The organism is Chryseobacterium gregarium DSM 19109, assembly GCF_000430845.1.
In the GTDB taxonomy this organism is placed as follows: Bacteria; Bacteroidota; Bacteroidia; order Flavobacteriales; family Weeksellaceae; genus Chryseobacterium; species Chryseobacterium gregarium.
Genome location: NZ_AUMU01000006.1, coordinates 168,124 through 225,794, shown reverse-complemented (window position 1 = coordinate 225,794; position 57,671 = coordinate 168,124). Strand labels below are relative to the sequence as shown.

The 57,671-nt window shown below is 41.8% G+C and carries 47 protein-coding genes; 18 read left to right on the top strand and 29 right to left on the bottom strand.

What is annotated here, in order from left to right; genetic code table 11:
• Positions 1-401: 401 nt before the first annotated feature.
• The 5 genes from H561_RS0107810 to H561_RS0107790 all read left to right on the top strand — a co-directional run bounded on the left by H561_RS0107810 (position 402) and on the right by H561_RS0107790 (position 5,499).
• A complete protein-coding gene (locus tag H561_RS0107810) occupies positions 402-887 on the top strand; it encodes a hypothetical protein (protein ID WP_155845762.1) in 486 nt (161 codons plus the stop codon).
• 527 nt (positions 888-1,414) lie between these two features.
• Positions 1,415-1,960 carry a hypothetical protein gene (locus tag H561_RS0107805; RefSeq protein ID WP_027386487.1) on the top strand — a complete coding sequence of 182 codons (546 nt, stop codon included), beginning with the start codon at positions 1,415-1,417 and terminating at the stop codon, positions 1,958-1,960.
• A 193-nt stretch (positions 1,961-2,153) separates the two neighbouring features.
• A complete protein-coding gene (locus tag H561_RS22245; protein ID WP_034761646.1) occupies positions 2,154-3,209 on the top strand; it encodes a hypothetical protein in 1,056 nt (351 codons plus the stop codon).
• A 1-nt stretch (position 3,210) separates the two neighbouring features.
• Positions 3,211-4,308 (top strand): hypothetical protein, encoded by a 1,098-nt coding sequence (locus H561_RS0107795; RefSeq protein ID WP_027386486.1) that lies wholly within the window; start codon positions 3,211-3,213, stop codon positions 4,306-4,308.
• Between the two features lie 537 nt (positions 4,309-4,845).
• A complete protein-coding gene (locus H561_RS0107790; RefSeq protein ID WP_027386485.1) occupies positions 4,846-5,499 on the top strand; it encodes a DUF4279 domain-containing protein in 654 nt (217 codons plus the stop codon).
• Positions 5,500-5,780: 281 nt separating this feature from the next.
• Here the strand turns inward: H561_RS0107790 and H561_RS0107780 are convergent, their stop codons facing one another.
• The 3 genes from H561_RS0107780 to H561_RS0107760 all read right to left on the bottom strand — a co-directional run bounded on the left by H561_RS0107780 (position 5,781) and on the right by H561_RS0107760 (position 8,452).
• Positions 5,781-6,308 carry a hypothetical protein gene (locus tag H561_RS0107780; RefSeq protein WP_027386483.1) on the bottom strand — a complete coding sequence of 176 codons (528 nt, stop codon included), beginning with the start codon at positions 6,306-6,308 and terminating at the stop codon, positions 5,781-5,783.
• 29 nt (positions 6,309-6,337) lie between these two features.
• Positions 6,338-7,438, bottom strand: a complete 1,101-nt coding sequence (locus H561_RS0107775) for a zinc-dependent alcohol dehydrogenase (RefSeq protein WP_228372239.1) — start codon at positions 7,436-7,438, stop codon at positions 6,338-6,340.
• A 423-nt stretch (positions 7,439-7,861) separates the two neighbouring features.
• Positions 7,862-8,452, bottom strand: coding sequence for a hypothetical protein (locus H561_RS0107760; protein WP_027386481.1), 591 nt, complete (start codon positions 8,450-8,452; stop codon positions 7,862-7,864).
• Positions 8,453-9,752: 1,300 nt separating this feature from the next.
• On the opposite strand from H561_RS0107760, the gene H561_RS0107745 reads away from it, so the two are divergent.
• Both H561_RS0107745 and H561_RS22240 read left to right on the top strand, forming a co-directional pair.
• Complete coding sequence (locus H561_RS0107745) at positions 9,753-10,238, top strand: hypothetical protein (RefSeq protein ID WP_027386479.1); 486 nt, start codon at positions 9,753-9,755, stop codon at positions 10,236-10,238.
• Positions 10,239-10,487: 249 nt separating this feature from the next.
• Positions 10,488-10,871 (top strand): hypothetical protein, encoded by a 384-nt coding sequence (locus H561_RS22240; RefSeq protein ID WP_051349335.1) that lies wholly within the window; start codon positions 10,488-10,490, stop codon positions 10,869-10,871.
• Positions 10,872-11,105: 234 nt separating this feature from the next.
• On the opposite strand, the gene H561_RS0107730 is transcribed toward H561_RS22240, so the two are convergent.
• From H561_RS0107730 to H561_RS0107610, 18 genes are all read right to left on the bottom strand, one after another.
• Positions 11,106-11,483, bottom strand: a complete 378-nt coding sequence (locus H561_RS0107730; protein ID WP_027386478.1) for a hypothetical protein — start codon at positions 11,481-11,483, stop codon at positions 11,106-11,108.
• Between the two features lie 342 nt (positions 11,484-11,825).
• A complete protein-coding gene (locus H561_RS0107725) occupies positions 11,826-12,212 on the bottom strand; it encodes a hypothetical protein (RefSeq protein WP_027386477.1) in 387 nt (128 codons plus the stop codon).
• A 549-nt stretch (positions 12,213-12,761) separates the two neighbouring features.
• Positions 12,762-13,196, bottom strand: coding sequence for a hypothetical protein (locus tag H561_RS0107720; RefSeq protein ID WP_027386476.1), 435 nt, complete (start codon positions 13,194-13,196; stop codon positions 12,762-12,764).
• Positions 13,197-13,199: 3 nt separating this feature from the next.
• The gene (locus H561_RS0107715; RefSeq protein ID WP_027386475.1) at positions 13,200-13,949 is read right to left on the bottom strand and encodes a hypothetical protein; all 750 of its coding nucleotides are present in this window, start codon (positions 13,947-13,949) and stop codon (positions 13,200-13,202) included.
• Between the two features lie 199 nt (positions 13,950-14,148).
• On the bottom strand, positions 14,149-14,442 hold the full coding sequence (locus H561_RS0107710; protein WP_027386474.1) for a hypothetical protein: 294 nt from the start codon (positions 14,440-14,442) through the stop codon (positions 14,149-14,151).
• Between the two features lie 17 nt (positions 14,443-14,459).
• Positions 14,460-18,320, bottom strand: a complete 3,861-nt coding sequence (locus tag H561_RS22235; RefSeq protein WP_051349334.1) for a DUF6443 domain-containing protein — start codon at positions 18,318-18,320, stop codon at positions 14,460-14,462.
• A 23-nt stretch (positions 18,321-18,343) separates the two neighbouring features.
• Entirely contained in the window at positions 18,344-21,214 is a 2,871-nt protein-coding gene (locus H561_RS0107700) for a hypothetical protein (protein WP_027386473.1), read from the bottom strand.
• A 9-nt stretch (positions 21,215-21,223) separates the two neighbouring features.
• Complete coding sequence (locus H561_RS0107695) at positions 21,224-22,846, bottom strand: T9SS type A sorting domain-containing protein (RefSeq protein WP_027386472.1); 1,623 nt, start codon at positions 22,844-22,846, stop codon at positions 21,224-21,226.
• A gap of 536 nt (positions 22,847-23,382) precedes the next feature.
• On the bottom strand, positions 23,383-24,024 hold the full coding sequence (locus tag H561_RS0107685; protein WP_027386471.1) for a DUF6266 family protein: 642 nt from the start codon (positions 24,022-24,024) through the stop codon (positions 23,383-23,385).
• Positions 24,025-25,862: 1,838 nt separating this feature from the next.
• Positions 25,863-26,108: a hypothetical protein gene (locus H561_RS0107675; protein ID WP_027386469.1), complete on the bottom strand. Its 246-nt coding sequence runs from the start codon at positions 26,106-26,108 to the stop codon at positions 25,863-25,865.
• A gap of 347 nt (positions 26,109-26,455) precedes the next feature.
• Positions 26,456-26,812: a response regulator transcription factor gene (locus H561_RS0107665; protein ID WP_027386468.1), complete on the bottom strand. Its 357-nt coding sequence runs from the start codon at positions 26,810-26,812 to the stop codon at positions 26,456-26,458.
• Between the two features lie 230 nt (positions 26,813-27,042).
• On the bottom strand, positions 27,043-29,322 hold the full coding sequence (locus H561_RS0107655; protein ID WP_027386467.1) for a PAS domain-containing protein: 2,280 nt from the start codon (positions 29,320-29,322) through the stop codon (positions 27,043-27,045).
• A 279-nt stretch (positions 29,323-29,601) separates the two neighbouring features.
• On the bottom strand, positions 29,602-29,802 hold the full coding sequence (locus H561_RS0107650; RefSeq protein WP_027386466.1) for a hypothetical protein: 201 nt from the start codon (positions 29,800-29,802) through the stop codon (positions 29,602-29,604).
• Between the two features lie 129 nt (positions 29,803-29,931).
• Entirely contained in the window at positions 29,932-30,399 is a 468-nt protein-coding gene (locus H561_RS0107645; protein ID WP_027386465.1) for a hypothetical protein, read from the bottom strand.
• A 64-nt stretch (positions 30,400-30,463) separates the two neighbouring features.
• A complete protein-coding gene (locus H561_RS0107640; RefSeq protein ID WP_027386464.1) occupies positions 30,464-30,982 on the bottom strand; it encodes a CinA family protein in 519 nt (172 codons plus the stop codon).
• Between the two features lie 511 nt (positions 30,983-31,493).
• Positions 31,494-32,513, bottom strand: a complete 1,020-nt coding sequence (locus tag H561_RS0107625; protein WP_027386462.1) for a PDDEXK nuclease domain-containing protein — start codon at positions 32,511-32,513, stop codon at positions 31,494-31,496.
• A gap of 159 nt (positions 32,514-32,672) precedes the next feature.
• On the bottom strand, positions 32,673-32,936 hold the full coding sequence (locus H561_RS22230) for a helix-turn-helix domain-containing protein (protein WP_034761641.1): 264 nt from the start codon (positions 32,934-32,936) through the stop codon (positions 32,673-32,675).
• Between the two features lie 224 nt (positions 32,937-33,160).
• Entirely contained in the window at positions 33,161-33,361 is a 201-nt protein-coding gene (locus tag H561_RS0107610) for a hypothetical protein (RefSeq protein WP_027386461.1), read from the bottom strand.
• Between the two features lie 743 nt (positions 33,362-34,104).
• On the opposite strand from H561_RS0107610, the gene H561_RS0107590 reads away from it, so the two are divergent.
• The 9 genes from H561_RS0107590 (at position 34,105) to H561_RS0107545 (ending at position 46,261) form a co-directional block, all read left to right on the top strand.
• Positions 34,105-35,727, top strand: coding sequence for a T9SS type A sorting domain-containing protein (locus tag H561_RS0107590; RefSeq protein WP_027386460.1), 1,623 nt, complete (start codon positions 34,105-34,107; stop codon positions 35,725-35,727).
• Positions 35,728-35,735: 8 nt separating this feature from the next.
• A complete protein-coding gene (locus H561_RS0107585; protein WP_027386459.1) occupies positions 35,736-38,513 on the top strand; it encodes an RHS repeat domain-containing protein in 2,778 nt (925 codons plus the stop codon).
• 5 nt (positions 38,514-38,518) lie between these two features.
• Positions 38,519-38,905 carry a four helix bundle protein gene (locus tag H561_RS0107580; RefSeq protein WP_034761718.1) on the top strand — a complete coding sequence of 129 codons (387 nt, stop codon included), beginning with the start codon at positions 38,519-38,521 and terminating at the stop codon, positions 38,903-38,905.
• A 5-nt stretch (positions 38,906-38,910) separates the two neighbouring features.
• Positions 38,911-42,591 carry a DUF6443 domain-containing protein gene (locus H561_RS22225; protein ID WP_162143023.1) on the top strand — a complete coding sequence of 1,227 codons (3,681 nt, stop codon included), beginning with the start codon at positions 38,911-38,913 and terminating at the stop codon, positions 42,589-42,591.
• Positions 42,569-43,258 carry a hypothetical protein gene (locus H561_RS0107570; protein ID WP_027386457.1) on the top strand — a complete coding sequence of 230 codons (690 nt, stop codon included), beginning with the start codon at positions 42,569-42,571 and terminating at the stop codon, positions 43,256-43,258. Before H561_RS22225 ends, H561_RS0107570 begins: the two co-directional genes overlap by 23 nt.
• A 209-nt stretch (positions 43,259-43,467) precedes the next feature.
• Positions 43,468-43,977, top strand: coding sequence for a hypothetical protein (locus H561_RS0107560; RefSeq protein WP_027386456.1), 510 nt, complete (start codon positions 43,468-43,470; stop codon positions 43,975-43,977).
• A 29-nt stretch (positions 43,978-44,006) separates the two neighbouring features.
• The gene (locus tag H561_RS0107555; RefSeq protein WP_155845761.1) at positions 44,007-44,690 is read left to right on the top strand and encodes a hypothetical protein; all 684 of its coding nucleotides are present in this window, start codon (positions 44,007-44,009) and stop codon (positions 44,688-44,690) included.
• Positions 44,691-44,881: 191 nt separating this feature from the next.
• Positions 44,882-45,937, top strand: a complete 1,056-nt coding sequence (locus H561_RS0107550; protein ID WP_081411646.1) for an RHS repeat domain-containing protein — start codon at positions 44,882-44,884, stop codon at positions 45,935-45,937.
• Between the two features lie 6 nt (positions 45,938-45,943).
• Entirely contained in the window at positions 45,944-46,261 is a 318-nt protein-coding gene (locus H561_RS0107545; RefSeq protein WP_027386453.1) for a hypothetical protein, read from the top strand.
• 691 nt (positions 46,262-46,952) lie between these two features.
• Here the strand turns inward: H561_RS0107545 and H561_RS22220 are convergent.
• The 7 genes from H561_RS22220 to tssD form a co-directional block, all read right to left on the bottom strand.
• Complete coding sequence (locus H561_RS22220; protein ID WP_155845760.1) at positions 46,953-47,309, bottom strand: hypothetical protein; 357 nt, start codon at positions 47,307-47,309, stop codon at positions 46,953-46,955.
• Positions 47,302-48,675: a glycoside hydrolase family 19 protein gene (locus H561_RS23275; RefSeq protein ID WP_051349331.1), complete on the bottom strand. Its 1,374-nt coding sequence runs from the start codon at positions 48,673-48,675 to the stop codon at positions 47,302-47,304. Before H561_RS23275 ends, H561_RS22220 begins: the two co-directional genes overlap by 8 nt.
• Complete coding sequence (locus tag H561_RS0107530) at positions 48,663-49,367, bottom strand: hypothetical protein (RefSeq protein WP_027386452.1); 705 nt, start codon at positions 49,365-49,367, stop codon at positions 48,663-48,665. Before H561_RS0107530 ends, H561_RS23275 begins: the two co-directional genes overlap by 13 nt.
• Positions 49,368-49,369: 2 nt before the next feature.
• Positions 49,370-51,169, bottom strand: coding sequence for a phospholipase effector Tle1 domain-containing protein (locus H561_RS0107525; protein WP_027386451.1), 1,800 nt, complete (start codon positions 51,167-51,169; stop codon positions 49,370-49,372).
• Between the two features lie 10 nt (positions 51,170-51,179).
• Entirely contained in the window at positions 51,180-52,262 is a 1,083-nt protein-coding gene (locus H561_RS23270) for a DUF2931 family protein (protein ID WP_051349330.1), read from the bottom strand.
• Positions 52,263-52,348: 86 nt separating this feature from the next.
• Complete coding sequence (locus H561_RS22205) at positions 52,349-54,208, bottom strand: type VI secretion system Vgr family protein (protein WP_155845759.1); 1,860 nt, start codon at positions 54,206-54,208, stop codon at positions 52,349-52,351.
• A 253-nt stretch (positions 54,209-54,461) separates the two neighbouring features.
• Complete coding sequence (gene tssD / locus H561_RS0107510; RefSeq protein WP_027386450.1) at positions 54,462-54,869, bottom strand: type VI secretion system tube protein TssD; 408 nt, start codon at positions 54,867-54,869, stop codon at positions 54,462-54,464.
• A 537-nt stretch (positions 54,870-55,406) separates the two neighbouring features.
• On the opposite strand from tssD, the gene H561_RS0107505 reads away from it, so the two are divergent.
• Together H561_RS0107505 and H561_RS0107490 are read left to right on the top strand one after the other, a co-directional pair.
• Positions 55,407-55,946 (top strand): hypothetical protein, encoded by a 540-nt coding sequence (locus H561_RS0107505; protein WP_027386449.1) that lies wholly within the window; start codon positions 55,407-55,409, stop codon positions 55,944-55,946.
• A gap of 495 nt (positions 55,947-56,441) precedes the next feature.
• Positions 56,442-56,633 carry a hypothetical protein gene (locus H561_RS0107490; RefSeq protein ID WP_027386448.1) on the top strand — a complete coding sequence of 64 codons (192 nt, stop codon included), beginning with the start codon at positions 56,442-56,444 and terminating at the stop codon, positions 56,631-56,633.
• Positions 56,634-56,881: 248 nt separating this feature from the next.
• On the opposite strand, the gene H561_RS0107485 is transcribed toward H561_RS0107490, so the two are convergent.
• A complete protein-coding gene (locus tag H561_RS0107485) occupies positions 56,882-57,076 on the bottom strand; it encodes a hypothetical protein (protein WP_027386447.1) in 195 nt (64 codons plus the stop codon).
• Between the last annotated feature and the right edge of the window lie 595 nt (positions 57,077-57,671).

The window sequence follows — 57,671 nt, the reverse complement described above, 5'->3', positions numbered from 1 at the left end:
TACTGTTGCGGATTATTTGCAGGGATATATCGAATATCCCTCTAACTTAAAGACCCAGGTAAATAGTGCCCGTTTTTTGAGACTAATCAGTTTTTTAAAAAGAAAAATTATTGTTGTAGGTAGCCTTTAGACTAAGTACTTAATGATTAACTGTCTCTGGGTCAGCTTGTGCATGTTGTATCCTCAAATAAAAAGACAGCGCAATCAAAGTTATTTGTTCATGTTATTTTAAAATACTATTTAACTTGCTCGATAATTCCTGCAAATCAGCAAAATAATTCTTACAAATTTGGTTTATATTGTACCACAATTGGAGCAGGCCTTAATTGGAGCAAGAAACTGGACCCGATGGAGAGACAACATAAAAAGCAGCTATAATAATCCAACAAAAATATATTTAGATGAACTATTTAACAACCGGCAAGATCAAAAGTATAAAGGCTTTACTGATAAGCCTTCCTTTGTGCACCATTTTATGCAGTTGCCCCGATATGTCTGAAGCGGAAACGCTTGACTACAGTATTGTTAACCAGTCGGGACAAACGGTTGAGCTGAGTGTTTATGTTAATGATCATAGAGATCCTTCATCCAAAGTAATTTTGCTCCCCGGAGAAAAACTTCAGAAAGTGGTGCGGGATGATCCTCCCTACAAAGGATACAGTATGTGGGCCTTATTTGACATCCAAAAAACAGGTGTGAAAACCGATATGGAATTTGTGTATAACAATCATAAAAAGACTGTTTATCATCATTGTCCTGATCTTTTATGTGGAAATGAGCTGAGAAATATTTTTGGCTTCACATACAATAATGAAAACACAGAAGTTTACATTATTACATCCGAAGATTATCTCAATGCCGTCGAATGTGACGGAAACTGTTATTAATCTCAACAATTTTTAAAGTGGCCTCAAAAAGGGCCACTTTTTTTATTTGTAACGTTTCAGCGTGATAAAGATAATGAGTCGTTATTGTTTTCACACATTCCACACAGAGTTTTCATATGCATAATTTTACAAGGAATTTAGAAAATAAGTTTATGCTATGCACAAAACTAAATTTATATATCAAGAAAAAGTTGCTAAAAAGTTAGATATATATTTAGTCTCAAAAAACGATGATAACAAATTTACCAACCTATAAATATTTTTTGTGAAAACCTAAAGAAAAATTATACGCAAACGGTAATTCATATTACGACAGCTTTATAATAAAAATAAACAGCAATTTATATACGCCCTCAACACTTTCTGAGTGTTGAGGGCTTTTCTATTTAATCTGATAAATAATACGTGTAGTTATTTTACTACAGGAACTTCCATTTTCCACTACAGAGAAACTTTTATCGCTGCCGTAGATTTGTATTGTTCAAAAGAAGACAATTAAATAAGAATAAAAATAAAATACTACTGTCATGAGAAATCAAATCGTAATCGCAGCCTTAACTATCGGAGCCATCATATCAGGAACTAACAAAGCTCAGGCTCAGAATACTACCGCAACCACAACCGTAAACATTACCCTGAATGATGTCATCTCTATCGACGCTGGAAGTTCTGCAATTAGTGGGGCCGTTGCCTTTAACTATGCTACTGCAGCCGATTATAATTCGGAAAAAACAGTGGCCCAGGCCAACGCTTTGAAAGTTACTTCTACAAAGAGTTTTAATGTAAAGGTAAAAGCAGGCGGTGCGAGTTTCATGAACGGAACCAACGAAATCCCTGTCAATGTTTTGACCATCAAAACTTCAGCAGCTGCCGGAACCATGGGGGGAACAAAAAGCGCTGTTGTTTTATCGGCAGCGGATCAGACTTTAGTGGCCAATGCTCCGCTTGGAAGTGCCTTGACACTGAATCTGGACTACACCATTCCAGCAGCGAAATCATCATCATCTGATATCTTAGGTAAACCGGCCGGAACGTATACGCAAACAGTAACTTATACGGCGACAGCTTTATAAGATAACGTTGTGGATGGATTGAGTTTACTATTTTTTTAGTAGTTGATTACAATATAATATACCACAAAAGGGTTATTTCACATGACAAATTTTGATTTTAACTTTAACAAAATCTAAAATTAAATAATCAATTATAAAATACCACCTTATAGGTATTTTGTAGTATTAATATTGCTTTTACAAAAAATAAAATATGGAACCAGTTACTGCAATAGCCATAGCCAGTTTTGTCTATAGCCTTTATTCATCTTTTTCAAAAAGAGCTTCAGGAGATCCTATTGATGCTATGGTAGCTATGCTTGTTGAGATGAATAAGAAGCTTTCAATTATAAATGACAAACTTGATATAATTTATGATACTGTGGTCCAACTTCCCGATAAAGTTGAATATACAAGAAGAATAAATGACCTTATCGTTGTTTCCTCGAGAATGCCTGTTTTATACAATAAACTTCAGGCAGACATTGCTACTAATAAATCTGATGTGAAGGGGAAAGCTGAATTTATCAGAAAGAATAGTCAAGACGTCAACTCATATCTCTCAGATATCAGAAAATCAATGCAGGTCTTAAAAAAAGAAACTGACATCCTGACTATCGCAATGCTTTGCAACGCTGCTCAAAATGACTTTGAACTATGTAAGCTCATCAATGTAAGTCCTCAAGACATTAAAATTGAACAAACCGAGTATCTTAAATATTTAAAAAGTGCAATATGGACTGATCCTGCATGTCTTGATATTCAATTAGCTGGATCAACAACTACAATTGAATCAATTAGATCTGATTCCTTTATTGCTGATTGGAGATTTAAAGTCTGCATTCAAGAGGCAGCTCATGAAGACCCTGCACAATATAACAACGAAAGACGACTGAATATGCATAAACCAAAATTTAATCCAATAGTCTTCGATAATGAAAAAAAGACAATTCTAAATAACCTATCCTTGCTGGGATATATTGATACCGAAATATTTTCCCAACTAAGCAGCTACGAACCCAGTACTGTAACCTCAATCCCATCTGGGTATGACAAAAATGTTTTTGTTTTGAAAAAAACAATTAGATTTAAAAATCAGGACAAGCCTAGAATTACAGATATAGAACATATTAATAACGCTGTAATCAATAATTACATAAATGCAAAGGCAAGTCTGTATTCGAGCGAGCAAAATAACTTATTAGCACTGTCCAGTGTTCATAACTTAGCCATTAGTACTATTAAATATATTAATTTTAGGATTTCATAACATGAGTACAAGAAGAGATTTCGTTAAGTCACTAAGCAAAGCAAGCTTAGCCATGATTATCCTCCCAAAGAATATAATCTTATCACAACAAATTTATTCAGATGCCATGGATGATCCAGGCGGCTTCTTAGTTAGGTTAATTCCGAAAGGCCCGGTAGATATACTTAGCTTTACCCCTCAGTCTCGTGAAACCAAACCTGACGGGATTTCAGATGCAATTAGCTTCTTCAACAAGCTTTTATATAATCTACCTGATGATTTGAAAGACTGCAGAAACCACTTCAAAAAAGTATATAGCAGCATTCCAAAAAATGTAAATTATTACTATGTTGTAGAAAAACATTTCGACATTAATGGAAATGCTCATAAACAATACTGTTTCCCTATTGGAGCGGGAGAATCAGTTGTTGATGCATACGCGACTTATCTTCTATCACCGCATGTCGGTCCTGACCTGAAAAACTCATTTTCTGAGCAGGGCCATTTTGTTAAAGCCAGAAACGATGGTGATGATCTACTTTTCGAGCCACTTGCAGATGATTATCATCTTCAGAAAAAAGCTGCTCATATTCTTAGTAGAGAACGATTAAAAAAAATTACTTTGTCTATGCCCCCTGATGATGCCCCCATACCTGAATCGCTTCAATACTCACGCTATTGGTTGTCTGTAACTATAAAGTATGAAAACCAAATAAAAGAAAACCATGCTTATGACAGGATATCGCAATTGAATAAACAATTTACTGAAACCGAAAAACAATTTTATGCTAATGTTAGGCTTTACCGAGAATATAAGGCCAGACAAGCAGAAGCGGCTAGAAGCGCAGGTCTAGTATCCTTGATTTTGCAGGCAGGATCATTGGCAGCTGATGCTTATGCAGTTGAAAATGCAAAAACAATGAAAGATGAGCTGAAAATGTTGGCAGAAAACCAGCAAGCTTTGGCGAAAGAAGTTCAGCTGGCCAACCAAAATGCATTGAATAATATCGAGCAGGCTCAGCAAATAAAAACAGAGACATTAAACGAACTCAGAAGAATTAACGTCCCTTTTAATGATGATCCTAAAATTGACATTATTTGGAGTAGAGAATTATATTAAAATTAAAATCGTTTAGACATTTTGGGTATCCAAAGCTCTGTAGCCCTTATGTCCTTCAATAAGCTCTGGAAACTTCTTGAGAAGAATATTGAATAAATCAAAATGAGAGAATTAGTTTCTATTGAACACTTCTCAGGTCATATTCTCTAATCAGTCTGGCAATAAAGTTACGTGAAGTTTTATATTAAGCTATTTTAAGAGTTGCTGAATGTTTGGAGTGTTTATTGAGATACAGCAATAAAATCTATTAAAGTATATAAACAAAAAATTGAAGCAAAAATAGAAAGAAGCAGAAGATGAGTATAATTGGAATGCTGAAAATAATTTTACTGAACGAACGGAAACTGTGAAAGAAAATGAAGTAATTAAAAATCTTTTTGACAGTTTACGACCCTAGTAAATTAAAAATAACGAAACACTTCGCATTGGCACAAACTAATCTCAAAAAACGATCGCTATATTTTAGCGCATATCCATGCGAATTTGGGTAGATATGCGCTATTGTATAGCGGTTATAAACATGTTAGCAGTAATAGTATGACCGACCAACAATTAATAGAACTTATAGAAAACGAATTCAAGGAAAAGACTCTTGGAGCAACTGAACAGTATCTTGAAATTCATAGTCCAATCTATATTGACAACAAATTAAAAGTTGACCGTATTGACCGCGACACTGAAGACAGCTATATCATTGCTTATTTGCCAGTAGTTGACGAACGATTTTATTTTACAGTTTATATTAATACTACGAATAAAGAAGTTATAGGTGTTGGAACAGAAGCAAATCATCGAGTATATTTCAGAGCGACATCAGAAAATTTATCTGTTGACGAGTTAAAAGCAATGACGAATTTAAAGCCAACCGAATTTTGGAATAAAGGTGACCTCAGAAAAAATGGAAAATCAAATCACAAGTTTAGCAATTTTAAAATTTTGCCTAATCCGGAGCCAGACGAGTTTGAAGACAAACTAAAAAAACTACTTGACTTCTTAGAGCAAGACAAAGACGGAGTAAAAAGGCTTGTTGACAAAGCAAATGGCTATATTCAAGTTGCAATGGATATTCATAACGTAAACGGAATGATTGGTGGACACAGCATTGATACAGACAACATCAGGAGAATGAACGACTTAAAACTATCAATAAATTTTGACCTTTATGGGGGAGGAAATAGATTTAATGAATAAAACGACTACTGCTAAGGGTTTTGCACTAGAGGGGCGAAACTGCAAAGTTCATCGGTATTTCTTCGATTGAACTTTTGTGCATAATTAAAGATTTGTGCTTCGATTGCCCCATCATCGCAAAGCCCCAGAACGTAATTGCTATTAAAATCTCAAAAAACGATAAGAATATTCTCTGTTTACCATGGAACTTCGGAACCTGGTAACCGCTATTCCTGCTTTTTCGGGAGGAGGAAGTTTTTAAGACATAAACATGGCCGGAATTTCTTCCGGCCATGGGCAGATCAATCGTCGTTTTTCTTTTTTGAAGAGAGTACGCTTATGGCGACAGCGGTCACCGCTACTGCGGCAGCCACTTTCAGCAGGAAATTCTTTCTGTTGTACTTCCATTCGGCTCCCCAGCCGCGCTCGGCAAAGATATTGGGCACATGTCCTTTTTTCAGGTCGTCAATAATCCCTTCCAATGCGCCTACACGGTCTGCCAGCACCAGCGGAAGCCATCTACCGTAGCTGGATTCACTGTAACGGAAGGCCAGTTTTCTGATTTCTCCGTTAATACCTTCCGGCGGCGATGCAGTGCCAAAGGCAGCGGTTAAATTCGGCCGCTCTACGGACTTCAGGATTTCAACGTTTTCAGGTTGCTGTTCCGGTCTTTCCCAGGCATACCCCTCATGTTCTTCGTTGGTGCGTTTTTTCATAGGATAAACGGGATCATTTTCAGGATCGGCATCTATTCCCCAACCTTTTATATGACTGTGATCTGCCGGTTCGCTTTTTTTAAAATCGGAGGGCTTGGTTTCGTCTGTAAGCATGTCGTAATATTTTTTGGGTTAAAAACTTGTTAAGCGGTTGGCGGAATAAGCACTGTCTTTATGCAGCCGTCCAGCTTGCGCGAAAATATATGGTAGGCGTCTGCCACTTCTTCCAGCGGAACGCGGTGGGTGATGAGCTGTTTCGGGTCAAGAATACCGTTTTTTACGTGCTCAATAAGCTTGGGCAGGTGGCGTTTCACAGCGGCCTGGTTGGCCCGGATCGTAATCCCTTTATTCACAACGTTGCCGATCGGCACCAGGGCATCTATAGGGCCGTAGACCCCCACAATAGAAACGATTCCGCCTTTCTTCACCCCGTTAATGGCCCAATGGAGCGCCGTGGTAGAACCACCCTGCAACAGCAGCTTTGTTCCCATCACCGTATTCATCAGGTTTCCTTTCGCCTCGCAGCCTACGGCATCTATGCAGACATCCGCTCCCAGAGAATCGGTTTGGGTTTTGATGAAGACCACCGGGTCGCCGATACTGTTAAAATTATAAGCTTCACATTGTGCATATTTTGCTACGAAATCAAGCCGGTATTCCAGGTGGTCGATCACGATTACCCTTCCTGCGCCGAAAAGCCATGCACATTTGGCTGCCATAATACCGATAGGTCCTGCGCCAAAAACCACTACGGTATCGCCTTTTTGTATGCCCGCCATTTCTGCGGCCTGATAGCCGGTAGGCACAACATCGGTAAGCAGCACGGCATCATCGGGGTCCATCCAGTCGGGAATCACGGTCGGGCCTACATCGGCGTAAGGCACGCGGGCATATTCCGCCTGCCCTCCCTGATAGCCGCCGGCCGTGTGGGAATAACCGAAAATCCCACCTACGGCAGTGGCCATGGGATTGGATTCATGGCAGTTGCCGTAAAGTTCCTGCTTGCAGAAGGCACATTTCCCGCAGGCAATATTAAAAGGCACCATCACCTTGTCGCCCACTTTAAGTTTTTGTACGGAAGAGCCGATTTCAACGACCTCTCCGATGAACTCATGCCCAAACGTAGTACCCACCCGCGTATCGGGAACAAGGCCATGGTAAAGATGCAGATCCGAGCCGCAGATGCAGGATCTTAAAACCCGCACGATGGCGTCTTCCGGATGTTCTATCTGCGGCTCAGGCATATTGCGGTCTGCACGCACGCGAAAAGGTCCGCGGAAATTCATTGCTAACATATGTTTATATTTTTTATTGGTGATGAAGTAGCAAAAGCAAAATAGAGACCGCCATAACGGGCCTGTCCATAATTTATGATTTTTTTATAAGGGAAGCCGGCATCCGGCAATGAAGGTAAAGGCTTTTCTGTTTTCTTTACAACAGCGGTTACCATACAGTATTTGCTTTAATTTAAGATTTCCTTTTTTTACAGTAATGGGTATCATCTTCAGCCCGTTCTTCTGCCGCCTTTCTTACTTCACCCGGGCCTGCAAATAAACAGGCATCCGAAACCCTTCCCTGAATCACCTGTTAAACCTTTGATTCAAAGGGTTCTGCACAGGCTTTCCCGGCCGGATGCAGCAGACTTAATATCAGTTAAACATTCTTTTTCAGTGGATTGCTGAAACAGCCTCTTCACCGTCCGGTGGCCGGGCTTGCCGGGGCTTCATTTTTTTCATGGCCTCCCTGTCCAGAATTAACTGTGCCGCATCCAGCATTTTGTTCAGGTGGATGAACGGCGTGATGATATTGCCTTCCGGGACATGGCTGAAAGTGCCGAGGGAGAAATACACGAGGTCTGCCAGGAACCCGTCAAAATCCCTGACGCTGAATTCGCTGAAGGCTTTCCGGAACACCAGGAACGGCTGGCGGTATTCTTCCTCCGAAAGCGGACCCGGCATGAAAGCCGGTGCAGATACCGGTTCTGCCGGAACCCGGAATTCCCGTTTTCCGGCCTTCGCCTGAAGGCAGTACGCAGCGCGGACAAACGACCGGAGCGAAAGGTAGAAATGAAAGACCACGGACGGGTTGTCTTTCATCAGGACTTCCCGCTTTTGGGTAAAGTCCATCATGTCATACAGCCTGTTTCTGGCGGCGGCCGGATCATGGAATTGGAAAAAGGTTTCCATCAGGCCGGGGGCGGAATGTTTGCCGCGGCCTGCCCAGCATCCGGATTCAAAATCTGTTTTTTTCTTTTTCATGGTATACTCTTTTTGGGTTCAGTGCCTGCCGGTATGCGGTTCCGGCTTAGGCAGGCTGCAAGCGGGCGGCCGTCTTCAGACGGCTGCGCCTGCAGGGTTTTCATGGTTTGATGATTTTACAACATATCCCTCCCCTGCCCTTTCTTCTTCGCGTTGGCTTTAGCAGGAAAAGGTTGTATAAGTGAATGGCTTATAAGCCTGTCTATTTTTGGTAAGTGGGCCTGTCGAAGCCCCGCAATAGGTTGTACACCCTATTGTTCCGTGTCATTCCGAATACAGCGCAGCGAAATACATTACCGCATCTCCGGCAGCATTCCTATGTTAAAAAGCAGGCTTAGATTGTTTTGTAGAAAAAGCGGGCGGCATGAAAATAAAACGGCATGGGACTCTACATTATCCGCCCTTAGGTACTGGTATACCCTGCATACAGATAAGAGAACCCACGCCTAGGTCGTGAGCTTCCTGCTTATCGTCTCGTATGCAAAAATTACCAGTTTTAGGGCGAGATTCTAAGCAATAGCTTCTATTGTTTTTTGAAGTATCGCAAAGTTACATTGCTGTAACTTATATTGCAAATATAGTAAAATTTTTCAATATTCGGATTTCAGTCCGAAATATTTTAAATAACATGTGATTTATTTGTTCTTATGATAGAAGCAAATAAAAAAATTGTTCGATATATACGGGATGAATGGGTTATCCCTTTGAATAATAACAGCAAATTTGCCGTAGATCATAATATAGATGAGAAAACAGTCCGAAGGATAAGAGATGATGAAAATTATCAGATTTCTCTTATTACCATAATGCGTATTTGCCACGGCAAAAATATAACTCTTTCAAATTTTTTTGAAAGAGTGGGAATATAGATCATAAGTAAATTAGAAATAATTATCCTGACGAAAGTTGGGATTTTTTGTTTACGGAAAACCGTAATTATAAAGCCATAACTATTTATATATTTGTTTATTACAAATTCAAGTAAAATTAATATAATTCTAAAATTTATTATTATGGCACTGACCTAAAAGAATAGCGATTTCACTATTGAAACCAGATAAACGTCAACATAACAACAAAGAAACAACTGGAAATACACCATCTTTAAAATCACTAAAAAACAAAATTAAAAATTAAAATTTTGATAGTTTTGATTTTGAAGTTTTAATTTAGAAAAGCGGTTTTAATAATAATAATAATAATAATAATAATAATACTGTTAAATTACCTAATTAAGGCAAAATACTGAATTGTTATCCTTGTTCAAAATTCCTATCTAAACTCTTTAATTATTAAATGTATGATTGAAAACTTACCATTAAAAGAAATATTACTATTGATTCTCGGAACACTTTCGACCTATCTCATATGGCGAGTTCAATTCCAAAAAGATAAAATCAAGAATATTGAAACACAACTTTCTGAAAAAAAATATCAGATTTACTCTGAACTTGTATATATAATTTTTGACCTAATGCATGGTGAAAAAATCGGAAAGAAAGTTACAGATAAAGAATTATTGAAGAGGATTTTAGATATTAAAAAGAATATGTTTCTCTATGCTTCAGATGAAATGTTTGAATCATTTAAAAATTGGACGCTTGAATTACAAGAGCCAGGAAATAATGGGGTCGACCATTTTAAGAAATATTTCGAATTAATGAAACTTGTCCGTAAAGATATGGGACAATCAAATTCAAAAATAAGTCTGGATGATTTTATGATTTATATAATGCAAAATAAAGAAGAATATTTAAAATTTAAGACATTATATAATTGGAAATAAAAATTAAATAACTTACATTTTTAAGATAAAAAACTCCGGAAGCCAATGGCTTCCGGAGTTTTTTTTTGCGTTATCTTAATATTGAAATGCTCCTTTACTTTTTCCAGCCCCTGCTCTTCAGACATCGGCCGGGCCGTGTCCGGGGTAATCTTCAGGTTATTGAACCGGGCGGTGCATCACATGAATCTTTTATGCTACAGCATAACTTCGTATATTTGAATGGTAGTAAATCAACCATAAAAAGATACCGTGGACAAAGAGACTTCCCATTATATCAGAAATTATTTCGGCCATCTGATGACCGACCATGAGAAACTGGCTTTACAATATCATATGTATATGGATAAAACTGAAGATAATGCCCATATGAGGAAAATAATGGTAAACAGAGGTTGGATTACTGAACAACCTGATGTAATAGCGCATCTGAATAACGGATATGAAGAATTTGAATTATCTGTTGCCCGGCGGATAATGAAAGAAGCTCCTGATAAGGTTTTTCTCAACACCTGTCCAAAGTGTAACAGGCTGGCCAGAACACCGTATGCGAGACAATGCAGATTCTGCGGGCATCGTTGGCATGACTTAACGCTTGCACAGTTCAAACTCAACAGCTCGGTTCACCTAGGATAGAAACAATAGAATATGGCCTCAATAGACAGGACGGTAAAGTTGGGGAAGACATCGGGCTCGGCACTAGCGACTTAACGGAAGAAGATAAGGAATATCTCATAGATACCGGATCCTTTATGACACCCTTTGACATCATTAAAGAAAGATGAATGGTGATTAACAAAACAGTATAAAAAACTCCGGAAGCCAATGGCTTCCGGAGTTCTATTTTGCGCTTATCAAAAATTCTGTTATTTAAGCATTGAAATGCTCCTTTACTTTTTCCAGCACCTGCTCTTCAGACATCTGCTGGGCTGTATCCAGGGTAATTTTCAGGTCCTTGAACTGGGCGGTATCGTGAAGGTATTTTTTAAATTCCTCCTGAACCGTTCCGGGGCCGGTAACGTAGACTTCCTGGGAATTCGTCAGAAGATGTTCTATTTCTTTAAAGAATTTTACCCTGTTGGTTCTCTCCGCGTTGTTTCCGGCATTCTCGCTGGAATTCCCGTGCTGGATTTCCGCTTTTACCGGGCTGCATAAGAAAAACATAAAGGCATTCTGGGCATCATGGTTTTTGGCAACGATGGCTTTTTCGGTATCCATCCATAATCCAGCTAATTTTTTGTCCGACATAATTGTTTTTTTAAAGTTGTACCCATATCATCACAAGAATAATGCTAAGCATACGTTAACGGTGTGTTAAATAAATTTATATTTTAAAAAACCTGACGGGCATGGCTGAAAATGGTATTTCATTTCAAATTTAAAAACTATATTTTTAAATGCTACGGTTTTTTGGGGAGCTTACACACTTTATTCTATTCTCCGCAATGATATGTTCTTTTGATATACTATTATTTTCTAACACATATATAAAAAAATACGAAAATAAATAATATGATAAATTGGAATCAACTATTATTTCTGAGTTATTATTTTTTAAAATTATTTCTTTCATTTTGAATGACTTAGAAATTAAGTGATATTACAAAAATAAAAGTCTTGTGCAGAAAAATTATTTATATTTTCCATGTGATCAAAATACTTATCATAAAGTAATTTATCCATAGATAGATATTCATGATAAATTGAATCCACTTTTATATATTGAATATAGCTATACTCAGATAAAAGTGAATTTATTAAAGAATGATGCTCACTTTTTATAAAAAATAATGGATACTTTAAATATAAATAACCAAGCGTGTTATCTTCGTTTTGTATTATTGCAATTTTTTCTTCATTGATCTCATGGTCAACATGATAAGTTTTTGATAAAATATCAATAGCCGCATAAAAATCAAAATGCCTCCAATTAGCATCTACTTTTATTGCTTTTTCTATAGAATCTGTTATAATCATGATAAATTATTCGTTCAATATCGCCTCTCGATAACTATTAAATATTTTTACTTCTTCTCTTTTCTCTTCTAAAAGATTCTCATAAAATTTATCACCTTTTAAAACCCATTCTTTAAAACTAATAGTTTCCCCGTTTTCTATTTTTATATCTTCTAAATTTTTAAATTCATTTAATGAGGTTATCCAATATTTAGAAGATTTATAGTCAATTATTTGAAATAAGTTATTAGGAAAAACTAAAGGATAATCCCCTGATTCATCTCCAAGTATATAATAAAAAATAGTTTCTAAGTATTTTGAAATAGCAAATACAACATAGGTTTTTCCTACAGTTATTTCTAATTCAGAATTATTTGCCTATTCAACTAAAACTTGAGGACTATTTTCAATCGAAATAGAATCACTAATACATTTTATTTTCATTTTATTTAAATTTAAAATCAGTTAACAACCCAGTTTTTGGATCTCGCAAATAATGTACAACAAATATACCTTCTTTTGGAGCAACACATATGATAGACTACCGAAACAAACACATGTGATACATTATTAACTACTAATATTTTTGGCATCTTCATAAGAAATTTCAATATTTTTAGATCGTTGTAATGTAATTCCAAAGCTTTCATCTTCTGCTTCTTCAGCAAGAAAAAATGAGTTATTCCTAATTAAAATCCATTGATAAGGATCATCTCTGTTAGTACTTACAATAATTTCTTCATTTAAATACCTTGATAATTCAATACCAAATAGAAAATTATTGGAAATAACTGTTTTGTTTACAGTATCATTAAGATAAACATTTAGCTCTGTGGAAAATTCAGAGATATCATCCAATAATCTATTTTCAAATCTTATTTCAAAATTTTCAGAATCTAATAAATTTCCTATAAATTCTTTTTTACATTTGAAAATATTACTTAATATTTTAATTAGATGAATATTTTCCTTTTTTCCTTTTAGATAACAAATATAATTGTACATATTTTAATGTTTAATTATAAATTCTCTTGCAAAACTAGCGTCTGCAGACGAAATCCCAGCTCCTTTTAATGCCTGATTTAAGCTACCTCCGGGAACTTTTTTCATTAATTGAATAGCTTTGATTTGCCCTTGTGTTAAATCTATGAATTCTAAAGCTCCTCCACTTCTTGGAAATAATGTAGCTCCTTCGTTTTTAACACCATACATTCTACCATTTATAGAAACGTCGTTCCCTATTTTTGAGAAATTACCGGCATTATATGCAGAAATATCTTCTTGTAATATATTTTGTGGGGCAAATGTTGCGGCACGTGTTTTTCCTGAAGCTATGGAGTTGGAGTTTAGATAATGTCTACTATTTATTTTTGCAATAGTTGTTTCCGCTTCCAAAATTCCTCTTTCTGCAGCTAACATTTTTAATCCTGTAGTGTTCCCACTTCTTGTGATCATTAAAGCGGCTAAAATATAATTTCCTTTTCCACCACTCATGCCTGAAAGAGCCATTCCGCCTACTTCCCAGACTCCAAATGGATCACCTGCACCTCCGACATATTGAATAGGCCCGTCACTTCTCACCCATGACATACGATCAAAAGGCTGGTTAGCCCGGTTCCAGGCAGACTGCATTCCTGCAATACCGTTATAAAGAATACCGTGATTGATGTTGTAGGTGCTTATCGCTCCGCCCCAGTTTTGAGAGCTTCCGTAACCGCTCAACACAAGAGGGGGCAGTGTGTACACGCCGTCACCCATGGTAAACATCCCTCTGTAACTTACGGTAGATCCATATGCCAGACTTCCGCCGCCAAGGCCACCACCTTTAGGACCTGCATAGCTGGTTAAACAAGAATAGGGAATATCTACTCTTATTTTTATTATAGAAATGCAATTTGACCTGAATACAATGAGTTAAGTGTTCAAAATACTCATCAACTTGACACATGACACCATTCTATTTATTTAACTCTCTTTTAATCATTGTTAACCAAATCAATGTTTCTTGCTGATTTTCAAAATACCTATTTGCTTCATCACCAACCTGAAGCCAATAATTATCAATATTATTTATCAAAATGTCTAATTCTTCTTTAGTGTGTTGTAATTCTTTTTTTGAAAATTCTGATCTGTTACAATCATCAATATAGTTTGCAACAACTTCTTCATCTGTTAAATTATTAAAATCAGCATCAGGAAAGTATCCAGCAAAAAAATGAAATAAGTTTGGATAGTCATTTGTAAAAATCATGTTCAATTTTTTTTAATTTATTTTGGAAAGGCTGTTAGAATAAAGTAGCTTCCACTCCTATTTTGTTTAAGAACAATTCTAGCATTGGTTAAATCATTAATAATACCCGTTCTTCTCATAATACCTCTACCTATATTTGTTGAACTTGTAAAATCTAATGGTAAATTACGTGTACTTCCACTATTCATCCAAGATTTAATTGCTCCTCTATTACTTTTTATAGTTGAAGATATGATAGATTCTGCCATAGCTTCACTTGCAAATGAACTTGCACCAGTAATTCTTGTTTCAGTAGCTAAACGGGTAATTAAATCAGCATCTGTCTTACCAACATGTCTTGCTAGTGTATGGCCTAAAGCAGGGCCCTCATGATATGCTAGCCAACCTTCTGCCTTGACAACATTTGGTGACCTTGTTATTAATATAGCAGCCAAGCCCACTGCCATTGCAGCATACTGATTTTCCGGCTTTATATTATTGGCAATCACAATTCCAAGAGCATCCCACATACTATCCATCATTATAACGCCACCTCCTTGTCCGTTTTCGGGACCTCTATATATATAAGGTTCTTGCTTATATCCTAAATAAGTTGCAAGATGTTGTTGAATCCCTATACCTAAAGTTAAACCTGTAAGTGCAGAATTTCCCTGATAGCTTTTTGGTGCAGATAATACAAGAGGCGGCATTGTATAAGTACCGTCACCCATGGTAAACATTCCTCCGTAACTTACGGTAGATCCGTACGCCAGGCTTCCGCCGCCTCCGCCGCCCTTAGGGCCGCCATCATAACTCGTGAACCCTGTCCCGTTATTGTACCAGTAAGAATTCGAACCATCAGGCGTTTCACTTAACATAGAAGCAGTTATAGCAGCCATGGTTACCCTTCCATCCGGATCAAACATACTGATCGGGTTATTCAGTACATACGCATACGGGCTTGCCGAGAGATAATCCTCAGCCAGCTGGTCGATGCCGTTCCATCTTCCTATATCCGGCATGTACTCCCTCCAGCCGTAGCTGTACATCCCGGTCTCCTGAAGCTCCTTGCCGTTGTACTTATAGCTTTTGTAGCTGCCCTGGGCAAAGTAGGCATTCCCGGTTTTCAGGTGGTTCATCCCGAAAGGATAGTAGTCATTGGCATCCGTGATCTCAAGAGCGCCTGCGCTGTTTCTTCCGTAAGAAACCCTTACATTTCCCAGCTGGTCAACATACTGGTAAATATACTGATCTTTCCGGTAATCATAATAGCCTTCCGCCGTTGCAAAGAACTGGAGGCCGGGGGTCTTTATAGGCAGGCTGCCTACCGGTGCGGCAAGCTCCGGTGAGAACGCCTGCGGCTCCATGGCCCTCCGGGATTCTGAAGCAGCCATCAGCATTTCAGGATCGCCACCGCCTGTATTCAGGGTCGGGACCGTCAGGTACTGAAAGCCATCCAGATAATCGGTTGTTTTCTTCGAAACCGTAGATCCCGCAATGCCGACAATCGTGGTGGTACTTTCCTTTCTTAATTTTGTTCCCTCTGCATTGTATAGGTTATTAACCATGACGTTTTCATTGCCATTCCTGTCTACCTCTATGAAGTTCGGAAGATCAAGATAATTATATTCAATTGAGCTGATCCCTTTATCCGGCATACCGGTCATATTGCCGTTTGCGTCATAGCTTATGGCTGCTCCGCCGCCTTCATACCCTGTAGGGTTCTGCGAGGCATCGGCAATGCCGGTCACCTGGTTCCCGGAGTAGGCATACGTAAGCTTATCAATCACCGTTGCGGTATTGTTTCCTGCGTCTATGACGGAAGTCCGGTACAGGCTGCTGATGTTCCCGTTCAGGTCATAGTCCAAAACCTCTGTATTCTCCTTACTGTAAGGATTATTGGGATTCTGGTAATATCCTGCCGAAAGCCTGTTGGTACTGTCATAGGAGTATCCGTACCTCTTAGGCGTGAGGGGTGGGTTTACCCCGATGGTTTCTACGGCTCTCCAGTCTGTTTCCGCAATATTTCCGTCATATCTCGGGGCCACGTTTTTCCCCGGGAACTGGTCCGGGTCCGGATTGTCAACCCCTTCCTTCTCCGTGTATTTGATCCGGTAGGCAAACAGTTTCCCGCCGAGGCTTGCCATGTTCATCTGCCTCCTGTTGACGTGCGTGAGCCAGCCCCTGATGTTGTAGGTATACTCTATGTTCTGAAGATTATTTCCTACTTTTTTATTGATGACCTGGGAGAGGTCATTGTAGGTATTGTCCGTCAGAAGCTCTTCCGGCCGCTCATCTACCTGGTGGTAATGCTGCTTCAGCCTTTTCTGCGCGTCATATACAAAGCGTTCTTTAACGGTTACCCCGGGTTCATCCGCTTTCCGGGCATGGTAGGTAAAGGCTTTGCGGGTGGCGCCCGAAAAATCCAGCTCCGCCTCTGTCCGGGTGTACCCGCCTAAGTGGTTCTTACCATTGGTACCGATCACCCTTCCGAGTGTATCATACCAGATAAAAGCAGACGACCAGCTGTCGTTCTCAATATTTTTGGTATAGCTTGCCGTGGGAAGCGTCTTCGTGCTCCGGACTGAGCTTAACCCGTTGGAAACAACAGCCGCCGGAACCGGTGCCAGCGTTGCCTGGCTTTGTACCTGCGAAGGACGTGACGGTGCGCCTGCAGGGTATTCGTCATAATAATTAACACTCAGGATGGTCACGCCCGCTGCAGGGAAAGCAGCCTTTGTATAATAGACGTCCATGCCGTTCAGGGTAAACGGTGTGGTACTTGGCGCTTCATTGTTATTGGCATTGGCAGCTATAGTGTTCAGTGCCGCCTGCATGGCCGGCCTTTCTGCCGTATCTGCAAAAAACCCGGTATACACGGTCCTTCCGAATTTATCGTATTTATTAAAAAGCCAGCCTCTTTTCGCAAAGGTATTGCCGGCAGCCCTCAGGCTGGCATCCTGAGAAAGCGCCACACGCCCCTGCTGGTCATAGACCAGGTATTCCCAGCCTTTCCCCGGGATTTTTTTTTCCACAACCCTGTTGTATTTGTCATATTTGTACTGGTAGCATAAGCTGTTCAGCACAGTTGGCGTCAGGCCGGAAACAGAGGCTTTGGGCGGGATGACATACGCGATACCGCCGGATTCATTGTACACATAATAGGTGTCCAGGTTTTCTGTTGTCCCGTTTGCTTTTTTATTGATCCTGCGTACCAAAAGAGTCTGTTTTCCGGAATTAATGAAGGTCCGGATCTCATTATCGTTCTCATCCTTAGTCACCATTTTATACAAAGTGTTGGCTTTGTAATACCCGTTCGCCGTATACCCGTCATCCTGTGCGACGGCAACCGCTACATCATTAATCTGCGATGATGCATTCCAGCTTGTTGCTGCTTTATATCTTTTTACTTCCCCTGCATCATTGGAGAGGTATTCGATCTTTTGGGTATGGGTTCCGCCCATCTGCCATTCCGTTCCGGGAGCAGCAGACTGCATGGCTCTTGCCAATGGGGATTTTTCATACGAAACTTCCGAATACGCATTGGCAACCCCGTAATAGGCATTGACCGAACTTTCACCGATCCCTGATATATAGGCGCCGTTCTGGGTATCCACAGGCTGGGGCAGAAAACTTTTCGTCTGCCTTCCTGACCCGTCATACACGGAAGGAACAACGATGTCTTTTCCGTTAGGCGATGCTTTTATGCCAATGCTCTGGGTGGTTCTTCCCAGCCCGTCAAGATACCGGACCGCCTGGATCTGCTCGGCATCCGGCTGCTCAGAAGTTACAGCTTCCAGATACGTCCTGCTGTATATATAATTTTCTGTGTTGGTTAAACTTTGTGCATCAAACAGAGCCACAACAAGAAAACATATGATGGATATGAATTTTTTCATGATTGCTTAATTTTAAAAAACGGTTATTGCTGTGGTTTTGTATTGTATTTGAAATCCTTGATGATGTTCCCGTTGACGTCTGCAACAGAACTCAGCCTTCCGTTCTTGTCATATTTATAGATTTCCCTTAATCCGGTCGGAGGTGTTACCGTGGTGGCCCCCACCAAAGGATCATAGGTATAGGTTGTAATTATGAAATTCTTTAAAGCGGCATTTGTCCTGAAACTGTCCAATGCATTGATCAGTGAGGTTTCTGAAGTACTGTCCACATCTGCATTGGATTTCTGGATTATATCATCTGCCAGGGTTCCGATATCGGATAGCTTTGCCCCTTCGATCTTTGCGATCGGGAACGTCTGGTTATATCCCCAGATGATCACACTTGAAGTCCCGGCCCCCGTTGCAGCATTGTAGTTTGACGTAAACTGCCTCACATTTCCTTTGGAGTCATAATCATCGTAGGCAACGGCAACTTTAGGACTGTTGTCATTAGGGTTGATGTTTACTACCGAAGACGGGTACAGGTTGCCCGGGTTTTCGTATTTTACCAGGGTATTGGCTACCGTTTTTCCGTTATTTTTAATTTCCGTTTTTACAGGAACTCCGTTCATGTAGGCATTTTCAAGATTCTGATAGGCCTGGGACCCTGCAGAATAGGTAATCAGCTTTTCGGAAATATTGCCGTCCGATGAAGTTTCCTTAACTGATGCTGCTTTGAAGTTTACAGGATTAAATTCCGTCTCTACTTTGCTTTCAACAAACCTGTCGGTCCCGGTGTAATCCCTGGTGGTTACTTTTGTGCTTTTAATGTAAGCCTTTTTAGTAACTCCCCCCTCAACAGAAACTTCCGGCATCTGGTTTAAGGTTTCAAACGTGAAATCGTAAGCAACGGCAGAAACCAGCTGGCCCTGCGCATTGAACACTTCTTTTTTATCCATTACCCCGGATTTGGTCAAATTATAATAAGGCCAGAACTTGGTTTCATTTCCATTGTAAGTATAGGGGGTCTTCGGATAATCATTGGGGTTCTTAAAATAATAATTGACATATCCGCTGTCACTATCATTGGTCACTTTTACGTTCTTATAAATAACTACCGGAATATAAGCTGATGATATACTTTCCATTTCAGGATAAAATCCATAACCGCTGGAACTGTTGGGATCACTGAAGACATTGTAATCATAGGCGACTGTTTTTTTAGCTATAAAATCCAAGGCAGAATTATAGTATTTAATATTTTGTATACGGATTCCTGATTTTTTATCATTGCTTACCGCATTCCTATAAGGAGTGGGTATACTTGCTATATGGGAGAATCCTACGGTTCCATGCCCTCCGGTACCATATATTTTTAGTGAATGGGCGCCCGGATTTAAATATAATATTTTAAATGACCATGCATTGCCTTCTAAAGCTTCATCATTGAAAATGTAGCAGGTATTGGTGAGACCGGGATCATTATCTATTACATAATCGACATTGGAATAAGGCTCAGCAAGCCCGTATAGAGGATAGTATTTCGTTGCTTGAAAATCAACATATATGGGCTTAGATTTATTCGGTTCTCCGGGTACCTGGAAGGTATATGTTTTCGTTTGGCCGTTAGGAACGTCAAAATCCACGCCTGCAAAAGACTGGATAAACTGGACTTCAGGATCTGAAAAAGCTCCAGGCGTTACATAATCCGGCGTATTTTTATTGGCGTAATACTGATTTCCTTCAAAATTATACTCTACCATGCCCCCTGTTGGCAGTATAACCCGGTAGAGCGTGGCAACAGGAATATCATTGGGATTTACAGGATTGGCTGAACAGGTTCTGTCACCTCCCAAACCGCTATTAAAATAATAATCTGTATAGAGAAGTTTTGTAGTTTCCAGCGGAGTGCCTGTTGGGTTAGATAAATTGATCTTATTGATTCTGGTTAATGTTCTCTTATTTTCAACCTGAATCGCATATTCAAAGCCATATTGTGAAATGACTCCTGCATTATTATTTTTAAGAGAAACTTTGGTAATGCTGTAAGGATCATTCATAGTCCCTTCCAGAGAAGCATCATAAAGATAATCCATAACAACGGAACCCATACCCGGAGATGAAATCGTTTTCAATTTACACGATTGATAGAGCACCTCGCTGGTCCCGGGTTTGTTTTTGTTATCCTTCTGATAAATAAAACTTAACAGTTCCAGATTATTGGCATTTTTAATCCGGGTTAGATAAAAAGCAGATTTAAATAAGGTCCCGGATAAAAGCGGATGGGTATAATTCCGGGCCTGGCTGTATTCGTTAAAGATATACTGATATCCGCTGTCATCAATTATCGTAAACGAATCCGCAATCAGAGTAGCCGTATTGCTGTTTCGGGTATATTCGATCCTGATATTGTTGGGAGTAAGGTTTACGACCCGGAAAGTATTGGCATCTGTATTCCTTTCAATTTTGAATTTTCCGGAGATGCCGGGTAAATTGTAATAATAGATATCATTAAATTTATTCTTCTTGTAGCCTACAAAGCCTGCATCATCATATCTTTCATCCAGTTCATCTACGACCTCTCTTGATATTATGCCCCCCGCGAACATTGACCAGCCGATCCCGACCTCGCTTCCTGCTTCGGTTGCATCCATGTTTAACGGGTGATATTGTAATGACAGATTGGCCGCAATATTTTTATCCCTGGAAGACAATGCTAACAAAGGGAAATTAATATCGGGAACGCCGGTAGCCAGGGATACCGGCGCATCTGTATAGGTCACCAAGGAGGAAACTGAAGGTACGGGCCTTGGTGCATCTCCGAAGTTGATACCGGATATGGGCTGCTGCTGTGCAGAAATATGTATGGAAATAGCCCATGTTAGTATAATCAATAGTATTTTAAGGTTTCTCATGTCCTGTTATTATTTTTTTATCAGTTTTGCACTCGCCGTTTTATCCGTGTCGGTTTTTATTGAAATCAGGTAAGCTCCCTGAACCAAAGCCTGGGTATTAATCTTGGTAATTTTATTCTTTGTTTTTAGTGTTTGCAGCTGCCTTCCGCCCATATCATACAAGTTAATATCAGCCTCTTTAAACTCGAAGCCTATTTCCACATACGCATAATCACTCACCGGGTTCGGATAGATCTTAATATCCTGCTTTTCGATCAATTGGTCAATCTGCCTGTCCCCAAGCTTCACGATCTTCCAGTTCTCTTTCCCAAGTTCCTCTGCGCTGGTACCGGCTAAAATAATTGAACCATCTCTGTTAAGTTTAATATCAGACAATCTCTCCTCACGCTTACTTGACTCGCCTTTAACGTGTTTTCTCCACTGCTCATTTCCGTTTTCATCTAAATAAAGCATCCAGAATTTCTCATCATCCGTTTCAATCCTTCCCTCAGCCTGAGTATATCCACCTATTAAAATCCCTGTGCTAACATCTTGACTCTTGATTCTTGTATCTTGGTTCTTATCTCTTACCTCTTGATTCTTGTCTCTAGTATCCTGTCTCTTCGCCACCACACTCATCCCCATCAGCACATCCCGGTTCTTAAAGCTGTATGACTTCTGCCAGATCTCGTCGCCTTTTTCATCCAGAGAAACCAGCCACAGGTCGGTTCCTTCTTCGATGCCTACACTTTTATTCCCTGATCTTTCCGAACGGCTTTCCCCGCCGATCAGATAGCCGGTGGAAGTCAAAGCTAAAGTCCTCAAGTGGTCATCACCCTTTCCACCGAAATTCTTTTCCCATTCTACCTTGCCGTCTTTACCGAGCTTAATGATCCAATAGTCTCCCTCACCATAGTTCTCGGTCTTCTTTGATCCGCCGGCACTGCTTCTTGAATAGACGCCCAGTAAAGCCCCGCCGTCTTTCGTCGGGACCATCTTCTCCACTTCATCCAGGCCTTTTCCGCCTAAGATCAGTTGGGATAATTCTTTCCCGTTTTTATCGAGCCTTATGATCAGGACATCTTTGGATCCGTACCCTTTTCCCGTTGCCTGAGCGGAGCCGAAGGCAACATTCCCTGCTACAAAGAATCCTAAATCCGTCGTCTGGATCACCGTCCTGGCTTCTTCATCGGAAGCGCCGCCGATGGTTTTCTGCCACAGCTCATCCCCGAACTCGTTGATCCGGATCAGCCAGATATCCGAGCCGCCCTTGGAATCCTCCTTTTTATCCAGGCTTTTCCCGGAATAGCTCGTACCGGAAATTAAAAAACCTCCCTCCTGGGTAGCAACAGTCGAAGAAAGGAAATCATGGTTCTTCCCGGAGAAGTATTTTTCCCAGACTTCTTCGCCCTGCGGGTTTAATTTTATCAAATGAAAATCGAAACCATTATTCTGCTGTTGGCCGCCGGCTGCCGTTTTTTGGCCTGACTGAATGGAGCTTCCGGTAATTAAATAGTGCTGGTCAATGGTGGTGGTGACCTGGGAGAGGTAGTTTTGTGTCGATGATTTGACGTCCTTCTGCCAGAGGATTTCCTGGGCACAGGTACACATGACAGCACACACGGTAAGTGCGCTTATATAGAGTTTTTTCATGCTTAGTATATTTTCAATGGGTTATCAATTTTTAAATCGCTGCAAAAGTATCCTTTTTGTTCAACGCCTGAAAGATATATGACAGAGATTTAATGTGAATCATATCATCTTTCGGTATATCCTGTTTCTTTTTTATTTCCTGAACCAAAGATAATGCTGCACAGCGACAGAATGTGTCGTGTTTTATTTTTAATCATAAAACGGCACCCGCTTTTTGAAAAATATAATAAGCAGATCCTTTTACCCATTATATTCTACCAATGAGTCAAGGATAAATGCATCACCGGCTTACTGTATATGAACAAGAAAGAGCAAATTTATCATTATTTATTAATTAAACAATAATAAATTGTAATAAAATCAATCAATGATTGTTTATTCTACTTAATAAAAAAGTGTACTCTAAACAATGCGCCCTTACTTATCTATAACTTCAAATGGGCTTCGGCTCTGTTCATCCACCGGACCATTGAACCCGGAAGCACAAAAAAATCCCCACCCGTTAAGGTGGAGATCAAATTCAATCAGCAGGCCTGTTAAATCAGGGTCACGGCTCCGAGGTATGAACTGTTGGATGCCGAGGTCTCTTCGGTGTTGGTGAAATACACCCAAAGCTGGACCTCCTGCCCGTCATACCCGTCCGGCAGCGTGATATCCGCCGTTAAGCCTGTCCTCTCCGCCACCGATTCAAAGATTTCAAACGTGCCCGAGGCTTCGCTGTAGCAGACGGCATTCGCCTTGTCTGTGGCTGAAGCATTGCCCTGCACGGAATTGTCCTGCCATGCCAGCCTGATGACATTGCCGGTCTGCGGGGTCGCCGTGATGTTCTGGAAGCCCGACAGGTCGCCTCTGGTGATCAGCACCTTGCTGTATACCAGTTCCGGGACTTCGCCCGTTACCTGCACCGCCTCGCTGATCGTGTACGAGACCGCCAGGTTTACCCTGGATTTCGAACCGCTCGCCGAACCGAAATACTTCGTCTGGATCGTTTTCAGCGGCTGGAGAAATCCGGTTACCAGCCTGAACTTCACCTGCTGGAGCAGCTGCTTCCCGGTGGCCTTGCGGCCGCTGCGTTTGGGCGTGCTCCGGATGATGTCCTGTCCGCGCCAGTTGGCGCCCACTACCGTTCCTACTTTTCCTGAGAACCCTCCCAGGATCCCTTTTGTGATTCTTGCCATGGTGTTGGTTTTTTGGGGTTAACGGAACGAAGGTATCACGGGTTTTTCAATTTTCAATGGCCCCGGAAAGTTTTGGCAGCTTGTGTCCGGTTTTGGCAGGTTTTGGCAGCCAATGACCGGTATCATCCGGCATTTCTTCGGGTCCGCTTCGGGTCTTCTTCGGGTCGGCTTCGGAAAACAGGGGGTTTTTCCGAAGAACTCCCGAAGAACAGTCGAAGAAGGGTCGAAGAATATCTGGTTTTATGGGCCTTTCCGGCGGTATATTTATAATTTATTAATTTTTTATGCTTTTATTTGAATATTTCGCAATGGGTAGTATCCTGTTTTTTGGATAAAATCGAAAGGGATTTTTACTGCATGAATGTTGGGGTTTATACCGTTTGAAATTGTGGGTCGCTGGTGGTGAGATGTCTATAAAAACCGGCATCATTTGCCTCATCTGCGGAAAATTATAAACTGGTGTTTGCTTACTGTTGTTCAATTTTGCTTTTATTTTTTTATTTGTTCTTTTGCCTTGATGCAAAAGAACCAAAAGATCAAGACCCCAAAACTTTTACGCTACCCATTGAGCCGGCGCTGAAAAGTTTAAACTTGCGCGGATTCACTGTAATTCTGTTGATCACTATTACCGCCGCGCTTCGGACATAAAACTTTTTTCTGTGGCCCTTGCTTTTCAATGGGCTTAACGCTAAAAGTTTAATGGTCATATAGGTCCAACCAGCTAATTTTGCCGGTCGATGAATTGCTGACGTCCGTTCGAGTGAAATTCTGAAAGAATTTTGTATCGAGAACCGTTGAACTCCCAACCGCAGGCAGGTATTAATAAAAAGCTTCTCGATACACTCCGCTTCGCTACGTTACTCGAAGTGACGGCTTGCCAGTTCAAATGTTTTTTACGAAAATGGTATCGGTAAGTTGGTATTTTTTAATAGTTGCGGTATTTTATATTGAGCTTATTTTTATTTGTTCTTTTACCTTGATGCAAAAGAACCAAAAGATCAAGACTTAAAACTTTTACGCTACAAATTGAGCCGGCGCTGAAAAGTTTAAAACTTGCGTGAATACGATATTTCTGCTTCGATTCAACATTTGTCTCACGCTTCGAACAGAAAACTTTTCTTGGTGGCCCTTGCTTTTCAATTTGCTTAACGCTAAAAGTTTAAGGTCATCGGGTATTTTAGTAACTCAAGTCGTTTATTCAAACACAGGATTCTTTCATTTCTTTGTATGAATTTTTTATCAAACTTTTTTAAACCATGTTTCTTCCAATGGTCGCCGAACTTTTAGACAGGCTTTTTATTTTTATTTGTTATTTTACCTTGATGTAAAAGAACCAAAAGATCAGGACCCAAAACTTTGCCTCAGTATTTTATATTTTATTTCTGAATCGGCGAATCTCTTCGAGATTTCTTAACGCTGCCCATTGAGCCCGCGCTGAAAAGTTTAAACTTGCGCGGATGGTGTGTTTGTTTTCATTTTAATTATGTAGCCGCGCTTCGGACATAAAACTTTTTTTGGTGGCCCTTGCTTTTCAATGGGCTTGACGCTAAAAGTTTAATGGTCAGTTGGGGACAAATAGCTAATTTTGCCGGCCGATGAATTGCTGACGTCCGTTCGAGTGAAATTCTGAAAGAATTTTGTATCGAGAACCGGTGAACTCCCAACCGCAGGCAGGTATTAATAAAAAGCTTCTCGATACACTCCGCTTCGCTGCGCTACTCGAAGTGACGTTCCATCAATCCAAGGTTTTGAATGCCGGGATCCCGAAGGAAGTAAGGTAAGGCCAAAATAAAAACAACCCCTTACCGGGGCTGTTGTAATCTTGTGCAGTCCTGAAATCACATGGACTGCTGGATCAGGCCTGAGCCCTCTTTCTGCGGCTCGAAGGTGATCACGCTCTGCCGCAGCAGTTCTGCGGGGAAGAGCTGCAGGCTGCCGTCCCGCGAGGTATGCCTGAAGGGTTTGTCTTTCCTGCCTTTTACAATGCCGGTGACCTTCCGGCACACCTTGTCAAATTTTTTGGCCCTGACCTCCAGGGTGTGTACGCCTGAGGCATGCCTGATGCTGATCTTTCTGAAATTCATATGCTGCTGTTTCTGTTTCTTGACGGATATACTTAAGGTATACTATTTTAGTGCCAGAGGACGGCACCGGCGAAGTTTATGACAGGGCTGATGATGCCAGTAAGGGAATGCGGTGAACCATTCCGGGCAAAACTGCCGTCGGAAGGTGTACGGAAATGATGGATATGATGAAAGAATGAAAGGAAAACAGGGATAATTTTACCCGGAATCCCGTGTACGGGCAGCGGAAAGAATAAGCCGGCGGGCTGCAGGCGGGGACTTCTGCCGGGAGTTAAAGAAGGATGGGGAAAAAGGACTGAAGATTAAAAACAGGAAATAATATCTTCTGCCGGTCGCATTGGCAGCGCTCAATTAAGAAGAATCCGGATCCTTGTCAATACATTATCGATATCGAACGGCTTGGAAATAAAGTCATCCGGCTCGCACAGGTGTTCCAGATGGACCAGGCCGGCATGCGCACTCATGATAATGACGGGAATATTCCCGTTCTGCTTGTCCTCTTTGATCTGCTGGCACAGATCGATCCCGGATCCGTCGGGAAGCATGACGTCGAACAGGTAGAGATCAGGGGTCTCACGGACATCCCGTCCTGCAAATGCCCCTGCGGTGGCAAAAGACTTTACCTCGTAATTTTCAGAGGTCAGAAATATTTCCAGAATTTCTCTGATCGCTTCATTGTCTTCCACTAAAAAAATCTTTCTCATGCTTTGGTCCATCAATAATTGCACCAGACCGCCTCCGGTCCCGAAGATGGGTTAAATGATCCTGAATGCATCTCTATTGAATTCTTCCTCCATGGTTCCCATTGTAAATCAGCCAGTTTCCGCAGAGGGCAATGACCATGCAGATTTCCGGGGTCTTTCAGCAGGCTGAGCCTGAAAGGCCAATACAGTAAAAAGTTTCAAAAAATTTCAAGGCTGATATGTAACCGCGCTTAACGGCTTGCGGTGTTTACGGCAGGCAGCGTGAACCAGAACTCGCTCCCTTTGCCGGTATTGCTTTCCACCCCGATTTTCCCGCCGTGGTTTTTGATGATTTCTGCACTGATATACAGCCCCAGCCCCAGCCCGGCGAACTTCCGGCCCTGGTGGTCGGTCCTGTAATACCGCTTGAAGAGGTGCTTGATCTGATCGGCCGCGATCCCCGGGCCATGGTCAATAACGCTTATTTTTATTTCGTCATCATTGGGCCTGCCCACATTCACTGTAATCGGCTCAGGGCCCGGCGCATATTTCACCGCGTTGTTGATAAAATTCACCATCACCTGCCCGATCTGCCGGCTGTCCGCTTCTATAATCTGTGACGCGTCCCCGGTAAAAATGATTTCCCGGCCGGTCTGATCCATGAGATCCGCGCAGCAATCCTTAAACAGCCCGGAGAGCACCACTGTTTCCTTTTCAATTTTCAGCTGCCCCTGCTCAATCCGCCCCGTATCCAGGAGGTCCATGATCAGGCCTGAAAGCTTGTCCAGGCTTTTCACGGACCGGTCCAGAAGCCTGGTGCGGGATTCGGCCGGCAGCTGGTCATTTGACCTTTGCAAAAGCTGCAGTGAAGCCTTCAGGGCGGTCACTGGGGTCTTAAGTTCATGGCTGGCAATGCTGATAAAATCATCTTTGCCCTGCATGACCATCCTTCTCGACGTTACGTCCATAAACGTCCCGATCCCGCCGGTCAGCCGGCCTTCAGGGTCCAGGATGGGCGCTGCGTTGATGGAAATGTAAAAACGGTCCCCGTCAGGAGGCTGAACCGCGATCTCACAATCATATACCGGCTTGCCTGTCCGCATCATGATGGACATCGGATGTTCTTCCGACGGAAGAGGCGTCCCGTCCAGCCTCAGGTTCTGCCATTGGGGATCGTCATACGTCCTTTCCCTGATCCTGCTTTCACTCAGCCCCAGAATCTGCTGGGCCATCGGGTTGGCATAGATCATCCGCCCGTTTTCATCGGTAACGCCTACCCCTTCAGCCATGGTCTCAAGGATGCCGTGAAGCCGCTGCTCACTGTTCCTTAAGGTTTCCTCGAGCTTGGTTTTTTCAATAATCGTCCGGTCCCGGTCCTGGATAGCGAGGACCTGCGGGGTCACTTCCACGGCCATATCGATTACCCCGGTAACCCGGCCGTTTTCGAGGTAAGGGGTATAGGAGAAATTGAAAAAGCCTTCTTCCAGGCTCCCGTTCCGGTTCAGCATGACCGGTTTTGAATAGTCGGATACGGATTCCCCCTCCCTGAAGGTACGGATCAGCACCTCGGCTGCCTTCTGCCCTTTCAGTTCAGGGAGCTCTTCAAATAACGGTTTCCCGATAATGTCCGCCTCCTTCCCGATCAGTTCCAGCATCTTCCTGTTGATCATCGTCACAATGAAATCTTCTCCTTTCACCAGCATCATGGCCACCGGGGCCTGGGCAATGAGGTTGGTGAAACCGGCCTGGCTTTCGGAAAGTTTCCCGTTAAGCTCTATGATGGTATCATTGAGCGCCCTGAGTTCCTTATTCCTGTCTTCCAGTATTTTATTGGACCCGTCCAGCCGGGCAAGGCTGTCCTGAAAACCTTTGCCGTCTGATACCAGGCCGTGGTTTTCTTCCTTCAGCCGGGCATTGAGAAGCGAGATCTTCCGGTTGGCCTCCTCAAGCTCTTCATTGATCGTGCTGTATTCTTCATTGAGGGTCCCGAGCTCTTCGTTGGTGGTCTGCAGTTTCTCGTTCAGCACCGTAAGCTCTTCATTGGATTCCTGAAGGAGCAGCTCGCTGTTTTCCAGCAGCTTCCCGGCCTCATGGATCTGCTGCTCGCGCCCTTCTTTTTCCGGGGCCCGCCTCCGGGCTTCCACCCTTTCCGTTACCTCAGTGGCCGTATGGAGGACGCAGGACACTTCCCCTTCGCTGCTGAACACCGGCTGACAGGTAAAATCAAAATAAGAAGTCATCCTTCGGCCGTTGATTTCCAAAATGGCAGGCATATCATGGGCTGCGTATGTTTTACCCGTTGCCCATGCCTTTTTCAGAAGGTCCGTAATCGGCCGGCCTTCCATCTCCGGAAGTGCTTCTCCGAATGTTTTGCCATGTACCGACGGATCCTTCCCCCACAGGGCCAGCATCGCTTCATTAACGAGCCGGATTTTAAGATCGGGGCCGGTATAAACGGCAGTGGCGGTGCAGGACTGCCTGAGTATTTCAACCCAGATATCGCTTCCCGGCGCTGAAAAAAATCTATCCATATACTACAGAGAGGATTATTAAATGATGATCAAGGAAAATGTGGAATTTCAGAACAGAGAGGGTGTATTGATATTTTTATTATTTTCCGTACTTAAGAACTACGGGCAAAGGTAAAAAGAATTTTTATAACTCCGTATGAAATAACGCAGGTCCCCTTATCATTTCGTATCCGCCCGGGCTTCGATCCCCCCTGTTCAGCCCGGGCATCGGCATCCGGAGGGCTTCCTTATTTATTCACCGGGATAAGCCCGGCTGTTGATGTACCGGGAACACACCCCTTAGATGTCTTCCTTGCAGCCATGGTCAGAAGCTGCCGGTTCTCTGCCTGCTTCGCTAAGCCCGGCTTCAGGACATGCAGCATCTCCGGAATGATAAATCCGTAGAAAAGCCCGAAATCTTGTATATCCCGGAACCCTCTTCGGCCTGCCTTTTTTTTGGCTCCGGATCTTAAGCGTCTGGTTTAAATTAATTTTTTGCATGCATGCTAATTTATTTTGGGTCTTTTTCTGTTGTGACCGTCACAACTTTGGGCCATGGCAGGATCGGTACGGATATGACAGGATAAGGATTTCCGATCTGTCTTTATGCAGTCATATCGCTTCATTCATTTAAGGTGCCTGTTTACAGGTCAGCACAACCTGGTAAGCCCCGGTGCCGGTTATCCGGTCCGTTATGGAAACGGTGGTGTGTTCCCCGACAAAAAGGGATACCGGCACCCCGCTGTCCGGCATCTTCTTTTTGCCGGCATACCTGTAGCCGAGAGCCGGCAGTTCATTTCTTAATTTTGCCGTACGGGCAGCCGATCCGTCAACGATGCTGACTGCATTGGAGCAGCTTTCGGCATTTCTGATCACGGTAATCACCATAAGGTCACCGGCTTCATCACTTTTGTTTTTATAAACCCTCTGATCCGGTTCTTCAATATCCGGTACCCTTTCGAACCCATATTGTGAAACCATGATCTGATCCAGATCTTCAAATTTATGTTTTGCTATCTCGGGGATCCGGAAAACATACAGTTCCTGAGACATCCCTAAACTGAAAAACAGTAAAAAGCCCAGCAAAAAAAATCTCATATTACTATCGAAATTATTATCGTTATATATCTGTATTAACATAAACCGACAGTCCGGGAACGGATCAGTCCTCTCCGGCGATCTCGGTTTTAAGGATATGGTACAGCTTCAGCTGCCCGAGGAATTTCTGCAGAATCTGCTCCGTATAATAGGATTTGACGAGCAGGGAATCCTTTTTGCCGTCAAAATCCAGCTTATCTGAAAAAACCGTAGTCCCCTTATATGAAATGGAGTAATAGGCATAAATGCCGTAAGCAGATTGCCTTTCGGGCATGCAGTAGCCCGAAGTGGCAATACACCACTCGCTGTCAAAAGTCTTCGATGCATGGCAGCCCATAGTATCGGTTATAATGCCCGATAGCCCATGGCTGCTGATTTCCGCGGCATCCACTTTAAGCAGTTTTACAATCCGGTCAGGAGTATGCACGGTTATCCCGCCCTTATAAAACAATTTTGAATTGCTCATTTCCGAAAATGCCAGCTGCAGCATCCCCGCCGTTACGCTCTCAGCGATTGAAATCGTCTCATGGCAGCCCATGAAATTTTCGCTGATTTCTTCCAGAAGTGCCTTATTGAATTGCATAGTCTATTATTTATTCAGATTCTTATCCCGATTGATTATTCCGGTCACGGGATGATTTAATTTTATCCTATGGCGGTAAAGCTGCTATCATCAGCAGTTCATACCCAGATGGTTATGGGCCTGGTCAAAGCTAATAAAATACTCAAAACCGGTCCTATGATCAGCATCATAAAGTATAAAAATACCCATAAAACACTAATATTAAATACGTTAACTCTCCATATTATTTCCCTTCATGCAGATAAATAACGGCAGGCCGTACATAAAAGCATAGGCACAATAGTAAAAATCTTTTGAGCATACATACAGTAAGACAGACTGAGAGAAAAGGTAGTCCTTAAGGACAGGCTACCCGTCGCTGAGGAATATCCGATGCCGTGAACGGGATCATGCAGCCGGAAATAGTGAAGGTGAATATTCAAAAACTGCTTTATTACAAAGCCCTGATAACAGTTTCTTTGTACCGGATAAACGAACTGCCCGGCTATAAAGGAAAATGCCAGCCGTTTGTTTAGCAATCATCAGGGCGGGCATTCTCATCATAATTCCCCAGTTCCCGGCTGACTTCATCCAGCAGCTGCTTTTCGGTAGGCAGGTACAGCCGGTACTGGCTGGCGATGATCTGCTGTTGGCCTTCGGGGAGCGTGAATTGTACGACGGCATCATTTTTATCGGCACACAGCAGGATCCCGACAGTCGGGTTTTCGCGGGGCAGCTTTTCCACCCGGTCATAGTAATTCACATACATCTGCAGCTGGCCGATATCCTGATGGGTCAGCGCATGGGTCTTGATCTCAATGATGACAAAGCTCTGCAGCAGCCGGTTGTACAGCACCAGGTCTGCAAAGAAGTCATCCCCTCCGATATGGATCCTTTTCTGCCGGGCCACAAAGGAGAAGCCGTTGCCGAGTTCCAGCAGGAACTCCTGGAGATGGGTGATGATGGCCTGCTCCAGGTCTTTTTCGTAATAGGCCGCTTCCCGTTTCAGGCCGAGGAACTCCAGGAACATCGGGTCCTTGATGATTTCCCGGGCACCGGCCGGCTGCTTCTCGTTCCGGGCAACCGCCAGCACGTTTTCTGGGTCACTGCCCAGCAACAGGCGTTCGTACAGGTTGCTGTATACCTGGCGTTCCAGCTGCCGGGACGTCCAGTTGTTCTTGATGGCTTCGGCCATATAGAAGGCCTTCTGCGCTTCGGTACCCAGGCGCATCAGGAGCCGGTACTGGGTCCAGCTCAATTGCGAACGCAGTGCGTTCGAAATCGGGAAAGCACGGTAGAACTGGCGGAACAGCTCGACCTGCCGCCTCGAAAAGCTGCTGCCGAATTCGGGTTCCAGCTCCCGGGCAATCAGCTGCGTCAGGTACTTCCCGTAGGACGCCCGCTCTTTCCGCTGCTGCTCTTCCTCGAAGATGCGCCGGCCGATTTCCCAGTACATCAGTGTCCGCTGGTGGTCTGCCGCCCGGGACGCCCGCTCCCGGGCCCGCGCAATGATGGCTCTGATATCTGATATGACTGACGGGTTGAGAAACATGGTTAAGGATCATAAATTTATGTGCCCCTTCTGCAGGGATACGCTGTTTACACTTAATGAAAAAAAGGTTTACCGGGGAAAGCCTGGCCGGGACAAAGCCCGGCCAGGCTTCCGGACGGAACGGGATCCGGTCAGGCTTCCGGACGGAACGGGATCCGGTCAGGGCTCGCCGTGAAAGAAGGATTTGGGGTAAAATATCTTCTTCCCGATTTTGGTATAGGGAATGGCGTTTGACTTCCTGAGCCGGTGGAGGGTCCGGTCGCTGATGTTCAGCAGCTGCTTGACGTCGGCACTGTCATAGTACCCGGCGCCGTAAGGCTGTTTTTGGTCGAGGGTTTTGAGAATTTCGGAAAGGAAAACCAGGAGCTTGCCTTTAAACGGTTCTTCTTCTTCGGAGAACGGCGTGTTGAATTCTGTTTTCATCGTGTTACGGTTATTAATTAAAATAATAATCCTGTCCCCATAAGCGTTATGTTTTTGTATTTAAACGTCAACACTTGGTGAATTATTATTCAGTCCGTCATTTTTTTTATACCCCGGCTGTTCCCCTGCCTGACAGGGATTAAAGGTAAGCCGCTCCGTACTGCCCCGGATGACAATATGTCCCTTGATGCTGCAGCTCAGTTCCGTATCCGGATATTACCCTTTTAAAACCCGGCAGGGTAAGCGATGTAAAGGCCTCTCCCCTGCCGGCCCGGCCCTTTATAAATACAGATAAGGGAAGCAGCCGTCAGAGCACCCTCCGGAATTGCCGCCGCCTGTCCTGTCAGCAGCTCCCTGCTTAATCCAACAGGCTGCAGCCACCCGGCAGCGTGACCCTGATGCAGGATCACATCTGTCCCATTCATTCACCAGGATTGACGGGTACAGAAGAAGCCCGTGTATAAAAGAGAAGGTGGGCTGAACGGTCCCGAAGCTTCGGGCAGCATGAAAATGAATCCGTTATCCGGGCTGGCCATGGAACCGGGTTAAAACAGACGATGGAAGTTTTTTAATAAGGTTTCACAACTCACCCTAATCCTGACCCGCTTCTAAAGTAATATACCCGATATTGAAATATTCTACAAGGCCCTCTCCTGCTGAACCTTCACCATTTCTTTTCCATATGAGTACAGGAAACTGTTTTGGCAAATCCCCGTTAAGCCGCTGTAGTATACTAAAAGACCAAAATACAACAATATATTGTTAAAAAATCAATCAAATATTGTTAAAAAGATATATTTTCATATCTTTGCCTGCTGTAGGGCCCATGATAAATAAGGGCCGGTGCAGATGCCGGGTACAGCCAAAATTAGAGTCAAAAAGTAATCTTATAAATTACGGGCCGTGATACTATACTAAGCCGGATCCGGTTTTTTGCAGGTAAAGATAAAATACGACACGTTCTGTCGTTTAAGAGCACTATCTTTGCCTGAGTATGAGACATGACCAAATTTAATGAAAGCCAAACTTACCATGATACAGCAAACCTCTGAGGAATATTCATTCTTACCCTTATTTTCAAACCCTGCGGTTTCCCATAATTTTTCATCCGGAAACCTTTTTATTTTCGTACCCGTATCATAACAATATAAAACGTAGAATACCCGACATGAAAAAACTCTATCTAAGCGCACTTACCGTGTGTGCCCTCATGGGTACGCATGCCCAGGAAATTATTTGGCAGAAGGAGATCAGATCCTCTGCCCAGGCCTTCCTTTCGCAGGTCACCACCACCATCGACCAGCAATACCTGATTACCGGAAGCTCCATCCAGCCGGGCCAAAAGCCGGCAGCCGGCAACGGGCAGCAGAATAATGGTTTCGATTTTCATTTGATAAAAATGAACCCACAGGGCGAAGAAGTATGGGAAAAATATTTCTCCGGAAAGAACCATGATTTCTTATCGGCTACCGTGAATACCCAGGAGGGAGGTTTCCTTCTGTCAGGCACTTCCTTCAGCAATAAAGGCCTGGATAAAAAGGAAGATTCGAAAGGAGGATCTGACCTCTGGCTGATACGGATCAATGAATTCGGGGATGAATTATGGCAGAAAACCATCGGCGGCGCTTCCGATGAAGAAGCGAGAGCCGTGATCCAGACGACGGATTTCGGGTTCTTTGTGGCAGGGAATGTTGCCTTCGGCTCCGCTCAGGCAACGGGAAAAGGGTACGGCTCCAAAGATGTCCTGATCATAAGGCTCGATAAAAACGGAAAAGAATTATCCCAACTGCTCTTAGGCGGAAAAGGCCTGGATGAGGTGGAGAAGATGGTGCCAACGAAAGACGGCGGGGCTTTATTGGGGGTGTATTCAAGAAGCAGTGCCGGCGGATCCAAGAAAACCGAAAACTTCGGCGAGGGCGATTACTGGATCATTAAGCTTAATAAAGACGGCAAGGTAGAATGGGAAAAGAATTTCGGCGGCAAAGGCGATGACCATCCAAGGACTCTGGCCTTGACTTCATCAGGATACTTAATCGGCGGGGAATCAAGGTCGGAACGATCAGGCAATAAAACGGTAGGCATAGAAGAAGGGACTGACTTGTGGCTGATTTCACTGGATGAAAGGGGTGAAGAGATGTGGCAGAAGTCATACAACTTTAAGAATAGGGATGTGCTGATGGGGATGAGTGTGGTGGCGAAGAGACAGGATGCAAGAGACAAGAATCAAGAGGCTAGAAACAAGAGCCAAGAACCAAGAGCCAAAAGTCAAGATGTGAGTACCGGGATTTTGCTGGGCGGGTATACGCAGGCTGAGGAAAGGATGGAGACGGATGATGAGACCTTCTGGATGCTATACCTGGACGAAAGCGGGAATGAGCAGTGGCGGAAGCACGTTAAAGGAGAATCCAGCAAAAGAGAAGAAAGATTGTCTGATATTAAACTCAACAGAGATGGCTCGATTATCTTAGCCGGAACAAGTGCGGAGGAACCCGGGAAAGAGAACTGGAAGATCGTGAAGCTTGGGGATAAGCAGTTGGATCAATTGATCGAAAAGCAGGATATTAAGATCTACCCGAACCCGGTGAGTGATTATGCGTATGTGGAAATCGGATTGGATTTTAAGGAAGCGGATATTACACTGTATGATATGGGCGGAAGACAGCTGCAGAGCCTGAAAACAAAAAACAAAGTGACGAAGATCAATACCCAGGCATTGGTGCAGGGGGCCTACCTGGTGGCCGTAAAAACAGATGATCAACAAACGGCCAGTGCGAAACTGATAAAAAAATAAACACAACGATGAGAAACAATACACCGCTTATACTGCTGTCTGTATTCAGCATTTTTATAAAGGCTCAGAATAACAACCTGCCTGAGCCTTCCACGTCATCTATTGCCAATTATGTCAATGCAGGCGTATCGCCTTCAACCGGTATTCCTTCGGTCAGCATTCCGGTTTACCAGCTGGAAACTTCGGATAAAAACTTTCCGGTTTCGGTGGGCCTGTCTTATCACCCCTATAATGCCAAACCGGAGGTCCCGGCAAGCGAGGTGGGCCTGGGATGGTCTTTGTTTAAGGGCGGGACCATCAGCCGGAAAGTGATTGAAGAAGTGGATGACACGCTTAACTGGACAGACACTGCGGAAAAATATGCCGATGTCTTTTATTACAGTATCCCGGGGCATTCCGGCAAATTCAGCATCTATAAAGATGCAGTGACCAACGCACTGGTGCTGAACAACATCAGCGGGGAGAAAATAAAATTAGAATATACCCGGGATCTTTCGACCACCCGGCTGGTCATTGCTTCTTTCAAGATTACCGACGACAAAGGCTACCAGTATTACTTCAATGACTACAGCCTCGGGCTGACAAAAAAGGGAGTCCAGAACATCAATTACAAAACCTCTTTTCTCCTCACCAGGATTACCGATGCCGGGAACAACGAGCTCGCCGGCTATACCTACGATAAAAAAACCAGATATGCAGGAGCGTCTGCCACCATTAAATACCAGTACAGCAAATCAAAGGAAATTACCACCGCAAAAGGTAAAATTATGTTTACCTATGACATCGATACGGACTACTTTAATACGGAAAACCCGGATAATGATGCCTATTCGGTAAAGTACATCATGCTGTATGATAAGGCAGGGCATTTCATCTCGAGGTATGAACCTGAATACGGCGCTATGCAGTTCGGCAGTTACAGCTCGGCACTGATAAACAAAAGAACCCTTTCCGGATTGAAAAAAACGGATAAACTGCTCGGTGTGAGCGAACGGACCGGTTTTGAATACGATACCACGGGTTCTGATACTGATTACGGGGATTATACCGCTTCATTCTGTAATATCGGCTCAAACGGCCCGAATCCCCAAAAGAGTACCATCGGATTGCTGAAGAAAATCACCTTCCCAACCCAGGGCTATGTGGTCTATGATTTCGAAGCCAATGAGCTGTATGCCAATAAAAGCCAGCTGGATTACAGCAACATGGATCACATAGAAGATCCGGCCGTACAGTATTGGGGAGAGACCGCCATCCCGTACCATACCGACAATACCAGGACCTATAGCTTCCAGGTAAGCGGGAACCCGGGCACTCCCCTGTATCCTGTGATCATCATCAATGAGCAGCTGAACGACGGCTTCCCGAATGATCCGCTTGACCCGAATGACCCGCATAATATGGTATTGACCTATACCGTGAAAGATTCCAACGGAACCATCGTAAACAGACAGACCGGCTGTACGTCAGATTATTATAAACTGAAGGCAGGGACGTATACCGTCAACATCAACAATGCGTATGGATACGGGAATTTCAAAGTGTACCAGATCAAATCAAAACCTAAGCCTTACCGGAATTATGTGGCAGACGGAACGGGGGCAAGAATTAAAATGATCCGTTCTTATGATGCTGACGGCACCCCGGTCAAAACAAAAAAATACGAGTACAGTTCCTTTACGAATCCACTGGATGCTACCGGGTATGCTTTTTACGGCGATCCATTAGACCCTATGGATTTTACGGACTATTTTATCCTGTATAAAAACGTAAAGGAAACCGAGGTTTCAGGAACTCAGAATGATGGGAGTATTCACTATACGTTCAAAACCCCGGATGACTATAAGGATGCCAATTCAAAATTCCTGTACTATAACCTTACCTCGAGCGGGGTAATGGCCAAAAAGGAGGTCTATGACAACACCAATCACCTTCAGGAAAGTTATGATTATGAATATACTTTCCAGGATATCCCCAATTCCCTGGGCTATACGGTCTATGATACCACCACCAAACCGGCCTGGCTCCAGTACTCAAAGGAAACCGCCAAAACCTATCTGGGCCAGTCTGCCTACCAGACGGTTTCGGAAACCACTTTCAGCCCTGACAATTTCCAGGAATCCCTGTCCAGAACCACGGCCCAGGACGGCTCGTTTACTGAAACCACTACCCGATATGCACAGGGCCTGAACAATACGCGGCTGACCAATGCCAATATGATTTCCGTGCCCCTGCAGATAGAAACCAAAACGGACGGAACCGTAATGACCAAGGTGACCACTCAGTATAATAATACCGGTCATTTTTACCCGACCTCGCTGGAATGGGCAGACCTGAACCAGACTGCTGAAACCCAGATCACCTTTGATGTATATGATAACAAAGGCAACCTGGTACAGACCACGGATAAGGCCGGGAATTCAGTAACAACGATCTGGGGATATGATCAGACCCTTCCTATCGCACAGATCGCAGGCCCCAAATACAGTGATATTTCATCCTTATCTATAATTACTGCGGCTATCAGCGCCTCCAATGCAGACGCAGACAATCCTTCCAATGAGCCAGCACTGCTTACTGCGCTGGAAAGCCTTCGCACTGCAACTCAGCTTCAGGGGTATTCCATTACAACATATACTTATGATCCATTGGTAGGCATTACGCATTCTATTTCGCCTAACGGCATCAAAGCAACGTACGAATACGATGCTTCAGGAAGGCTGTTAAGGGTAAAAAACAGCGAAGGGCAGATATTAAAAGAAAACCAGTACAACTACAAGCACTGATGGAAATGAAGAATGAAGAATTAAAAATGAAAAATCCGGGAAGGAATTTTTTGAAAGATAAGAGTTTTGCCTTCAGTGTTGATATCGTTAATCTTTATAAAAAACTGACAGAACATAAAGAGTTTGTAATGTCTAAACAGATGCTTCGCAGCGGAACTACTGTAGGAGCATTGGTAAGGGAAGCAGAGTTTGCCCAGAGCAAACCGGATTTCATCAGCAAACTTTCAATTGCATTAAAAGAGGCTAATGAGACACACTATTGGCTGGAGCTGTTGAATTATACAAATTACATTGATAATGATTCTTTTAACACGCATGTAAAACAAAACAATGAGCTTATCAGTATGCTGGTTTCCAGTATCAAAACCTCAAAATCTACCCTCAACAAATGATCACCATGAATGAAAACATAATAACAGGGAATGAAAAACTAATAAAAGGGAGTGAAAAATTAAAAATGAAAAGTGAAAAATCGAGGAAAATAAAGTATTCTTCATTATTCTTTCTTCTTTTTTCATTTGCCCTCTATGCACAGACAACAAACCTTTCCACAGGTGAGAACTACATCTACACCAAAACCTGCCTGAATGAAGACTGCACAAAGAAAACCGAGGCCGTGGAATATTCCGACGGGCTGGGAAGGTCTAAACAGGTGATCAGCATAAAAGCCTCGCCAAACGGGAAAGACATCGTGATCCCTTTGGAATACGATGCTTTTGGAAGGCAGGTAAAATCTTACCTGCCGATCCCGCAGGCAGGAACGCAGAACGGCGCCTTTTATACCGATCCGAAATCCATCGCTCCGCAGACCTACGGTTCCGATCCGTACTTCTATTCCGAATCCGTGATGGAAAACTCGCCTGCCGCGAAAATCCTTTCCGGTACCAAACCGGGGGCAGACTACCACGGGCATTCCGTCAGTTACGGATATGAGCTCAATGCGGTAAATGAAGTAAAAAAATATACCGTTACCACTGCCTGGACGGGCGGCGCTACCGGGAATACCGTCTCTGCGTCAGGGAACTACAGTGCCGGGACACTGATCAAAACTTCCGTCACCGATGAAGACGGGCACAAAACAACCGAGTTTAAAAACGGGAAGGGGCAGACCGTGCTGGTCAGGAAAGAAAATACGGATACGTATTATGCCTACAACAAATACGGGCAGCTGGCTTTTGTCATCCCGCCATTGGCCGTTTCCCAGGCCCTGACCCCTGCCCTGCTCAATGACCTCTGCTACCAGTATAAATATGATCTCAAAGGACGGCAGGTGGAAAAAAAGCTGCCCGGAAAAGGCTGGGAATACACCGTGTACGACAAACAGGGCCGTGTGCTGATGACCCAGGATGCCCATATGGGTGCTTCCAGGCAATGGCTTTTCAGCAAATATGATAAATACGGCAGGGTGGCGTATACCGGACTCTATACAAGCTCACAGGATTACGGAAGCCAGGGCAGGCAGTCTGAACAGAACACGGCGGACACTGCAGGGGCAGCAGCCGTGCAGAATGAAGGCCGCCATGCAGGAGGCTTCGCAGCCAACGGCGTAACCGCTTATTATACCAATGCCGTTTACCCCACTGCGTTTACCAAAATCCTGTCCGTTAACTATTACGATACCTATCCTGCAGGGAGCCCCGCAAGGCCTGCCCAGGTTTTAGGGAAAAACACCATCGGGGACGATATGGCAGCGGCCGTGAATACCAAAAACCTCCCTACCGCTTCCTATGTGAAGAATATTGAAGATGACAGCTGGACCAGAAACTATATCTGGTACGATGAAAAAGCAAGGGCCGTCGGAACCTATGCCGTCAACCATTTGGGAGGCTATACCAGAACAGAATCCCTGCCTGATTTTGCAGGGATGGTACAGCAGACCAGAGTGTATCATGCAAGGCTGTCTTCCGATACGCCGAAAGTCATTACCCAGACTTTTGAGTACGACAGCGGGAACCGCCTGAAAAAGCAGTGGCACCAGGTAGACGGCCAGCCGCAGGAACTCTTATCTGAGAATACGTATAACGAGCTTTCCCGGATTGTTAATAAGAAAGTGGGAAACAATCTCCAAAGCATAGACTATGCCTATAACCTGAGGGGATCGGTAACAAAAGTAAATGACCCTGCCGGCCTGGGAACCGACCTCTTCGCCTATGCCCTCTCCTACTTTGATCCGGGAGCGGCCGCTCCCGGAAAGTACAGCGGCAACGTATCGGAGCTAAGCTGGAAGACCGCGGCGGATAACATCCTGAAAAAATACAGTTACCGGTATGATAACCTGAACAGGCTGACCCAAGGAACCTATTCCGAACCCAACGCTTCCGTCCCGCAGAATAATTTCTATAATGAAACCGCGGCTTACGACCTTGGGGGGAATATCACCTCTCTGCAGAGGACCGGGAACAGCTTTACCTCCACCGCAGCCCTGATTGACAACCTTGCCTATGCCTACACCGGCAACCGGCTCAATACCGTCACGGATGCTTCGGGAAACTACAGCGGCTACCCGGATGTCTCGGGAAACCCGGTCAGCTATGACAATAACGGAAGCATGACCAGCCATACCGATAAAGGCATCCTTCAGATCGACTATAATATCCTGGACCTTCCCAACTACGTAAAGTTTGACAGGTCCTACGTGCCCAGGGCCAGCTTCGGGGGAGAAGGCAGTTTTAATGTGAATACGACCTGTCTTTACCGGGCAGACGGCACCAAGCTTAAAAAACTGTATACCTACGGTTCAGGGCTCACCAATAAGGAAACGTCTACCCTCACGGAATACCTGGACGGCTTCCAGTATGAGGCCACCAGTTCAACGGGGAAATTTACTCTGGGATTAAAATTCGTCCCTACTTCAGAAGGCTATTACGATTTTGAAAAAAACAGGTATATTTACAGCTATAATGATCATTTAGGAAATGTAAGGGTCAGCTATTTTAAAAATGCCTCCGGCAGCGCAGAAGTTCTTGAAAAAAATGATTATTACCCGTTCGGGCTGAAGCATGAAGGCAATACCCTTTCCTTAGCCAACCCTGCCTATACCTACCAGTACGGCGGCAAGGAACTCCAGAAGGAAACCGGCTGGAGCGATTTCGGGGCCAGGATGTACATGCCCGATATCGCAAGATGGGGCGTGATCGATCCATTAGCGGAGACCTCAAGAAGGGTTAACCCTTATAATTATGCCTACAATAACCCGATCAGCTTTGTAGACCCGGACGGAAGAAAGGCCATGGCTGTAGACGAAGGCTGGTCATGGAATGTTCCTACGGGAAGCGGATGGTTTAATGAAAGAAGAAATTTTGGATCTTTTGAAGAATTTGTGCAAATGACCTCCGGCAATGAAAGAGAGAAAGGCGGAGGTGGCGGCGGAAGTGCTGTAAACATCATCCTTAATTTTATTCGAAGCGATAAAGAGGGCCTTGGCAATTTTGTAAACAGTGATTTTGAAGCAAACGGATGGCATATTATAGACGCTTCCGGCCTCGCAGATGCTCTAAAACAATTGACAAAATATCTGGGAAATAGCCAGGCTGATAATATTTATATTAATGCACATGGTTTGGTAGGTGAACGTTATATATTAGACGAAAGTGGTGAATTAATTCCTGATTCAAGCATTAATGGACGAAATGGATATAAAGTTTTACCTGATACAGGCTTTTATACCAACCTTGAAACTGAAAAAATATACGGAACAGATATTCAGCAGTATATTGCTGATCCAGGTAAATTGGCTGCCGATAAAAAAAGCAGTATTGATAGTCTTATTGGGATCGGTAATTATGTGAAAGACGGGAAAAATCTAATCATGGCATCTTGTTTCTCAGCAAATGATATACTTTTTGGTACGGGACTTTCTTCATTAGTAAAGTCCAGGGATATTTTTGTAAACCGGGATTTTTCAAGTAATTATGTTGTTAAAGGTAAGGGAATAATTCCTTTTCAAAATTTTATTAATTATAATCAAACCTCCAGAGAACATTATGAACATGGATGGGTCTGGTATAGGAATGGTGCGGCTACTCAAACAAATTTTAATATTATAATGACAAAATATGGAGTCAAAACAATTAAATAAAATAATATTCTTAATAGCTTTAGCTTTTAATATGCATGTCTTTTCTCAGATGAAAATGGCAGACATAGAAAATAAAAAAATTTCGGTTAATTTAAATACTGAAAAACGAAATATTATCAAAATATTTGAAAATAAAGATTATAACGTATTTTATATTTTAGACAGAAAAAGTTTTGACTTTGATAAAAATTTAAGAAATATTGACTTAGTAAATCTAATATTTTTTTCTAAAAAATATAATAAAGGAATACTTACTCTTTTTAAACAAAGTATAGAACATGATAAAAAATCAGTGTATAATATTAACTTATTTACAGGTTCTCATGACAAATATATGTTTATTCCTTCAATGATTATTGTTGATAAAGATTTTAATTATGAATATTTAATGAAGTATTATTATATGCCTTTACCACCACCTAAAAGTGAAATATATACTTCAGGTATTAAAATACAAAGTAATAAAAATCGTTGTAATGGAGTAGAAATAGATATAAATGACAATATTATTAATGAGAATATAGATGATATTTTAAGTAATATTTCTAAGATAAGTACAACTGATAATAAGAATAAAAAATGTAATCCCATTGTTTATGAGATGGATCTTAGAGACTTTTTTCCGAAGAAAATAGATAAAGATGGTCGTGTTTACTATAAAAAATAAAGATAATAGTTTCTGCCTTATAATGACAAAATATGGAGTCAAAACAATTAAGTAAAATAATATTACTACTAACGTTGGTTTTTAGTATGAATGTATTTTCTCAGATGAAAATGGCAGACATAGAAAATAGAAAATTTTCAGTTAATTTAAATACTGAAAAACGAAATATTATCAAAATATTTTAAAATAAAGATTATAGCGTATTTTATATGTTAAACAGAAAAAGTTTTGACTTTGATAAAAAGTTAAGAAATATTGACTTAGCAAATCTTATCTTCTTTTCTAAAAAATACAACAAAGGAATTCTTACTGTTTTCGAACAAAGTATAGAACATGATAAAAAATCAGTTTATAATATAAATTTATGTACAGGTGCTCACGGCAACTATATGTTTATTTCTTCAATGATCATAGTAGATAAAGATTTTAATTACGATTATTTAATGAATTATTTATACATTCATTTACCACATGATAGAAATGTATTTATGAATAGACTTACAATACAGGATATTAAAAATTATTGCAATTTAACACGTACTGATATAAAAGGTAACGCAATTTATGAGAATATAGATGATATTTTAAGTAACATTTATAAAATAAATACAAATGATAATAAGTACGAAGAATGCAATCCTATAACTTCAGATGCAGATTTGAAATCTTTTTTCCCAAAGAAAATAGATAAAGATGGACCGGTTTACTATAAAAAGTAGAGTTAATAATTGTCTTATAATGACAAAATATGGAGTCAAAACAATTAAGTAAAATAGTATTACTACTAACGTTGGTTTTTAGTATGAATGTCTTTTCTCAGATGAAAATGGCAGATATAGAGAATAAAAAAATTTCAGTTAATTTAACTACCGAAAAGAATGATATTATAAAAATATTAGATAATAATTCTTACAGTGTATTTTATATTCTTGATAGAAGAGGGCTTGACTTTGATGAAAATGTAGGAACTGTTGATATGGTAAATCTTATCTTCTTTTCTAAAAAATATAATAAAGGAATTCTTACTACTTTTAAACAAGGGATAGTACATGATAAAAAATCTGTTTATAATATAACTTTATATACAGGATCAGCAGGAAAATATATGTTTTTACCCTCAATGATTATAGTTGATAAAGATTTTAATTATGAGTATTTAATGGAATATCATTATATGCCGCCACCTCCCCCAGAAACAGGTAATTATACTTCATGGATCACTTTACAGGATGCGAAAAATTATTGTAATACAATACATGCTGATCTAAAAGGTAATGTTATTTATGAAAATATCGATGATATTCTTAATAATATTTCAAAAATAGATAACAGTAAAAAAGGAAAAAACTGTAATTCTATTTCGAATGAGAGTTTGAAATATGTTTTTCCTAAAAAAATAAATAAATATGGCCATGTTTATTATAAAGAATGACGATTATAATTGTTTATAATGACAAAATATGAGGTCAAAAAAATTAAACAAAGTAGTATGGAGTCGATACTTTTTTTGAGACAAAACCTTTATACTTATTATCTAGTATAAATAATAGAAAAATAGGGTATTGAACTTTCAATACTCTATTTTCATAAAGTTTTGCAAGGAACAGCGCAGGCGCTCTTGAGATTATAGGTGCCAATGATTATTACCCGTTCGGGCTGAAGCATGAAGGCAATACCCTTTCCTTAGCCAACCCTGCCTATACCTACCAGTACGGCGGCAAGGAATTCCAGAAGGAAACCGGCTGGAGCGATTTCGGAGCCAGGATGTACATGCCCGATATCGCAAGATGGGGCGTGATTGATCCGTTAGCCGAGACCTCCAGAAGGGTGAATCCTTATAATTATGCCTACAATAACCCGATCAGCTTTGTTGATCCTGACGGAAGAAAGGCCATGGCCGTCGACGAAGGCTGGTCATGGAATGTTCCTACGGGAAGCGGATGGTTCGGAGCAGGCAGAGAAATAAGAAAGTTCGGTTCCTTTGAGGAATTCGTGGAAATCACCTCAGGCAATGAAAGAGAACGTGGTAGTGGAGGAGCAGGAAGCCTTGAAGGAACGGAAGCCACGTATGAGGAAGCTTTGGCTTTTCTCGGGCTGAACAATGGCTCCGGAGAGTATTTCCAGGGAATTGATTTTTCACAGTTTGGTGCGACAGACTGTTGTTCAGGAGGAAAGGATGTATTAAAAGGATTTATTAACGGAGCAGCGGGTACTTTGGAAGATAGTTTCGGGTTAGCAGGATTGGCCGTTAAAATGGCTGCCGGAAAAGAAGACCTTATCCCAAGGTTATCCGTAAAGGATAAAGCGGCTGAATTTGCAGGTATTCTGCTTTTCGCGGCTATGGAACCTACTCCGGGAGGAGAAATAAGTGCTGGAGGACGTGGACTTATGAAAGTTTACAGAGCAGTTGATAAATCAGAATTAGCGTCAATTAATAAAACGGGTAAATTTTTTATAAATAAAGGAGGAACTGAAGCTAAGTATTTTGCTAATTCTATAGAAAATGCCCATGCATTTGGAAAGCAACTCTATCCAAATGGATATACAATTGTAGAAGGAGTTATTTTTAACTCAAATAATCCTATGAAGTATTGGTCACCAAACACTGATGGCATAGGTGCCTTCATTTTTAACCAAAAAGCTTTAAAAGCAATAAAACCAACCAGATTAATTAAATAATAAATTATGCTTTCGGAGAATAGAACTTTTCATTGTGCAGGAGAACTGAAAATAAAAAAAAGTAAATTATTAAAATCTAAAATGAGACCAATTGAAGATGAGGTAAATTGGATGTTTTTAGTCATAGGAGATTATACTTATAGTTTTGTATATAAGTTTGAAGATCCAGAAAATGCTCAATATAATGTACCATTTTCTGTAAAAATTGCTTTTACCTTTTTTGATTTAGTAAAAGATAAACTTGTATTAAACTACAAGTATACAGTTTTAAGAGGGCAGGAAGAAGTAGGAACCATTATTTTAGAAGATTTTTTACTTAATTAATAGTAACCTATTGAGAATTATAGCTAAAATATATAGCTTGGTTTAAGAGAATGATTATGAAAAAATTTGAAATACATCATGAAACCGATCAACAACAAGTAATCAATAGAATTTTAAAAATTTATAAATAATGGAAAACTTTAAGATTTTATTTCTGAAAATGGGAAGCCTACAACAATTTAATGTGTGGAAAGATCCGATCGTTTTGTGAGATTTATTTTTTATATCTGCTACGAAAACTATGTCTATCATAATTTCTATATTTTTTCTTCAGCACATATTAGCAGGATGCAGCGAGAGTTTTGAAATATCGATATCCCATCGTAAGCTCCTCGAAAAACAGTACAATTTAAAAGTATAAATAATTAACTTTAAATTGTAAAAAACAATATGAGAAAGAGGAGATTTACAGAAGCAAGAGGAAACCACGATTAAAAAAATCGTGATTTGTATTTATCTGGTTGATAAAGGAACAGGGGTTTGTATTTTTTTATAGTATATTTTTAGTATACCATAATATGCTTTTTAAATTAAAATAATTATAAAATATTGACGATTAAATATTTATAAGTACACTCCGGTATGTAAAAAAGTATACGATTGCTTTTTGGACATCCTAATTTTATCTGTTGCCGTTTACCATTTCACTGATATGCCGGATGATTGTACAGGTATTTATTATCATATTTTCTCAATGCCGGAGATAGGTTTCAACGTCACTTTTTTTAGCCAGATGAATGTACATTTCATTGCATTTTTCAAAACGCACATATGGATTTATTGAATTCCCGGAATTCTGGATATAAATGGTATCATTGTCAAACATAGCACTTATATTACTGTTAAAATCAAGATAAGTTGTTTTATCCTCCTTAAAAAGCTTCACAACTCCCTCAATTTTTTTTCCTTTCCCTATTTCAAAAATAAAATGATTGCCCGGGTCAATTTTTAGGTTGATTTTACATTTGGGCTCAGTCGGAATATAGGTACCGCTTATACTTTGGGAATAGGTAAAACTGTACATCAGAAATAAAAATAACCTAATCATCAAGTTTTTCAATTTTGGCTTTATTCTTTTTACCCCATTTGAGGTTTTTAATACCGCTTGTTTCATATGTATATGTACCTATTGGTTTTAATTTATTTGTTTTACAATCCTCTTCGATTTTCATTAATTTAATGATCGATTTCACATTACTTTTTCTATGATCAAAACCATTTAATCCACCGTTAATTCTGACAGAGATAAGAATGAGATCATCTTTATCAGCATAATTCCCAAGTTGCCGGTCATCCCAGAACCAGGCTGCTGAATCACAGGTATAGGTTAAATCATCGGCAACAACTTCGGGGGTATCAATCAATTCTTTCTTACCGATATGATTGAAATATTTTTCATAGGTGTCTTTCCAGGTCAGTTGTATCAATCCTTTTCCTTTATATTTAGGGCCGTAGCCTTTAACATTATGACCGTGTTTTATACATTCATTATACCTGTTATAAGCTCTTTGAATCTGTTTGATTTCCTGAGCATTAAATTTCTTATGAAGCCCGGCACTTAGTTTTTTATCTTTCTTATAGTTTACATAGGGTTTAAAACTTTCATACCCTTCTAGATGAGTGGAATGGTCATAATCCCATCCTGAGGCATATTCCATTGTTGTATTGAGCCTATCAGATTCCGTTTCAATCTGCGCCAGAAAGTGTGCTTTTCTAAGGCATGTATTGATATGGTTATCTTTCATCGCTTTATTTAAAGCCTCTGTAAAAGCTTTGTACTCTTTCATTCCATCGGGTAACGGGCAGTTTTTAGCGGTAAATAATTTTTTAGATTTATAAAAGGATTTAATGTCATCCTCTGTAAAATCTTTTTCACAGAAACATTTTTTATCATCCTTCTCTTCCGGCACCGGTGCTCCTTTTGTATCAATACTTTCAGGCTCATTGACCTGTCCGGAAGTGACAAACTCTATCTTCCCGGTTTCAGGCGGTATATTACCCGGCATTTTGCCGGTCCCCGGTAAGGTTGATTTTTTTAACAATACATAATTCTCCTGTACTTTAGCGGTCCCGAAATCCTGCCATTCTGTGAGGGATATCATCTGAAAGCCATCATCAAATGTAAAGTTGGGAATCTGTTTTTCCACGATGGTTCCGGTAAGCTTCCCTTGGGTTGTCGGCACATCATTTAAAACTTTAAATTCGCCCGTATGGGCATTGAATTTTATCTTTGCCCCATCTATGGCCAGCAGCAGATCTTCTGAGGCACTGTCTTTTTTCTCATTTTCAGCGCGCTTTTCCTCCATTTTCCGGCTGTTGGCCTCCTTCGATTCGTCATTGTCCTGTGCCGTACCCTGCTTCTGGGTTTCCGGAATGGCAGCTTCTTTATCTGTATCTTTATCTATCCTATCCATAGTAATGAATGTTTTAAATGGGTATGATGTTTCCTGATTTCTGTAAAACCTTCTTCATAATGATCTCCTTTGAATATAAATATTCCCCTGAAGTGGTCAATCTCTGTCGGGTCCGGATTTTCAGGAGAAATGGTTAACGTCACTTTGTCTCCATCTTTTACAGGGGTCATTATTTCTGTAAATCCATCAGGAGACGCTCTCTTTCTTTTTGTATCAAATGGCTGCAGCAAGCCGTTGAAAAGCAATCCGAACATAGGGTAACCTCCTAAAAAACCGATCAGACGGCTTTCATCCTCAAGCAGACTGCTTATCTCACTGAAATAGTTATCTATAACTTCTCCCTGATGGGTTTCCGAAAGCTTTGCCAGCATCCCGGCCCATCTTAAGCGAAGAAAATCAAGGTTATTGACTTCAACCATATTTCCGGCTTTATCAACAGTCAGTTCCAGCTCATCAAACAAATAACTGACCTGTTTTAAAAATTTCCCCATTGCATGATCATCGTCCGAAAAAATAAAATCCACCACTAAAACATGATACTTAAAACGGTCTTTTTCCTCCCCCAGATAATAGATTTCAGCATGTCTTGCATATTTTTTCACGGTCAGATAAAACGGATTTTTCTGTTCGGTGACAATCGTTTCCAGCCGGTATGTTTTCTGATGAAGGTTTTTCAATATATCCGGTACCATTCTCAGTATATTCTTCTCTGATAATCGCTGTTGGGATCCATTCCCATCCAGTCTCTGTTGGCAGACCAATGAAGATATTCATTTCTTACCGTTCTTAATAAGCTTTGCCACCGGTTACCGTAGACCGTTACACCGGGAATATTTATGACCGGGTTGCCGTCTTTATCAGGGGTTACGGTAGTGTGTTCAACAGGCTCTTCTGCCTTCATTTTATCATATTCTTTTTCCAGATCTTCATCGCTTTTGAATGCCCAGGCTTCTTTACTGCCAAAAACATATTCATGCAGCCTTACTTTGGCAGCAGGAAGGTGTTCATCATGCGCTATGGAATACGTGGCTTCTGTTTTTGTTATGATCTTGTGATCATAAAACTTCAGCCCCTGTTCTTCCATAAAATGCAGTGGGATGTAGCTGTACTCTTTTCGCAGAAAGCGGGTCCCGGTAATTTTCCGGTACACATTTCCGAATGTTAAAATATTGAGTGCCGTATTGCTGATCTCAATCTGATCTTCTTTAAACCAGTGTTCATCAATTAAATCCTGCATCCGTTTTTTTAATGCCCACAGGGGTTGGTGATTGGAAGTTTCAATTTCATCCACCACTTCCATTCCGTTTTCATAAGCTCCCCCGATGTCACAATGAACCCCGGGAAATTCTTTTTCAATGCTCCCCGGAAACCTGGTGAGCGAAAAGTTTTCACGATGTTCATCCGTTGCCGTAAAATGAACCGCTTTAAAATACGGTCCGGGATTTTTTAACTGCAGCTGTTCCACATCATCGCCAAAATAGTGGCTGGGTCCTGCTGTGGAATGGACCATCCCTTTATACCCCACTCTTTTCGCAGTGCCCATGTCCCCGAATTCCTCATAAGAAGAAACGGTTTCATAGACGCCTATAAAACGGATATCCAAGGTTAAATCCTCAAGCTGTTCAGGAGATAAGATTTTCTTGCTTAAAAGATAATACCCTAAAAAACCGAATTTCGGCAGTTTCCCCTCTGTAAGATACCTGGGGTCTACTTCAATATTATCTTTATCTATCCAGATATCTCCATATTCAGGAATGATAACGGGCCCTTCATGACCATAGGATCCTGCTTCTTTGTAGCCGGTGATTTTTCTTGATTTCCTGATTTCAATATCTTTTGCCCTTTTGTGTCCATTAATTTCATAGACAAAATTTCTCGCGGCTGCAGCACCGCGGCTGAATCCAAAAGCATCTATGGTGATTTTTGTTACTTTCTTTTTTGAAACAGCTTTTTTCAGAAGCACCTTAACCCTGTCAGCGATTTTTTCGCATCCTTTTCTTACTTTTCCTCTCACTCCTGATTCACCGGAACCATACTGAAAGCCATCGTCCACATCCCTGCTGTTATTTAGTGTACCGATACCCTCTACATACACTGCATAATCAACCTGTTCACAACATTGATACATCCTGGCCACATTGGTATAATCGTTACTGAAGCTGTTATCAACGCCCTGACTGTCTAACCACCCTCTGTGGCTCCCTTTGAGATACCGGTCGCGTTCTGAATCATTTTCAGTGATGTCACTGCTTTCCAGATCATCAAATTCTTCTTCCTGCTGCTCCCTTGTTTTTTTTATTGCTTCTTCTTTCGCCAGGATCTGCTCCCGGGTATCCGTACTTTGTATTTTATTTTTCCCATCCCTGTACTTCTCCCTTAACTCCGTGTTTTTGAGGTTGTTTAAAGTACCGTCGAAAAAAATCCCTATTTCCAGATGCAGTTCATCTATAGGAGGAACAGCATTACCTGTATTATACACCAGTGTTTTTCCCATACTCTTCGTTTTAGAAAACTTCCACTTGATCAGCTTTTATAAAAGCAGATTTGCCGTTTCCGCCTTTCAGCTGTACCGTAAAATAGCTGTTTGCTTCATTTACTTTAATTATAATATCCGCTTCTGTTGAATCCGGATCTTCTCCAAATACCGTTTTAAACGCTTCAAAGCTTGATTTTTCATTCAGATCACCACTCGCTCCATATTCCTTATTATCACTGCCTATAAAATCAAAAGCTATTCTTGTCGGCATTGCCCTTCCTGTATTTTGGGCCAGAGAAATTTTTGCAGCATCAAGCTGTTCCATTTCTCCGTTGATCATGCTGATGCCAACGTCTGTTAACGGGTTGAGCTTTGCTTTTTCCGGAAGTTCAAAAACAGGCTTCCAACGGTAACGTATCCTGTACGCATCCCATATCCCAAAAGGAATAGGTTTTCCTTTATTTTCGTCCCGTACCTTTGCCGGGATGATCTGTTCACGGGTATGCACCATTTCCAGATAATCCTTCCGCCAGAAACGGTTTTCATGGCTATCCAGTTTCGCAATTTCCGATTCCGGGATCGTCACTTTCCTTCCCTGATACCTCCCTACTTCTTTCTGAACACCGGCACCGGCTACCCAAACCACAACAATGCCGCCGGGAGCCATTCCCACGCCAATCCTGTCATAGTTCAGATGCTCCGTTTCCCCGCTTCCGTTAGTCACTTTTACTTCATAGCCTTTGCTGAAATACGATCTCAGTTTAGCGGTATCAACAGGGGTATCGATCAGATAAAACTGATTTTCCATATAGGACATCCAAATAAAATCCAGACGGGAAGGGAGGCTTTTAAAACCGTTACCCATTCCGTTATTGATCGTACCCCAGGTATTTCCGCCGGGAATGATGCCAAAACCCAATCCGACCCACTCTCCCCCTTCACATTCCATGCCTCCTTTATATACTTCCATCGGATACCCTAAGGAAGCAGAGGTTCCCTCAGTCCATTCATATTTGGTCATTGCTTTTGTTTTTTGATGGTCTTTCTTTTCCTGACACGAGATCTGAATAAAGAATAATAAGCTTAATAAATAGGGTATTGACTTGTTCATTGTTTAGGGAAATTATTCTTTAACACATCCATACATCCGAATTTCTTTTTTAATAATAGTTTGAATCCTTGAATTCAAACCGATGTCTAGCCTTTGTTCACTTTGGCATCTATCTTACCAAGCATTTTCGCAACTCCCGCACTCTGCAATAAAATATCGCCGTTTTTGGCATTATGAGTGGTTGTAGAAGTGTTCTCCTTTAAATCTCCCGTTATATTGACGGTTTTATTTTCATTAACGGTCTGCTTATAATTCTTAGAAGTAAACTGATGATTGCTGATAATATTCATGGCATGATCATTCCCTACACTTGTTTTCATATCTTTTCCGACATTGATATTAAGATTCTCACCGGCATTGAAAGTCATGTTTTTGGGCGCGGTAACTACAATATTCCCTGCTCCGTCCATGAAGTAATTATTGCCGCTCGGATCGATAATATTGACACTTCCTTCCGCATCATTCATTAAAATCCTGATTCCGCTTCTCGTCTGTATGGATTTTAAATGATTGTCTGCCCCGCCTCCCAAAGCGGTCCCGCCATGAAACATTCCTCCCATCACAAAAGGCCTGTCCGGATGGTTGTGTACAAAACCTACCATGACCTGGTCACCGACTTCGGGTATGGCGATATATCCCCGGTTCTGGCTGATCTTATCTGTTCCCCCTGCATCGGGAGCCATCATCCGGATAAAATTAGTCGTATCGTTCATCTGCCAGCCGAACCTTACGGTTACCCTGCCCTGCCCCTGAGGATCAGTATTGGAGATGACGGTGGCGATCTGCGGCTGGGCAATGGGGATAACAAAATCCGGTTTGGGGATATATCCTGTATCTGAAGCTATCGCTTCAAATTTCCCTGTATAGTTTCCCAGGGTATCAACTTCATGGGTAACTTCAGTCATCATCAGTTTTGTAAAATAGTCCGTCTGGCTGCTGTCGGTTTTCCGCATCTTAATATCGGCAATACACCCCGGATATAAAAAAGGAAGGGTGGTTTCCCCTGATACGGTAAAGACTTCTACCGCCCTGCTTCCTGATGCAGAAGTTTGGGAAATGACCACATCCATATCCGTGGCCGCTTTTATCGGCGCCACCTGCAGTGATGGGGTTCTGAATATTCTTTCATTGTTCTGATAGGCGGTTTTTGCTAAATTTCCCACATGCTGTATCGGAGTTTCCCCGGAACTGAGCTTGGTATCGGAACTGCTGTTATATCCGTAAAAGCTGGGTTTGATATGGACTGCTTTCAATTCAACACTAACATCGGAAACATTACTTCCGTACACCAGTTCCAATGCTTTATTTTGAGGCGGCATGTTTCCAAAGTGGAGAACTTCACCATCGTAATAAAACTGTTCTCCGTAGGCTTCTGCCATTCTGCAAAGATAATTGTAGTGGGTTTCATCATACTGGGCACTGTATAAAATCTGAGAAGATACTTTTGCATTGATTTTTACATCAAACTCACTGCTTTCGATTCCCTGCCTGATGATGTCGGTGGCGATGATGCCCATATTTACAGGCTGTATTCCACCGAAACTTTGGGTATGGGGAGCAGCATCCAATAGGATGGTTGGGCTGTAGCCCTTCAATACGACGTTTCCGAGGCTGTGGCTTTTCTGGCTGAATCCGACTTTGGTAATAACCCCGACAAATGTTCTTTCCGGACTGTTTTCAACGTCTTTATATTTGATATTTACCGTCAGTCTTCCTCCTAAAAACCGATTGGCCTGTTCAAGCTCATGATTTTGTTTTTCAGACAGGGTATCATGGGCAAGGATCAGTTCAAATTCATGATGCTTTCTTACACTTTGCTGCAGGCGGAAATATTTAAAATGTTTGATAATCTTTCCGTCAATGACAACATCCAGTTTCACCACACGGTTGATTCCAGGAATATTATTCTCTGCAATCTTGTCAGAATTTGAAGTATTTTTATCCATATTATTTACTGTGTTTTTGAGGTTCTTACCATAAGAAATTAAAAAATATACAGATGCTCTGTGAAGTTAAAAAACTTTTCGGGTATAAAATTACAGGGTCAGATTCATTTTCAGACTTCCGGTAAAACCTATGAGCGATCTTATGCGTTACGATCTGAACCGCAATCATTATAAAGTAAAAAAGACAGAATGGCATTCCTGATACCGGATACCCCATTCTGTCTGATATTTTTTATTTTTAAGAAATTACCCTTTAGGAAGAAGGCCATTCTGCTTTGTAAGAAGAGTTACCCAGGTCGATCAGCTCTGCACTGACAATGAAACTGATGTACATACTGTTTTCATCCACGGCATCGAAATCCACTTCATGCTGAATCACATACCCGTTCTCCCATTTTAAAGTAGTCAGCGTTCCTTCTTCATGGGATTTATTGAATGTTATTTCTCCGGTTGTCGGCTTGTATTTCCCGTTTAAAAGGCTTTCCAGTATATCAGATTTTTCTGTAGCTTCTACGGTGATTTTGATCAGGGCATTGGAGGGGTCTGATGCTACCCTTCCGGATACGTCTGTGGAACGGGACACCCCATAATTAAGCCTGAGCAGTTTCTGCCCTTCGCCGCCGTTGAATTTCAGAATGCCTCTTGAATTTTTTTCTGCCATGATAGGTACATTTTAATTATTGATATGCTGTGATCTGGTGTTGATTACTTCACTAAATTTAGAATACTTATTTTAGAAAAAGGCCGTTTAATGCTATAATATCAAAAAGTGTAGTAGTATTACTACTAACAACTGTTAGGCTTGATTAATATGGTGTTGTAAAAGGGAACTGTAAATTACCCTGCATAAAATAACAATCAAAACCGGCAGAAAATTCGGCATCTCAGATTAATCAGTCGATTATCATATTTTTATCATCCTGTACTACTAAGGAAGATTTTGATACTGACCAACTGAAAAATTATATCCTGCAAAAATCCTATCTTCGGGATTGAGACAGCATTATCAACCGCACCTGGCTGAAAATACCAGAAAGGCTTCTAACCGATCTTATTAAGATCAGTTATAAAAATATTTATTTGTACTTTGGAAGAAGAAAATTTAATGATCGCCCTGAACAGTTAGGCCTTTCAGCATGATAAGGCCTTACCGCTCTCATAAGGCAGGTAATAATTTAATATCAACAATTTAAATAAAATGATGAAAAAAACTATCATGCAATGGCTTCTGCTGCCCCTTATTTTTGTAGCCTGCAAGACGCCTCAGGTGCGCAACGGCAGCAACCCCGCCCAATCCTTTTTACCGATGCAAATCGGAAACTACTGGAAGATGGACGCCCGGAATTACACCGAGGTACAGGATACCGTGAGAATAGACGGCAGACTGTATTATAAATTCTATTCCTTAACCGGCGGTGATGCGGTTTCAACCGCCTATCTGAGAATCGATGAGAACAACCGGTTAATGGAATCATGGCCGGAAGCAAACGGCAAGGAATATACCCGTGCCCAATTCAACAGCAAGGTGGGGGAAAGCTTTTTTACGCTTAATGACCGTACGGCCAATGATTATAAAGTAACCGTCACTGAAAAATCGGATAACAAAATAACCTTTTCTTTTGATATGGTATATCATGAAAAGATGAAAGGGCAACCGCATCAGGTAAGCTATATCAAGGGATCAGGTTTGGACGATCAGTGGAAAAGCATTAAGATTGACGGCAAAATTATAAAATAAGCAGTACGGCCTGATCCTGCCCCAGCCTTTGTCACCCCAAAAGCCGGTCCGGGCGCTAAGAAAGTTACCCGCCCGGGAACGATCGAACGCCCCATCCTCCAGATCGTCTGCCGGATTATCTTCGGTGCGGGGGCGGGCCTGAAACCGTTAACGGACCTTTAAGGCTCCGGCTTTAGAGAGGTTTTATCTTTGAAATAAATAAACCCCTGTTGCGCCGAAGGCTGTGGCAGGGGTTTACTTTCCTAAAAACCGGAGCACTTACCTATTTTACATGTGGGACAGATATGAAAAACAGTATATTTCAGAAGTTCAGGGTATCAAGATTTTATCTGAACAGGATCAGGCAAAACAGTCATGAGCATTGCCGGAGCCCTGCTGTCCTGCTGCGCTTGTCCCTCCATATTTTAAAGCCGGCGGGCTGGAGAAATAAACTGCTCCCATGGTTGTGAATTATGAAAATAGTTGTACTATTGTAACAGCCAAATATTCAATCATATGAAAACAAATCTTAAAGGTCTGAGGGAATTAGACAGAAAACAGCTGAAAAATATCGCAGGGGGATATCAGCAATGTCCGGACGATTTACAGTGCGGAAACGACTGGTGCTGCATCAATGGGGCCTGCAGGCCCATTTCACAGGTGAGGCCCGGGTATCTCTGCATGGTCGCAGTAGATCCCCTGAGTTAAAAACCCGGCATCAGACCGTATCAGCCAATGATTTCCCCGGCCTTTGCCGGGGATTTGCTTTACTTGGCACTTCCTGAAAATTCCCGGTAAGAACGCCCCGGGCCTCTAATACCGTAAAGCTGTAGAGACCATACCATCCCTTCCGGATACGCGGGAATCCGATAATGTTTCTTTTTCCAATCCCGTATTATTTCTTCAATACCTATGGGACCGGCATTTAACAACTTGACCACGGGTTCAGTACACCCCTATTCATCATCCTGCAGCCTGTTATTTTCATGGTGTGGCAACACCGTGTAATGATGGTGCATGCCGGTTCCGGAAAGAAAATCATCAGCGGAACCATCCCTACTGAATTTTTTATTCACAGGCATGCGGATCCACCTACCGACCACCCGGACAAACCCGTTATGTCCTTCAGCAATCCGGATGTCATTCTGCATCGTTGTTATTGCATTTCATTTCTTCCTGATGTACAAAGATCCTAAATGACGTTGATGGTTCGTAGCATTTATAATGCATCCCTGAAGATTTCTGCAACGCCGAAGAAAAAAATTGATTTGAAGTAAAACCGTTGACCATAGTATCTCGTATATATTTTAACACAGCTCATTTTTTGAGTTTTTCATGGTTATTAGTTTTTAATCCCCGGCTTTGGCCGGGGATTTTTGATCCGGTTATATATCTACCAATCATATCATTCTATTTTTAGACATTTGCATGTACCATTCATTGATTCACCACCCTTTCAGTTCCTGAAAGGTTTTTACATAAAAAATTATTAATGCATTAATTTTATGGTGTTATTTTTATTATATTTAGTTTGTCATTGGGGTGAGTCACAACAAAACCGGATGCGGACTTTTTGAAACAATAATGTGCATTGCTTTGGCTATGCCGAATCCTCCACTTCATACCCTGCCGGATTTCAAAAATTATTATCTTCTTGATTAGTCACAGCACGGAGGTTCGCCAATGCCTAATCCTGAATGTTGTGAATTGCTTTCAAAATTTATTAACTTCGTGATTAGTCACAGC

Coding starts and splice junctions, on each gene's coding strand:
- H561_RS0107810 (WP_155845762.1), top strand. CDS start 402: ATGAACTATTTAACAACCGGCAAGATCAAAAGTATAAAGGCTTTACTG.
- H561_RS0107805 (WP_027386487.1), top strand. CDS start 1,415: ATGAGAAATCAAATCGTAATCGCAGCCTTAACTATCGGAGCCATCATA.
- H561_RS22245 (WP_034761646.1), top strand. CDS start 2,154: ATGGAACCAGTTACTGCAATAGCCATAGCCAGTTTTGTCTATAGCCTT.
- H561_RS0107795 (WP_027386486.1), top strand. CDS start 3,211: ATGAGTACAAGAAGAGATTTCGTTAAGTCACTAAGCAAAGCAAGCTTA.
- H561_RS0107790 (WP_027386485.1), top strand. CDS start 4,846: ATGACCGACCAACAATTAATAGAACTTATAGAAAACGAATTCAAGGAA.
- H561_RS0107780 (WP_027386483.1), bottom strand. CDS start 6,308: ATGCTTACAGACGAAACCAAGCCCTCCGATTTTAAAAAAAGCGAACCG.
- H561_RS0107775 (WP_228372239.1), bottom strand. CDS start 7,438: ATGCCTGAGCCGCAGATAGAACATCCGGAAGACGCCATCGTGCGGGTT.
- H561_RS0107760 (WP_027386481.1), bottom strand. CDS start 8,452: ATGAAAAAGAAAAAAACAGATTTTGAATCCGGATGCTGGGCAGGCCGC.
- H561_RS0107745 (WP_027386479.1), top strand. CDS start 9,753: ATGATTGAAAACTTACCATTAAAAGAAATATTACTATTGATTCTCGGA.
- H561_RS0107730 (WP_027386478.1), bottom strand. CDS start 11,483: ATGTCGGACAAAAAATTAGCTGGATTATGGATGGATACCGAAAAAGCC.
- H561_RS0107725 (WP_027386477.1), bottom strand. CDS start 12,212: ATGATTATAACAGATTCTATAGAAAAAGCAATAAAAGTAGATGCTAAT.
- H561_RS0107720 (WP_027386476.1), bottom strand. CDS start 13,196: ATGTACAATTATATTTGTTATCTAAAAGGAAAAAAGGAAAATATTCAT.
- H561_RS0107715 (WP_027386475.1), bottom strand. CDS start 13,949: ATGGGTGACGGCGTGTACACACTGCCCCCTCTTGTGTTGAGCGGTTAC.
- H561_RS0107710 (WP_027386474.1), bottom strand. CDS start 14,442: ATGATTTTTACAAATGACTATCCAAACTTATTTCATTTTTTTGCTGGA.
- H561_RS22235 (WP_051349334.1), bottom strand. CDS start 18,320: ATGAAAAAATTCATATCCATCATATGTTTTCTTGTTGTGGCTCTGTTT.
- H561_RS0107700 (WP_027386473.1), bottom strand. CDS start 21,214: ATGAGAAACCTTAAAATACTATTGATTATACTAACATGGGCTATTTCC.
- H561_RS0107695 (WP_027386472.1), bottom strand. CDS start 22,846: ATGAAAAAACTCTATATAAGCGCACTTACCGTGTGTGCTGTCATGTGT.
- H561_RS0107685 (WP_027386471.1), bottom strand. CDS start 24,024: ATGGCAAGAATCACAAAAGGGATCCTGGGAGGGTTCTCAGGAAAAGTA.
- H561_RS0107675 (WP_027386469.1), bottom strand. CDS start 26,108: ATGAATTTCAGAAAGATCAGCATCAGGCATGCCTCAGGCGTACACACC.
- H561_RS0107665 (WP_027386468.1), bottom strand. CDS start 26,812: ATGAGAAAGATTTTTTTAGTGGAAGACAATGAAGCGATCAGAGAAATT.
- H561_RS0107655 (WP_027386467.1), bottom strand. CDS start 29,322: ATGGATAGATTTTTTTCAGCGCCGGGAAGCGATATCTGGGTTGAAATA.
- H561_RS0107650 (WP_027386466.1), bottom strand. CDS start 29,802: ATGCAAAAAATTAATTTAAACCAGACGCTTAAGATCCGGAGCCAAAAA.
- H561_RS0107645 (WP_027386465.1), bottom strand. CDS start 30,399: ATGAGATTTTTTTTGCTGGGCTTTTTACTGTTTTTCAGTTTAGGGATG.
- H561_RS0107640 (WP_027386464.1), bottom strand. CDS start 30,982: ATGCAATTCAATAAGGCACTTCTGGAAGAAATCAGCGAAAATTTCATG.
- H561_RS0107625 (WP_027386462.1), bottom strand. CDS start 32,513: ATGTTTCTCAACCCGTCAGTCATATCAGATATCAGAGCCATCATTGCG.
- H561_RS22230 (WP_034761641.1), bottom strand. CDS start 32,936: ATGAAAACAGAATTCAACACGCCGTTCTCCGAAGAAGAAGAACCGTTT.
- H561_RS0107610 (WP_027386461.1), bottom strand. CDS start 33,361: ATGAATGGGACAGATGTGATCCTGCATCAGGGTCACGCTGCCGGGTGG.
- H561_RS0107590 (WP_027386460.1), top strand. CDS start 34,105: ATGAAAAAACTCTATCTAAGCGCACTTACCGTGTGTGCCCTCATGGGT.
- H561_RS0107585 (WP_027386459.1), top strand. CDS start 35,736: ATGAGAAACAATACACCGCTTATACTGCTGTCTGTATTCAGCATTTTT.
- H561_RS0107580 (WP_034761718.1), top strand. CDS start 38,519: ATGAAGAATGAAGAATTAAAAATGAAAAATCCGGGAAGGAATTTTTTG.
- H561_RS22225 (WP_162143023.1), top strand. CDS start 38,911: ATGAATGAAAACATAATAACAGGGAATGAAAAACTAATAAAAGGGAGT.
- H561_RS0107570 (WP_027386457.1), top strand. CDS start 42,569: ATGGAGTCAAAACAATTAAATAAAATAATATTCTTAATAGCTTTAGCT.
- H561_RS0107560 (WP_027386456.1), top strand. CDS start 43,468: ATGTTAAACAGAAAAAGTTTTGACTTTGATAAAAAGTTAAGAAATATT.
- H561_RS0107555 (WP_155845761.1), top strand. CDS start 44,007: ATGGAGTCAAAACAATTAAGTAAAATAGTATTACTACTAACGTTGGTT.
- H561_RS0107545 (WP_027386453.1), top strand. CDS start 45,944: ATGCTTTCGGAGAATAGAACTTTTCATTGTGCAGGAGAACTGAAAATA.
- H561_RS22220 (WP_155845760.1), bottom strand. CDS start 47,309: ATGATTAGGTTATTTTTATTTCTGATGTACAGTTTTACCTATTCCCAA.
- H561_RS23275 (WP_051349331.1), bottom strand. CDS start 48,675: ATGGATAGGATAGATAAAGATACAGATAAAGAAGCTGCCATTCCGGAA.
- H561_RS0107530 (WP_027386452.1), bottom strand. CDS start 49,367: ATGGTACCGGATATATTGAAAAACCTTCATCAGAAAACATACCGGCTG.
- H561_RS0107525 (WP_027386451.1), bottom strand. CDS start 51,169: ATGGGAAAAACACTGGTGTATAATACAGGTAATGCTGTTCCTCCTATA.
- H561_RS23270 (WP_051349330.1), bottom strand. CDS start 52,262: ATGAACAAGTCAATACCCTATTTATTAAGCTTATTATTCTTTATTCAG.
- H561_RS22205 (WP_155845759.1), bottom strand. CDS start 54,208: ATGGATAAAAATACTTCAAATTCTGACAAGATTGCAGAGAATAATATT.
- tssD (WP_027386450.1), bottom strand. CDS start 54,869: ATGGCAGAAAAAAATTCAAGAGGCATTCTGAAATTCAACGGCGGCGAA.
- H561_RS0107505 (WP_027386449.1), top strand. CDS start 55,407: ATGATGAAAAAAACTATCATGCAATGGCTTCTGCTGCCCCTTATTTTT.
- H561_RS0107490 (WP_027386448.1), top strand. CDS start 56,442: ATGAAAACAAATCTTAAAGGTCTGAGGGAATTAGACAGAAAACAGCTG.
- H561_RS0107485 (WP_027386447.1), bottom strand. CDS start 57,076: ATGCAGAATGACATCCGGATTGCTGAAGGACATAACGGGTTTGTCCGG.